The 53,607-nt window shown below is 70.2% G+C and carries 57 protein-coding genes, 1 tRNA gene and 1 pseudogene (1 of these 59 cut by a window edge); 29 read left to right on the top strand and 30 right to left on the bottom strand.

Annotated features, from left to right (window positions below; all coding sequences use genetic code 11):
- Window positions 1–247: 247 nt before the first annotated feature.
- Window positions 248–1,075 carry a DUF4231 domain-containing protein gene (locus ABN273_RS43550; RefSeq protein ID WP_349455421.1) on the bottom strand — a complete coding sequence of 276 codons (828 nt, stop codon included), beginning with the start codon at window positions 1,073–1,075 and terminating at the stop codon, window positions 248–250.
- A 281-nt stretch (window positions 1,076–1,356) separates the two neighbouring features.
- Window positions 1,357–1,752 carry a hypothetical protein gene (locus tag ABN273_RS43545; protein WP_349455420.1) on the bottom strand — a complete coding sequence of 132 codons (396 nt, stop codon included), beginning with the start codon at window positions 1,750–1,752 and terminating at the stop codon, window positions 1,357–1,359.
- Window positions 1,753–2,188: 436 nt separating this feature from the next.
- Between ABN273_RS43545 and ABN273_RS43540 the strand changes: the two genes are divergently transcribed.
- On the top strand, window positions 2,189–2,920 hold the full coding sequence (locus ABN273_RS43540; RefSeq protein WP_349455418.1) for a hypothetical protein: 732 nt from the start codon (window positions 2,189–2,191) through the stop codon (window positions 2,918–2,920).
- Between the two features lie 83 nt (window positions 2,921–3,003).
- On the opposite strand, the gene ABN273_RS43535 is transcribed toward ABN273_RS43540, so the two are convergent.
- The gene (locus tag ABN273_RS43535) at window positions 3,004–3,822 is read right to left on the bottom strand and encodes a tyrosine-type recombinase/integrase (protein ID WP_349455417.1); all 819 of its coding nucleotides are present in this window, start codon (window positions 3,820–3,822) and stop codon (window positions 3,004–3,006) included.
- 391 nt (window positions 3,823–4,213) lie between these two features.
- Window positions 4,214–4,783, bottom strand: a complete 570-nt coding sequence (locus ABN273_RS43530; RefSeq protein WP_349455416.1) for a hypothetical protein — start codon at window positions 4,781–4,783, stop codon at window positions 4,214–4,216.
- A 173-nt stretch (window positions 4,784–4,956) separates the two neighbouring features.
- Between ABN273_RS43530 and ABN273_RS43525 the strand changes: the two genes are divergently transcribed.
- Window positions 4,957–5,490: a CPBP family glutamic-type intramembrane protease gene (locus tag ABN273_RS43525; protein ID WP_349455415.1), complete on the top strand. Its 534-nt coding sequence runs from the start codon at window positions 4,957–4,959 to the stop codon at window positions 5,488–5,490.
- A 136-nt stretch (window positions 5,491–5,626) separates the two neighbouring features.
- Here the strand turns inward: ABN273_RS43525 and ABN273_RS43520 are convergent, their stop codons facing one another.
- Window positions 5,627–7,144, bottom strand: coding sequence for an alpha/beta hydrolase (locus ABN273_RS43520; protein WP_349455414.1), 1,518 nt, complete (start codon window positions 7,142–7,144; stop codon window positions 5,627–5,629).
- 135 nt (window positions 7,145–7,279) lie between these two features.
- Between ABN273_RS43520 and ABN273_RS43515 the strand changes: the two genes are divergently transcribed.
- The 4 genes from ABN273_RS43515 to ABN273_RS43500 are packed head-to-tail and all read left to right on the top strand — an operon-like array spanning window position 7,280 to window position 9,640.
- Window positions 7,280–8,407 (top strand): sensor histidine kinase, encoded by a 1,128-nt coding sequence (locus tag ABN273_RS43515; protein ID WP_349455412.1) that lies wholly within the window; start codon window positions 7,280–7,282, stop codon window positions 8,405–8,407.
- 19 nt (window positions 8,408–8,426) lie between these two features.
- A complete protein-coding gene (locus ABN273_RS43510; RefSeq protein WP_349455411.1) occupies window positions 8,427–9,113 on the top strand; it encodes a response regulator transcription factor in 687 nt (228 codons plus the stop codon).
- A gap of 9 nt (window positions 9,114–9,122) precedes the next feature.
- Entirely contained in the window at window positions 9,123–9,305 is a 183-nt protein-coding gene (locus ABN273_RS43505) for a hypothetical protein (protein WP_349455410.1), read from the top strand.
- Window positions 9,281–9,640 (top strand): tyrosine-type recombinase/integrase, encoded by a 360-nt coding sequence (locus ABN273_RS43500; protein WP_349455409.1) that lies wholly within the window; start codon window positions 9,281–9,283, stop codon window positions 9,638–9,640. The genes ABN273_RS43505 and ABN273_RS43500 overlap by 25 nt, the downstream gene beginning before the upstream one ends.
- A 71-nt stretch (window positions 9,641–9,711) precedes the next feature.
- On the opposite strand, the gene ABN273_RS43495 is transcribed toward ABN273_RS43500, so the two are convergent.
- From ABN273_RS43495 to ABN273_RS43485, 3 genes are all read right to left on the bottom strand, one after another.
- Window positions 9,712–9,784, bottom strand: a tRNA-Ala gene (locus ABN273_RS43495).
- A gap of 15 nt (window positions 9,785–9,799) precedes the next feature.
- Window positions 9,800–10,528 (bottom strand): HAD-IA family hydrolase, encoded by a 729-nt coding sequence (locus ABN273_RS43490; protein ID WP_349455408.1) that lies wholly within the window; start codon window positions 10,526–10,528, stop codon window positions 9,800–9,802.
- A 15-nt stretch (window positions 10,529–10,543) separates the two neighbouring features.
- Complete coding sequence (locus ABN273_RS43485; protein WP_218154143.1) at window positions 10,544–10,663, bottom strand: DLW-39 family protein; 120 nt, start codon at window positions 10,661–10,663, stop codon at window positions 10,544–10,546.
- A 496-nt stretch (window positions 10,664–11,159) separates the two neighbouring features.
- On the opposite strand from ABN273_RS43485, the gene ABN273_RS43480 reads away from it, so the two are divergent.
- Both ABN273_RS43480 and ABN273_RS43475 read left to right on the top strand, forming a co-directional pair.
- The gene (locus ABN273_RS43480; RefSeq protein WP_349455407.1) at window positions 11,160–11,372 is read left to right on the top strand and encodes a heavy-metal-associated domain-containing protein; all 213 of its coding nucleotides are present in this window, start codon (window positions 11,160–11,162) and stop codon (window positions 11,370–11,372) included.
- Complete coding sequence (locus ABN273_RS43475) at window positions 11,369–12,391, top strand: DUF8832 domain-containing protein (protein ID WP_349455406.1); 1,023 nt, start codon at window positions 11,369–11,371, stop codon at window positions 12,389–12,391. Before ABN273_RS43480 ends, ABN273_RS43475 begins: the two co-directional genes overlap by 4 nt.
- Before the next feature lies 1 nt (window position 12,392).
- Here the strand turns inward: ABN273_RS43475 and ABN273_RS43470 are convergent, their stop codons facing one another.
- Window positions 12,393–13,562: an MFS transporter gene (locus ABN273_RS43470; protein ID WP_349455404.1), complete on the bottom strand. Its 1,170-nt coding sequence runs from the start codon at window positions 13,560–13,562 to the stop codon at window positions 12,393–12,395.
- Window positions 13,559–13,996, bottom strand: a complete 438-nt coding sequence (locus tag ABN273_RS43465; protein ID WP_349455403.1) for a carboxymuconolactone decarboxylase family protein — start codon at window positions 13,994–13,996, stop codon at window positions 13,559–13,561. The genes ABN273_RS43470 and ABN273_RS43465 overlap by 4 nt, the downstream gene beginning before the upstream one ends.
- Before the next feature lie 79 nt (window positions 13,997–14,075).
- On the opposite strand from ABN273_RS43465, the gene pdxR reads away from it, so the two are divergent.
- On the top strand, window positions 14,076–15,467 hold the full coding sequence (gene pdxR / locus ABN273_RS43460; protein ID WP_349455402.1) for a MocR-like pyridoxine biosynthesis transcription factor PdxR: 1,392 nt from the start codon (window positions 14,076–14,078) through the stop codon (window positions 15,465–15,467).
- Here the strand turns inward: pdxR and ABN273_RS43455 are convergent.
- On the bottom strand, window positions 15,423–15,941 hold the full coding sequence (locus ABN273_RS43455) for a universal stress protein (RefSeq protein WP_349455401.1): 519 nt from the start codon (window positions 15,939–15,941) through the stop codon (window positions 15,423–15,425). The genes pdxR and ABN273_RS43455 overlap by 45 nt on opposite strands.
- 111 nt (window positions 15,942–16,052) lie before the next feature.
- Here ABN273_RS43455 and ABN273_RS43450 point away from each other — a divergent pair, with 111 nt between their 5' ends.
- From ABN273_RS43450 to ABN273_RS43440, 3 genes are read left to right on the top strand one after another with little or no spacing between them, the layout of a single operon-like run.
- A complete protein-coding gene (locus tag ABN273_RS43450) occupies window positions 16,053–19,247 on the top strand; it encodes an AfsR/SARP family transcriptional regulator (protein WP_349455400.1) in 3,195 nt (1,064 codons plus the stop codon).
- Between the two features lie 35 nt (window positions 19,248–19,282).
- The gene (locus ABN273_RS43445; RefSeq protein WP_349455399.1) at window positions 19,283–19,444 is read left to right on the top strand and encodes a hypothetical protein; all 162 of its coding nucleotides are present in this window, start codon (window positions 19,283–19,285) and stop codon (window positions 19,442–19,444) included.
- Between the two features lie 48 nt (window positions 19,445–19,492).
- Complete coding sequence (locus ABN273_RS43440; protein WP_349455398.1) at window positions 19,493–22,075, top strand: LuxR C-terminal-related transcriptional regulator; 2,583 nt, start codon at window positions 19,493–19,495, stop codon at window positions 22,073–22,075.
- Between the two features lie 15 nt (window positions 22,076–22,090).
- Here ABN273_RS43440 and ABN273_RS43435 read toward each other — a convergent pair whose 3' ends face one another.
- Window positions 22,091–22,810 (bottom strand): hypothetical protein, encoded by a 720-nt coding sequence (locus tag ABN273_RS43435; protein ID WP_349455396.1) that lies wholly within the window; start codon window positions 22,808–22,810, stop codon window positions 22,091–22,093.
- A gap of 129 nt (window positions 22,811–22,939) precedes the next feature.
- Window positions 22,940–23,677 carry a TetR/AcrR family transcriptional regulator gene (locus tag ABN273_RS43430; protein WP_349455395.1) on the bottom strand — a complete coding sequence of 246 codons (738 nt, stop codon included), beginning with the start codon at window positions 23,675–23,677 and terminating at the stop codon, window positions 22,940–22,942.
- 130 nt (window positions 23,678–23,807) lie between these two features.
- Here ABN273_RS43430 and ABN273_RS43425 point away from each other — a divergent pair, with 130 nt between their 5' ends.
- The 5 genes from ABN273_RS43425 (at window position 23,808) to ABN273_RS43405 (ending at window position 27,855) form a co-directional block, all read left to right on the top strand.
- On the top strand, window positions 23,808–25,202 hold the full coding sequence (locus tag ABN273_RS43425; RefSeq protein ID WP_349455394.1) for a serine hydrolase domain-containing protein: 1,395 nt from the start codon (window positions 23,808–23,810) through the stop codon (window positions 25,200–25,202).
- 203 nt (window positions 25,203–25,405) lie between these two features.
- Window positions 25,406–26,239 carry a DUF4097 family beta strand repeat-containing protein gene (locus ABN273_RS43420; RefSeq protein WP_349455392.1) on the top strand — a complete coding sequence of 278 codons (834 nt, stop codon included), beginning with the start codon at window positions 25,406–25,408 and terminating at the stop codon, window positions 26,237–26,239.
- 262 nt (window positions 26,240–26,501) lie between these two features.
- Complete coding sequence (locus ABN273_RS43415; protein ID WP_349455391.1) at window positions 26,502–26,636, top strand: hypothetical protein; 135 nt, start codon at window positions 26,502–26,504, stop codon at window positions 26,634–26,636.
- Window positions 26,633–26,968, top strand: a complete 336-nt coding sequence (locus ABN273_RS43410; RefSeq protein ID WP_349455390.1) for a hypothetical protein — start codon at window positions 26,633–26,635, stop codon at window positions 26,966–26,968. The genes ABN273_RS43415 and ABN273_RS43410 overlap by 4 nt, the downstream gene beginning before the upstream one ends.
- A 23-nt stretch (window positions 26,969–26,991) precedes the next feature.
- The gene (locus tag ABN273_RS43405) at window positions 26,992–27,855 is read left to right on the top strand and encodes a hypothetical protein (protein WP_349455389.1); all 864 of its coding nucleotides are present in this window, start codon (window positions 26,992–26,994) and stop codon (window positions 27,853–27,855) included.
- Between the two features lie 122 nt (window positions 27,856–27,977).
- On the opposite strand, the gene ABN273_RS43400 is transcribed toward ABN273_RS43405, so the two are convergent.
- Both ABN273_RS43400 and ABN273_RS43395 read right to left on the bottom strand, forming a co-directional pair.
- Window positions 27,978–28,523, bottom strand: coding sequence for a hypothetical protein (locus tag ABN273_RS43400; protein ID WP_349455388.1), 546 nt, complete (start codon window positions 28,521–28,523; stop codon window positions 27,978–27,980).
- Window positions 28,524–28,739: 216 nt separating this feature from the next.
- Complete coding sequence (locus ABN273_RS43395) at window positions 28,740–29,549, bottom strand: hypothetical protein (protein WP_349455387.1); 810 nt, start codon at window positions 29,547–29,549, stop codon at window positions 28,740–28,742.
- 65 nt (window positions 29,550–29,614) lie between these two features.
- On the opposite strand from ABN273_RS43395, the gene ABN273_RS43390 reads away from it, so the two are divergent.
- Window positions 29,615–30,508 (top strand): helix-turn-helix domain-containing protein, encoded by an 894-nt coding sequence (locus ABN273_RS43390; protein ID WP_349455386.1) that lies wholly within the window; start codon window positions 29,615–29,617, stop codon window positions 30,506–30,508.
- Between the two features lie 132 nt (window positions 30,509–30,640).
- The gene (locus ABN273_RS43385) at window positions 30,641–31,105 is read left to right on the top strand and encodes an SRPBCC domain-containing protein (RefSeq protein WP_349455385.1); all 465 of its coding nucleotides are present in this window, start codon (window positions 30,641–30,643) and stop codon (window positions 31,103–31,105) included.
- A 16-nt stretch (window positions 31,106–31,121) separates the two neighbouring features.
- Here ABN273_RS43385 and ABN273_RS43380 read toward each other — a convergent pair whose 3' ends face one another.
- From ABN273_RS43380 to ABN273_RS43370, 3 genes are all read right to left on the bottom strand, one after another.
- Window positions 31,122–31,358 carry a hypothetical protein gene (locus ABN273_RS43380; protein ID WP_349455383.1) on the bottom strand — a complete coding sequence of 79 codons (237 nt, stop codon included), beginning with the start codon at window positions 31,356–31,358 and terminating at the stop codon, window positions 31,122–31,124.
- Between the two features lie 241 nt (window positions 31,359–31,599).
- Window positions 31,600–31,773 (bottom strand): hypothetical protein, encoded by a 174-nt coding sequence (locus tag ABN273_RS43375; protein ID WP_349455381.1) that lies wholly within the window; start codon window positions 31,771–31,773, stop codon window positions 31,600–31,602.
- Between the two features lie 88 nt (window positions 31,774–31,861).
- A complete protein-coding gene (locus tag ABN273_RS43370; protein ID WP_349455380.1) occupies window positions 31,862–33,040 on the bottom strand; it encodes an FAD-dependent monooxygenase in 1,179 nt (392 codons plus the stop codon).
- A 110-nt stretch (window positions 33,041–33,150) separates the two neighbouring features.
- On the opposite strand from ABN273_RS43370, the gene ABN273_RS43365 reads away from it, so the two are divergent.
- Window positions 33,151–33,849, top strand: coding sequence for a TetR/AcrR family transcriptional regulator (locus tag ABN273_RS43365; protein ID WP_349455378.1), 699 nt, complete (start codon window positions 33,151–33,153; stop codon window positions 33,847–33,849).
- Between the two features lie 135 nt (window positions 33,850–33,984).
- Here ABN273_RS43365 and ABN273_RS43360 read toward each other — a convergent pair whose 3' ends face one another.
- The gene (locus ABN273_RS43360) at window positions 33,985–35,325 is read right to left on the bottom strand and encodes an aminotransferase class I/II-fold pyridoxal phosphate-dependent enzyme (protein ID WP_349455377.1); all 1,341 of its coding nucleotides are present in this window, start codon (window positions 35,323–35,325) and stop codon (window positions 33,985–33,987) included.
- A 25-nt stretch (window positions 35,326–35,350) separates the two neighbouring features.
- Between ABN273_RS43360 and ABN273_RS43355 the strand changes: the two genes are divergently transcribed.
- The 6 genes from ABN273_RS43355 (at window position 35,351) to ABN273_RS43330 (ending at window position 41,829) form a co-directional block, all read left to right on the top strand.
- Window positions 35,351–35,980 (top strand): FMN-binding negative transcriptional regulator, encoded by a 630-nt coding sequence (locus tag ABN273_RS43355; protein ID WP_349455376.1) that lies wholly within the window; start codon window positions 35,351–35,353, stop codon window positions 35,978–35,980.
- A gap of 75 nt (window positions 35,981–36,055) precedes the next feature.
- Entirely contained in the window at window positions 36,056–36,511 is a 456-nt protein-coding gene (locus ABN273_RS43350) for a GbsR/MarR family transcriptional regulator (RefSeq protein ID WP_349455375.1), read from the top strand.
- Between the two features lie 70 nt (window positions 36,512–36,581).
- The gene (locus ABN273_RS43345; protein WP_349455374.1) at window positions 36,582–37,472 is read left to right on the top strand and encodes an ABC transporter ATP-binding protein; all 891 of its coding nucleotides are present in this window, start codon (window positions 36,582–36,584) and stop codon (window positions 37,470–37,472) included.
- A complete protein-coding gene (locus ABN273_RS43340; protein WP_349455373.1) occupies window positions 37,469–39,043 on the top strand; it encodes an ABC transporter permease in 1,575 nt (524 codons plus the stop codon). The genes ABN273_RS43345 and ABN273_RS43340 overlap by 4 nt, the downstream gene beginning before the upstream one ends.
- Before the next feature lie 95 nt (window positions 39,044–39,138).
- On the top strand, window positions 39,139–40,551 hold the full coding sequence (locus ABN273_RS43335; protein ID WP_349455372.1) for an AlkA N-terminal domain-containing protein: 1,413 nt from the start codon (window positions 39,139–39,141) through the stop codon (window positions 40,549–40,551).
- A gap of 21 nt (window positions 40,552–40,572) precedes the next feature.
- Window positions 40,573–41,829 (top strand): MFS transporter, encoded by a 1,257-nt coding sequence (locus tag ABN273_RS43330; protein ID WP_349455370.1) that lies wholly within the window; start codon window positions 40,573–40,575, stop codon window positions 41,827–41,829.
- Window positions 41,830–42,033: 204 nt separating this feature from the next.
- On the opposite strand, the gene ABN273_RS43325 is transcribed toward ABN273_RS43330, so the two are convergent.
- From ABN273_RS43325 to ABN273_RS43300, 6 genes are all read right to left on the bottom strand, one after another.
- The gene (locus ABN273_RS43325) at window positions 42,034–43,404 is read right to left on the bottom strand and encodes an SUKH-4 family immunity protein (protein WP_349455368.1); all 1,371 of its coding nucleotides are present in this window, start codon (window positions 43,402–43,404) and stop codon (window positions 42,034–42,036) included.
- A 41-nt stretch (window positions 43,405–43,445) separates the two neighbouring features.
- On the bottom strand, window positions 43,446–43,928 hold the full coding sequence (locus tag ABN273_RS43320) for a GNAT family N-acetyltransferase (protein WP_349455367.1): 483 nt from the start codon (window positions 43,926–43,928) through the stop codon (window positions 43,446–43,448).
- Window positions 43,929–43,951: 23 nt separating this feature from the next.
- Entirely contained in the window at window positions 43,952–45,577 is a 1,626-nt protein-coding gene (locus tag ABN273_RS43315; RefSeq protein ID WP_349455366.1) for an ABC transporter permease, read from the bottom strand.
- Entirely contained in the window at window positions 45,574–46,467 is an 894-nt protein-coding gene (locus tag ABN273_RS43310) for an ABC transporter ATP-binding protein (protein ID WP_349455365.1), read from the bottom strand. Before ABN273_RS43310 ends, ABN273_RS43315 begins: the two co-directional genes overlap by 4 nt.
- A gap of 98 nt (window positions 46,468–46,565) precedes the next feature.
- A complete protein-coding gene (locus tag ABN273_RS43305; RefSeq protein WP_349455364.1) occupies window positions 46,566–47,390 on the bottom strand; it encodes an oxidoreductase in 825 nt (274 codons plus the stop codon).
- A gap of 19 nt (window positions 47,391–47,409) precedes the next feature.
- Window positions 47,410–47,649, bottom strand: coding sequence for a hypothetical protein (locus tag ABN273_RS43300; protein WP_349455362.1), 240 nt, complete (start codon window positions 47,647–47,649; stop codon window positions 47,410–47,412).
- Between the two features lie 222 nt (window positions 47,650–47,871).
- Here ABN273_RS43300 and ABN273_RS43295 point away from each other — a divergent pair, with 222 nt between their 5' ends.
- Window positions 47,872–48,588 carry a helix-turn-helix domain-containing protein gene (locus tag ABN273_RS43295; protein WP_349455361.1) on the top strand — a complete coding sequence of 239 codons (717 nt, stop codon included), beginning with the start codon at window positions 47,872–47,874 and terminating at the stop codon, window positions 48,586–48,588.
- Between the two features lie 153 nt (window positions 48,589–48,741).
- On the opposite strand, the gene ABN273_RS43290 is transcribed toward ABN273_RS43295, so the two are convergent.
- The 5 genes from ABN273_RS43290 to ABN273_RS43270 form a co-directional block, all read right to left on the bottom strand.
- Entirely contained in the window at window positions 48,742–49,512 is a 771-nt protein-coding gene (locus ABN273_RS43290) for an ABC transporter ATP-binding protein (RefSeq protein ID WP_349455360.1), read from the bottom strand.
- Complete coding sequence (locus ABN273_RS43285) at window positions 49,502–50,572, bottom strand: FecCD family ABC transporter permease (RefSeq protein ID WP_349455359.1); 1,071 nt, start codon at window positions 50,570–50,572, stop codon at window positions 49,502–49,504. Before ABN273_RS43285 ends, ABN273_RS43290 begins: the two co-directional genes overlap by 11 nt.
- A complete protein-coding gene (locus tag ABN273_RS43280; RefSeq protein ID WP_349455357.1) occupies window positions 50,565–51,641 on the bottom strand; it encodes an ABC transporter substrate-binding protein in 1,077 nt (358 codons plus the stop codon). The genes ABN273_RS43285 and ABN273_RS43280 overlap by 8 nt, the downstream gene beginning before the upstream one ends.
- Window positions 51,642–51,798: 157 nt before the next feature.
- Window positions 51,799–52,389 carry a hypothetical protein gene (locus tag ABN273_RS43275; protein WP_349455355.1) on the bottom strand — a complete coding sequence of 197 codons (591 nt, stop codon included), beginning with the start codon at window positions 52,387–52,389 and terminating at the stop codon, window positions 51,799–51,801.
- Between the two features lie 56 nt (window positions 52,390–52,445).
- Window positions 52,446–52,649, bottom strand: coding sequence for a heavy-metal-associated domain-containing protein (locus ABN273_RS43270; protein ID WP_349455354.1), 204 nt, complete (start codon window positions 52,647–52,649; stop codon window positions 52,446–52,448).
- Window positions 52,650–52,841: 192 nt separating this feature from the next.
- On the opposite strand from ABN273_RS43270, the pseudogene ABN273_RS59865 reads away from it, so the two are divergent.
- Window positions 52,842–53,093: pseudogene (locus tag ABN273_RS59865) on the top strand (PepSY domain-containing protein); the annotation flags it as partial.
- A gap of 97 nt (window positions 53,094–53,190) precedes the next feature.
- On the top strand, window positions 53,191–53,607 hold the 5' portion of the coding sequence (locus ABN273_RS43260) for a PepSY domain-containing protein (RefSeq protein ID WP_349455352.1). 33 nt of this gene lie beyond the right edge of the window; 417 of the gene's 450 nt are visible here — the first part of the coding sequence; it begins with the start codon at window positions 53,191–53,193; its stop codon lies beyond the right edge, outside the window.

The raw sequence follows: 53,607 nt of genomic DNA, 5'->3' as shown, positions 1-53,607 counted from the left end.
AGCAGCCGCCAGACCGACCTCATGGACTTACGGCGCCGCCGGATCACCCCAGCGACGTAGTTCAGGGTCTGATGCGACAAATCGACGGCGGCACGGTAGAACAGCACCGGAAGCTCCTGGTTGCGACAGTGTGGGTTGTGGTGATCAACCCGTCTACCAGGAGCTTCTTCATGTCACCGGCCGAATACCGGCATTGCGATCACGCTGTGACCAGGGCACCGGCCAAGGAGCCTGAAAAAGGTTCAGTCTAGCCCGGATCTTTATCGGTAGACTCTTCTAGCTGCAACTCGCGCTTACGCTGCTCATCCTTCAACTCTTCCATGTTCTGGGCGAATCTCTTAAGCACTAGCGCCTCATCCTCTTCGTCATACTCACTAATCCGTAGCTCGACAGCTTTGAGATGCCTCTTCATCGCGTCAGCTGTCTGTTGTTGAGTCGTGCGGCGCTCACGAAACTTGAAGAACCCAGCAGCTGCTGCAGCCACGCTAACTAAGCCGCTAGAGATGGCTGTGACGAGGCGGACTATAGGCTGATCGCCGCCTCCTACTGCGATGCCGGCAAGACTCGTAGAAGTGACAGAGCCGAGGATAACTATCCACTGCAGGATATTGGCGTAGCGTTGGTTGCGCCGAGCATGTCGACTTAGTTCCTCAATGTCATTGGTAGCGATGAGGCGATAGATACGAAGGGCTGAGATCGGATTAGCCTCCTCTCTCGCGGCTAAGTGGAGTTGTTCTGTCTCAAACGTCCGAAGCGTGTGTACATTGTCAGATATCTTAGGGCGGAGCTTGATAAGGTAACCGGCAGCAAACGCTGTAGAGATTGCAGCAGCGGCAAACCCTATAAGGGTGAAAGGTGTCCGATAGTTAGTCCAGATCCCAATGAACATAGCGCTGCCAAGAAATGCGGCAGTCACCAGACTTGCGATAAGCCATATGCCTTGCAGAAGCCTTGTGGTTCGGAGATTGCGCAGCGTGGACTGTTGCTGAACTATCTTGCGCGCAGATTCACGCCTCTCGGCGTCGAGATCTTCTGCCGAAGTGTTGCTACCGTGAGCTGGCACGATATCACTCACTCTCTCTCGTCCCAAGATCTTGGCGTCTATGGACCTTTTTCTCGCTACACACAGGTCCATCGTTAAAGGGCTTACGCTCGTAACAGATGCAGCCGCATTGTTATCTACGGTGCGGTATGAGCACGTCCGTGCGCGAGAACAGCTCGAGGCTGCACGTGCAGTACGGCCTGGGACCGCCGGACGCCCTGAGGTATTCACCAGAGCATGTTGTCGGCCACGAGCCAGGTGATCGCCCATACAAGAATCACATAGATGCCGGATGCTATGAACGACCCTGGGGATTAGGACAAAAGAGATGGCCACAGGATCCACAGAAGGAGCCCAGAAAGGCCGATGACCGGGAAGGCGATCGGTCCGGGTAACGCATAGTTCATCCTCAAGATGTAGGCGATCACCAAGAGTACGATGAACAGAGCAAAGCCCCACCCAGCAAGTGCCCCCACAGTCCAGCCCTGCCCGAACTGCTGCGCCGCATCACCGACTTGGGAGAACCACTCACGAAGTCCGCCGCCTTGACCGGAAGGCGCGTTCGGCAAACTTGGCGACGCTGACGACACAGCAGACGGCTTGACTGTGGCTGGCGGATCGGGACGATTCGAGACGAAGAGCGCTGCGACGCCAGCTGCTGCGGCGATGACTCCCGAGATCTCTGCCACGATGGTAAGGCGCCGCTCCATTCGGCAATGGTTGCCCAAAGAATCATGTTCGTCCAGAGACATCGCGGCCCGAGCACGGCCGTGCGCGAGAACGGCCCCCAGACATCCCATGCGCTTAGCTTGTTCTTTATCCACCAGACCGTTGCGCTCGTCTGGACAACGAACAACGCCTTGGGGTGGTCGACCTGCTCAACTCCCTGTTGCGAGGTCTTGTGGTTCGACTCGTTTGAGCGACGCGCGCACCCGCACGAGCCCACCCCGCGACCGGTTCAACCCCGGGTGGTCCAGTCGACGCGTAGTCACCCGAAACAACACCCAAGCGGTACGATGCGAACACCGAACCGGGCAGCTGGCCGTACCAGCAGCACCAGCGGGCAGGACTTCTCCGTCAGGGGGCGTGGCCGTACCGTGCCCACCAGCGGTTTTCCACGTACCTCACGTTGATGGAGAACCCGTCATGACCTCTGCCGTCCCTCGTGCCTTCCACTGCGAGCACACCCGCGCCAAGAGCAGGGTGCTCGCTCTCGTCGAGCGCTCCGGCCAGCCCGCGACCCTGCATGCCGTACTGACCTGCACCGATCCCGCCGTCGCTCAGCACGCTGCCTACCTTCTCTCCTCGGTGCTGGAGAACGGCTTGGGCCCCGCCGCCCGCGCTGAGTCGGAGCGGATCGCAGCGGCTCTGCCCGACGCGCCCGCCGCCTCCTTCCGCCGTACGCTGGCCGATGTCGTGAACGGGACCTGGGCCGATGCCCCCGAGCTGGCCGCCACGTGGGAGTCCCTGCGGCGGGGCCGCGGCGACTCGGCCGGCCTCGGTGGCGACCTTGAGAGCCGCACGCCGGGCGACGCCCGCCTCGACGCCTTCCCAGGGCCGGTCGTACGCACGATCAGCCTGCTGGAGATGCACGTCCACGACCCCGCTCGCCTTCTCGCGGCGGCCACCGCGACGGGCTGGAGGCCGTTCGACGCCGAGGACCTCGACGAGGACGACAGCCAGGACGTCGTCGGAGCCGTCATGCACTTCGTCAACGGCCCGGAGTTCCTGCCCGGCGCCGACCAGCTGATGGACGTCGTGCAGGCGCGGCTGCTGCGCGTCGACAGGGGCGATGAGGTGAGCGACTGGAGCACCGCGCCTGTGACGGCGAGGTTTGACACGGGAACGAGGTCCGGCCCCGACGACCGGGCCGTCTGATCGCTACCTCACAGGCACGTCGGCGCGGCCGAGCACGAAATCGACTCGGCTGCGCCGGGATGTTCACACGCCTAACTTCTTCTTCATTGTCCGGATTGTTGTAGTGCTGCGAGGGTGCGGCCACGCAGCTGGTGGATGTCAATCCCGACTTTCGCGGCGGCGCAGTAGGCCTGCCAGCGGTGGTGGGCGGCGTCGTAGGACAGCGGCCCGCCGCGGCCGTTGATGGAGGCGCGGAACAGCGGCCCGGCGGTGTAGCTGGCCCGGGCCAGGTAGAGCTTGAGCAGGGTGACGTAACCGCGGTCGTCCAGCAGTACGGTGCGTACGCTGCCGCCCTTGCCGTGGATGCGGACGTGCTCGTCGTCCAGCCGCAGGTCCAGGTCCTCCACGTACAGGCCGCACACCTCCGAGGCGCGTGCGCCGCACACATAGGCGGTCTCGAACAGCACCCGATCCCGCAGCCGGTCCAGCGGCAGATCCTTGCGCGGCCGCCGCGAGCAGACCACCGCCAGCACCTTGGCCACGTCGGCGGCCGCGGCCGGGCGAGGCAGGCTCTTGGGCACCTTGACGGTATCGATGCGGTCCATCGGGTTGGCGGCCAGGAAGTCGTGGCGGACCGCCCACTTGGCAAAGGAGGCGACGGCGGCGCGCTTGCGCTTGCGGCTGGCCGGCGCCAGGTCGGCGAGCTCGGCCAGGAACGCCCGGATCGGCGTCGCGGTCAGTTCGGCGATGTCCTCGCCGTGGTGGGCGGCGAAGGCGATCAGGTCGCCGCGGTAGGCGCGCCGGGTGTGGGCGGAGGCGCCAGCGTTGGCCAGGTCGGTGAGGAAGTCGTCGAGGTGCCGGGCGAGCGGGTGTGCGCGGCCGAGCTGCTCGGCGATGACCGGATCCACCGGGCCGACCTCCACGATCCGTTGGTTGCCAGATAACTGGAAAACAAAGCCTGCGCGCCGAGCGACGGTGGCCCAGCTCGCGCTATGCCGGTGATCGCTATCTTGCCAGATAACGAAAGTTATCTAAGAATCGGTCCCGCCTGCCGTACCGGGCAGAGGCTCCGCCTGCATCGGATCGCCGGATGGCGGCAACTTCGTCAGCTTCGGCTCGCTACCGCCACTGGTCGTGCTCGGCGGCCGAGACCTCCAAGGCGGCCGCTGCGAGCGCGGCGGCGTTCAGCACGCCGTCGGCTTGGAAAGGTGGTGGCGAGGCGCACGTCACGGTCCGTGGACCTGCCAGCCGTCGGGTGCGGCGCGCAACCATCCCACCCCGCCCGTCGGCTAAGACGAGGAGGCTCTCGACACCTCAATCACGGGTGGACAAGCCGGACACGAAGATCGGGGCAAGCCGGACGAAGGACTTACGGAGGGTGGCTTCGTCGAGGCTCGGCTCCCGGAAGCCGGAAGCGTCGCGGCGACCGCCGCCGATGTTCTCGCCCCAGTAATCGAGCTCGAGGAGGTGGTCTCCCGTCAGGACGTGGGCCTGGTCGCCGACGACGAACGCCCGGTCCCCGACGCCGGCGAGGCGCCGGAAAGACGAGTGGTGGTCATAGCTTTCGGACCTGTTGTCGAACCACGTCTCATGGTCCTGACGGCCGGAGTCTCCGAGGTCGCTGACGTGGATGCGCAATTCGCCGCAACGAGGGACGAAGACCGCTGGGGTGATCTCCCCGCCGCCGCAGTAGCCGCCTCTCGACACCTCGGCCGCCTGCCGGTCCTCATCGCGGATTGTCCAGGTGCAGATGGTGTCGTCAGCGTCGCCGCTGCTACTCACTTCCGTGACGGACGGGAAGAAGGCCGAGGCCACGTCCGAGATGGAGAGGGCACCGCACACGCCACTGTCGACAGGGGCGACGGTGCTGGGGTCCTTGGCCATTTCCGCGATGAAGACCTCGGCGACCTGGTCCGCGCCGAGGCGGAGTTCGGCTTCGGCGGGTAGTTCGCCGTCTCGCTCCGCGCCCTTATATCTGATCCTGATCAGCCAGGGCCCCTGCCGGACGAGGATTTCGACGGAGCGAGAGCCGGGTCGGTTGGACTTGCCGCTTCACGATGAAGGGCATCGTCCACTACCGCGACAAACCACTCCCGCCCGGCAAGGCCTTCTGGCTCGGGGCCGCGTGCCTCGTGTGGATGAGCGCGGTCTCGCTCTCGCTGACCCCGCTGGACAACATCGTCTACGACTGGTTCTTCACCTGGGTCGACTACCAGGGCGCCGGCCCCGACGGCACCGCCTACCTCCAGGGCTACCCGCAGGAGATCGTGCTCACCACCCTGCTCATCTGCGCACCGTTCACCGGCTTCACCCTGCCCCTGCTCGAGGAGTACTACTTCCGCGGCTTCCTACTGCCCCGCCTCCCACAGCTCGGCAAATGGGCCCCGCTCTTCAACACCTTCTTCTTCTCGGTGTACCACTTCTGGGCCCCCTGGACAGTCCTGTCGAAACTCGTCTTCCTCTACCCGGGCGTCTGGCTCGCCTGGAAGAAGCAGGACATCCGCATCTCGATCGCCATGCACCCCGGCTCGGCACTGCTGATGACCGTGGTCGGCGTCATCGCCCTCGCCTCCGGCGCCTACACCATGTAAGACCCCCGAAACGAGGGGCGCCGTCCGCCGGCCGAGGACCGGATGCCTCGCTCCGGACCAGGCCGCAAGCGCGCCGAGCAGGTCGACCCGGGCGCCCGCGTCCTGCTCGACACCCACGCCGGCCTCGGGGGGTGGGTCAGGGATGGCAGATCGGATCGGCGGCGGGGAGGGTGCCGGTGGCCAGGTAGGCGTTGACCTTGGCGTCCACGCAGGCGTCACCGTATTCGCCGTAGATCCCGTGGGCGGTGGTGCCGCGCAGGGTGAGCAGGCGGGAGCCGGTCAGCGCCCGGTGCATGGCCTTGCTGCCCTCGTAGGTGGTGGCGGTGTCGCCGGTGGCGGACACGATCAGCGCGGGGGTGGGGTTGGCGACGTGCGTGGGGTGCTCGCGCGGGTGGTTCGGCCAGAAGGCGCAGGGCCAGATGTTGCTCTTGAGGGGGCCGAAGAGGGGGTGGCGCGCACGGCTGCGCTGGACGTCGTTCCAGTAGGCGTCGGGGTCGCGCGGCGCGGCGCGGTCGCCGCAGACGATCGCGGCAGCCGGGCTGGCGAGCGGGGAGCCGGCGCTGGTCAGGACGAACGTGAGGAATCCGTCGAGTTCGGAGCCGGGGGCGGCCGGGCGGCCGTGCGCGGCCGCGTTCAGGGTTCGAACGGTGGAGGTGAACTCCGCGCGGGCCGCGGGGCGGTCGTCGCCGGAGCCGGCGGAGAGGATGTACGGGACCGCCTGGTCGTCCACCTCGTACGGTCCGACGCGCAGCGGGCGGTCCTGCGCGGCGGCAACGATTGCGTTCACGGTGGCGAGCACGCGGGCGGGGGTGGCGCCGAGGCCATAGGTGCCGTGACGTTTGGCGGCCCAAGCCGCCCAGCCGCGCAGCGCGCGTTCCGCCTCATCTTCGGTGCCCTGCGTCGCCCGGGGGCCCCACTTGTTCGGGTCACCCGCGCTGTCCAGGACCACGCGGTCGGTGCGGCCGGGGAACATCTGGGTGTAGACCGCGCCCAGGTAGCTGCCGTAGGAGTAGCCGAGGAAGGAGATCCGGCGCTCCCCGAGGACGCGGCGCACGAGGTCGATGTCGCGCGCCGTGTCGCGCGTGTTGGCGTACGGGAGCACGTCGGCGTGGCGCCGGGCGCAGCGCTTGGCCAGGTCGTGCTGCACCGCCACCTGGTGATCGAACCGGGCGCGGGTCGGGCCGGCCGAGCGGAGCCACAGGCCGATGGGCCAACCGCAGTCGAGCGGCGTGCTGCGCCCGACGAAGCGCGGGTCCAGGCCGACGAGGTCGTAACGGGCGGCAACGTCCTTCATGGCCGCGCGCGTCTGCAGGGGCATGCCCAGCGTGCTCTCGCCGGGGCCGCCGTGGTTGAGGACCATGGTGCCGATGCGATGGGCGCGGTCGGTGGCGGGGAGGCGGGACAACGCGAGTTTGATGGTGCGGCCGCCGGGCCTGAAGTGGTCGAGTGGGACGGTGAGCTCCGCGCACTGTGCGCCTGCCCGGTCGAGCTCCCTGCCGAGGGCGTCGTGGGGGCCCTGTGCGCAGGGCTTCCAGTCGAGCGGTGGGGGCGGGCCGCCGTCGGCTCTGGCCGCGGGCGCAACGGCGGCGGACAGGGCGATCAAGGCGATGGCCGGGACCAGGCGTCTGCGGGTCCGCGCACATGTCGGTTTCATGGTCGGGGACGCTATTTCGGCCGGACGTCCGGCACGATACAGCTGGCCGCACGCGCGTTGGTACAGCCCGCTGTAGTGCCCGGCGGGGACCGGTGACGGATAATGATCTCCGTACGGCGTCGTGAGGAGGTGCGCATGCGTGACCGTGCGTTCTCCGGCTCGGTCTACCTACTGGGCACGCTGGCCACCGCCGTGGTCACAGTGCTTGCGTTGCCGGTGCTGCTCGCGCCGCCGGCGGCGCGGGGCTGGGCGGACTGGCACCGTCAGCGGGCCGGCCGGCTGCTCGGCGTTCCGGTCGATGGGCGGCCGGGCGGGCGGCGGGATCTCGCCTGGGCGCTCGCGCACGTCGCCGTCGGGTTCCCGCTCGGGCTGGCCGCCCTGATGTGCCTGGGCAACATCCTGGTCGCCGCGGTGGCGTTGCCATTGTGGTGGGCGTTTCCCACCGACGCGCGTCCCACCCTGTTCTCGTTCTTCGATGTCCATGTGGGCGATTGGGAGACCGCGCTGGTCGGGGGCTCTGTTCAGATCGCCGTCCTCGGTGCGGCGGCCTGGTGGGTGCTCCCGGCGCTGGCGCGACTCCACGCGCGGCTGTGCCTGGCGGTGCTCGCGCCGTCGGCCCGCGAACGGCTCACCGAGCGGGTCGACGTGCTGACCAGGAGCCGGGTCGGCGTGGTCGACGCCCATGGCGCGGAGCTCCAGCGGATCGAACGCGATCTGCACGACGGGACGCAGGCGCGCCTGGTGACCATTGCCATGCAACTGGGCATGGCCCGGGAGTCGCTCGCCGACGATCCGGACACGGTCGCGGCGCTGCTCGCGCAGGCGCACGAGACGGCGGAGGAGGCGATGGTCGAGCTCCGCGCGGTGCTCCAGACGATCTACCCGCCGATCCTCGCCGACCGTGGGCTCGACGGGGCGCTGACGGCGCTGGCCGCCCGGTCGAGTGTGCCGGTCCACATCGAGCTCGCCGATCTGGGCGCGCTCCCGGCGACCGTGGAGGCGGTGGCCTACTACGTGATCGCCGAGGCGCTGACGAACGTGACCAAGCACGCCGCCGCCACGCGAGTGGCCCTCCGGATCGAGCGCGCCGACGACGTGTTGTCCATCGAGGTAACCGACGACGGAAGGGGCGGCGCCGACGAGGCGCGCGGCACCGGGATCCCCGGGATACGCCGGCGGGTCGCCGCCCTGGACGGCGCGGTCCGCCTCGACAGCCCGCCGGGCGGCCCCACCACGCTCGCCGTCCAGATGCCGTGCGCATAGTGATCGTTCAGGAGGTCCCGTGCGGGTCGTGATCGCCGAGGACAACGTCCTGCTGTCCAGCGGCCTGGAGCTGCTGCTGGCGGCGAAGGGCTGCGAAGTCGTGGCGGTCGTCTGCGACGGCGAGGCGTTCCTCCTCGCCGTCGCCGAGCACCGCCCCGACATCGCGATCGTCGACGTGCGGCTGCCACCGTCGTTCCGCGACGAGGGAATCCACGCCGCGCTGCGGGCCCGCCGGGAGCACGGCGCGCTGCCGATCCTGGTGCTCTCGCAGTACGTCGAGCGCGAGTACGCCGGCGAGCTCCTCTCCGACGGCCGCGGCGGCATCGGCTACCTCCTCAAGGACCGCATCGGCCGGGTGGCCGAATTCGTTGACGCCCTGCGCCGCGTCGCGGCCGGCGGCACCGCCATGGACCCCGAAGTGGTCGCCCAACTCCTCGCCCGCCGCGCCGGCGACCCCCTGGACACCCTCACCTCCCGCGAGCGAGAGTCGCTCGCCCTCATGGCGCAGGGCCACGACAACGCCACCATCGCCGAGCGGATGCGCATCTCCGACAACGCCGTCCACAAGCACATCGGCAACATCTTCGCCAAGCTCGGCCTGGCACCGGACGACTCCGGCCACCGCCGCGTACGCGCAGTACTCACCTACCTGGACAGCACACCCCGGCCGGCCGAGCCAGACCCCGGCCGCGGGAACCCGCGCTGATCCGCGGTCATGCTCGTCACAGCCGCACTGCTGCTGTTTCTGCGAAAGACGGTCGGACGCTTGCTGATCGCAACAGGTAGCGCCGGAGTGGCCATGGAAGCGGTGATCGTGATCGTGCACAGCAATACCTCATTGAGCAACGCGCGGGGAGTGGACGATCAGGGGAAGTGGCCAAGTTGCGCGCGCACGTGAAGGACTTCGCCCAGGACGGCCCGGAAGGCTTGATCTTCGCCGGACCGGACAACGGGGCGCTGCGCAACACCAACTTCAACCGCCGTGTCTGGGCCAAGGCACTCCAGGACGCGGGCGTACCGAAGATCCATTTCCACGATCTCCGACACACCGGCAACACCCTGGCCGCCAGCACGGGCGCATCCACCCGAGAGCTGATGACCCGCATGGGCCACTCCAGCACTCGGGCGGCGCTCATCTACCAGCACTCCACCGACGAGCGTAAGCGCGAGGTCGCACGCAGGCTTGACGCCCTCGCCCGCGGTGCGCTCACCAAGAAGCCATCGGGCACGTAACGGGCACGACCCCAAAACCGGACCCCAGAAAGATCGAAAGCCCAGGCCGTTGACCTGGGCTTTCGTATGTGTGGAGCCTAGGAGATTCGAACTCCTGACTTCCTGCTTGCAAAGCAGGCGCTCTGCCAACTGAGCTAAGGCCCCTTCGACGAAGATAGCTTACCGGGCAGACGAGGCTACCTGCGTCGTACCAAGGTCACCGCTCAACACCAAACTCGGGAAGTCCACGATCGAGTCGAGGATGTGGGTGGCGCCGCCCTTGAGAAGGCGTTCGCGGCTGTGGACGCCGGTCATCACCCCAGCCACGATCGACGCGCCCGCGCGCTTGCCGCACAGCATGTCGCTTTCCGAGTCGCCGATGACCGCCACGTGGCGTACGTCCTCCACCCCCAGGCGCAGCACCGCGTACAGGATCATGTCCGGCCAGGGGCGGCCGCGGCCGCCGGCGTCTTCGGGGGAGATGGCAAGGTCGATCTTGTCGTGCCAGCCGAGCACGCTCAGGACGCGGCTCAGGGTGGTGCGGCTGAAGCCGGTGATCAGGGCGAGCTTGATGCCGGTGCCGCGGAGTTTGTCGAGGACCTCCAGGGCTCCGGGCATGGGTGAGAGACCTGCCCGCTCGAGGGCGCCCTCATAGGAGCGCTCGAACGTCAGGTTCGCCGCTTGCGCCTGGGCCTCGTTTCCGGGGAAGATCCCGCGGAAGACATCGATCTTGGGGCAGCCCCGGGACCGGTGCACGTGAACCATGGCACGCGCGTACGCTCCGGTCCCGGGCACTATGCCCTGGGTCGCGATCGCCTCTGCGAAGGCGCGCTCGACCATGGCGATGTCACCGACTGTGGTGCCTGCCAGGTCCAGGCACACCAGCTTTACGGGGACGACGTCACTCATCGCCTCGCCGGTCGGTTAGTTCTCGGTGCCGGTCGCCTCGGTCCAGAGATCGAGCTCTGCACGGTCGGCCTGCACCTTACGCCAGATCAGCAACCCCCCAAGGGCGATCAGCGCCAGAACAAGCAGCTTCTTCACGGTGTGACCCCACTTCTTCGACGGCCTCACCTGCCGGGGTGAGACCCAACGGTTGACAAGCAGCCTAGCAAGGGATGGCTGCGCTCCCGGTGTTGCGCACGGGCCAGATGTGCGGAATGTGCGGAGAACGAGTGGTCAACCCCCAGGTTGGGGGCCGATACGCCCGCCCATCGACGGCCCTCTGGAACCCCTTTCCGTCCGTCATGGGCGCCCGCCTGGGTCCGCCTCTGGTATCCGCTATCTCGGACAACAGCTCGATCATGCCAAATATCGCGCCCGGGCGCGTGGCTCGGCACGGCCTCGACTTCCGCGTGTGTCGCATTCCACTGGTGTCCGCCTCGGGGCCGGCCGAACCTCAGGCGGGAACCCGCCGTACGACATAGAGAGCCCGTGGTTCCGACCGCATACCGCCTCGGGGTATAGAGTCGCGGGGCATACGAAGGATCAATGCAAGAGCACAAACACGCGCACGCGCACGCACACTGAGGAGATCGTCATGAGCACCGCCGCCTACACCGTGAAGGGCATGACCTGCGGCCACTGCGTGAGCTCGGTGAAGGAGGAGGTCGGCGAGGTGGCAGGGGTCACCTCCGTCAACGTGGATCTGGCCAGCGGCCTGTTGACGGTCGACAGCGATGGCCCCGTTGACTCGGCCAAGATCACCGCGGCGGTCGAAGAGGCGGGATACGAGGTGGCGGGGCGAGCATGAATGCGCCGGGCAGGATCGGTGCCTACGCCCTGGGGCTGGTCGTCGTCTTCGGCGGTGCTCTGGGAGTGGGTCGGTTGGTCGGCCCCGATCCCACGGTTGCTCAGCCCCCGATGCCAGCCGGGCCCAGCGATCACACCGCCCAGGAAGCCGACGGCCACGCCGCTCAGGAAGCCCACGGGCACGCCGCCCAGGAAGCCGACGGCCACGCCGCTCAGGAAGCCCACGGGCACGCCGCCCAGCAAGCCCACGGGCAAGCCGTGCGGCCAGTGAGCGGCGACGCCCCTGGAGGGCTCCAAGTGTCGCAGAACGGCTACACCCTCGACCCGGTCGCCACGATGATCATGCCCGGCCAGCCCACGGACTTCCGGTTCACCGTGAAAGGTCCCGACGGCGAGCCGGTGACCCGCTACCGGACGGAGCACGACAAGAAGCTCCACCTCATCGTCGCCTCCCGCGACCTCGTGAGCTTCCAGCACGTACATCCGGCCCTGGCCCCCGACGGCACCTGGTCGGTCAGGCTGACGCTCCCCAAGGCGGGCCCGTACCGCGCCTTCGCCGACTTCACCCCCGAGGGCGGCGAGAACCTGACGCTCGGCGTGGACCTGCAGGCCGAGGGCGACTACCGGCACGAGCCGCTGCCCCACGTCAGCCGTACGGCCGCGGTCGACGCCTACACCGTGAACCTCGCGGGAGACCTGGTCCCGGGCCGCGCGGGCAAGCTGACGCTCACGGTGAACAAGGACGGCGAGCCGGTGACCGACCTGCAGCCTTACCTCGGCGCGTACGGTCACCTGGTCGCTCTGCGGGCAGGTGACCTGGCCTACCTGCACGTGCATCCGGAAGAGAGCGGCAAGGCCGGACCGGAGATCACCTTCTACGCGGAGGCGCCCAGCGGCGGCGACTACCGGCTGTTCCTGGACTTCCAGCACGACGACAAGGTCCGTACGGCGAGCTTCACCGCCACGGCCACGCTGGCGGACGGCCACGCGCCGTCCGCCACCCACGACCACAAGCACTGAGTCAGGCAGCCGCCCCGGCAAGCGAGCGCTGCCCCCATCTGACGGCCGGTGCCATCGAGGCGCCGGCCGCCACGAACACCGCGCCGAGCAGCAGCCACCCGAGCGTGCCGCCGCCCAGCACCAGCGTGGTGAGCACGACGGGCCCGAGCATCCTCGCCACGGCCACGCCGGTGCCGAAGAACGCCTGGTACTGGCCCTGCTTGTCGTCAGGGGCGAGGGCGAAGCCGATCTCCCAGCCCCCGGAGGCCAGCAGCATCTCGCTGAAGACCTGCAGCCCGGCCGCCACCAGCAGGAACAGCCACCCGTACGGGCTCAACGCGAACACCGCGCAGGCGGCGAACATCACCAACCCGGCGTTCCGCACCGACAGAGAGGCAGAGCGCAGTCCCTTCACGCGCCTTGCCACCCGCACCTGGAAGAGCAGCACCGTGCCGGTGTTGATCAGCAGCAGCACCGAGACCATCCAGGTGGGCGCGCTCGTCCGGGAGGTGATCCAGAGCGGCACGATCAGGCTGAGCAGCGGCATGTAGAAGAGCAGCACGGCGTTGATCAGCGTGACGAGCGCGTAGGGACGATCCCTGAGCACCGCGAGCCGCGGGCCGGAGGCGACCTGAGCGACCCGTACGGCAGGCAGCCTGAGCAGGAGGAAGGCGGCGACCAGGAAGCTCAGGGCGTCGAGTGCGAACACCGCCGCGTAAGCGGCGTGCGTGCCGAGGTGGAGGGCGAGCCCGCCCAGGGCGGCGCCGACGGCCAGGCCGCCGTTGAGCGTGGACTGCAGGACGGCCCGTACGGCCGTGCGCTCGGCGGGGGCGATCAGCCCGGCGAGCAGGGCCTGGCGGGCGGCCGACAAGCCGGTCTGCGCCGTGCCGTACAGGCAGGCCACGAGCACGAACAGCGCGAACGAGCGGACGAGCAAGAAGGAGGCGACCGCCGTGGCGGTGGTGAGCGCGAGCAGCACGGCGACTCCGCGGGGCCCGCGCCGGTCGGCCAGATGGCCGAGCGGCACGCCGGCCACCGCGCCGACGGCCCAGCCCAGCGTGAGGCCGAGGCCGATCTCGGTGGCCGACAGGCCGACGATCCTGGCGAAGTAGAACGCGGAGGTGACGAGGTAGACACCGTCGCCAATGGAGTTCGCGAGCTGGGCATAGACCAGGATTCGTCGATTTTTCATGGCTTGTACGAAGGCGGGGTCATCCGGGTGGAGACAGCCAGGCGGTTCCAGAAGTTGATGGTGGCCACGGCCACGATCAGCGCCGCCAGCTCCTTCTCAGCGAAGTGGGCAGCCGCCTGATCCCAGATCTCGTCCGTGACGTCATCGGTGGAGAGCCTGGTGGCGGCCTCGGTGTAGGCCAGGGCGGCGCGTTCCTGCTCGGTGAAGAACGGCGACTCGCGCCAAACGGCGACCGAGTGCAGCCGGGCGTCACTCTCCCCCGCCTGCCTGGCGTCGGCGCTGTGCGCGTCCACGCAGTAGACGCAGCCGTTGATCTGACTGGCGCGCAGCAACACCAGGTACAGCAGGGGCTTGGGGAGCGCGCTCTCCTCGACGAAGCTGTCCAGCGCGCCCGCGTGCCGGTAAACGTCGCCAACCAGCGGTCCGAGATTCATTCGTTGTGTCATGCGTCCATCTTGGGTCCCATTTTGTCCCGAGATAAGCTCCAATTTCCGGCAAACTGATTGGGCCAAGATGGACGTCCACATCACCCTGAAAGGCCGAGGTGACCTGGCCGCACAGGTCTACCGGCAGCTCCTCGACGCCATACTCGACGGCCGGCTCAGGTCGGGCGAGCGGCTCCCCCCGACCAGGGAGCTGGCGCGGAGGCTGGAGATCTCCAGGAACACGGTCGCGGTGGCCTACGACCGGCTGGTCGCCGACGGGTTCCTGGTGGGGCGGGCGGGAGCGGGCACGTTCGTGTCGGCGGAGCCGGTCCGCGGCAGGGCGGCGCCGAAGGGAGTCGTGCGGCCGCGGGCGTTCTGGCGGGAGGTGGACGCTCCGAAGGCCATGCAGGGCGCCCGGTACGACTTCCGCGTCGGCGTACCGGACCCCCGGCTCTTCCCGATGGAGACGTGGCGCCGGCTGGTGGCCCGCGAGCTGCGAGTGAGCGCCGCCACGTACAACCGCCCTTCCGGATATGAGCCGCTGAGAGAGGCCATCTCCCGGCATATCGGCATCAGCCGCTCGGTCCACGCCGGCCCCGACGACGTGCTGATCACGAACGGCGCCCAGCAGGCGCTCGACCTCATCGGCCGCGTCCTGATCGAGCCGGGCACCTGCGTGGCCGTCGAGGAGCCCGGCTACCCGCCGGCCCGCCTGCTGTTCCGCTCGCTCGGCGCCCGGGTGGCCGGAGTGCCGGTGGACGCGGAGGGCATCGAGGTGCGGGCCATCCCCCGCGCCGCCCGCATCGTGTACGTCACGCCTTCGCACCAGTTCCCCCTGGGCACGCCCATGTCGCTGGCCCGCCGCGCCGCCCTCCTGGCCTGGGCGGAGCGCCGCAGGGCGGTCGTGATCGAGGACGACTACGACAGCGAGTTCCGCTTCGGGGAGCGCCCGCTGGAGCCCCTCCAGAGCCTCGACCGCGCGGGCCGGGTCATCTACGTGGGCTCGTTCTCCAAGACCCTGCTGCCCATGCTCAGGCTCGGCTTCCTCGTCGCCCCGGCCTCGCTCGCGCCCGCGCTGCACGCGGCCAAGCAGCTCTCCGACTGGCACAGCGACGTGCCCACGCAGGCGGCGCTGGCCCGCTTCATCGACGAGGGCCTCCTGGCCAGGCACATCAGGAAGGCGACCCGCGAGTACGCCGCCAGGCACGCCTTGATCGCCGAAGCATTGGCCGGTGACGAGCGCCTGCTCCTGATCCCGTCCACGGCAGGTCTGCACCTGTGTGCCCGCCTTGCCCCGGGAGTGTCTGTACGGCCCGTGCCGGGCCTGGCCGTGGAGTCGTTGGAGGCGTACTGCAGCGAGAGCCCGGCACAGCCCGGCGTCGTCCTGGGCTACGGCGAGATCACCAAGTACGACATCCCCGAGGGGCTGCGACGCCTAAGGATGGCGGCGGCTCCAGAAGCGGCGGGCCCGCTCCCCTGACAGCTGGGGATCGTCGGGCGGCGACGGCTGCTGCACGATGACGACCGTGGTCCTCGCGTGGCGGGCGCAGTACATGCTGGTCGAGGGCAGGAAGATGCGGCTGAGCAGCCCGCGCCGGCTCCGCCCGAGCACCAGCAGGTCGCCCTCGCGGGCCAGGTCGACGAGATGGTAGCCGGGATCGCCGACACGGCCGACCACGACTGTCTTGATGTCGTCGGGCACGCCGCCTGCGACGTCATCGAACACGCCGGCGACCACTTCGGTGCAACGTGCTTCCTCACCGGCTCTGAGCGCGTGCTGAACGGGCAGTGCCTCGGGGAAGGGATGGACGGGCGCGCGGCTGACGTGCACGGCGACCAGGGCCATCCGGTGCAGCCTGGCCGCCCCGATGGCCCAGGCCAGCGCCCAACGCGAGGCCGGGGACTCGTCCACCCCCACTATCAGCCTCGCACCGCCGGGCAGATCCTGTTCCACGGTGCCTCCTGTTAAGAAGTACGACCATAGTGCGCCCGCCGGTCTGTTACCGGGAGGTGGCACTTTTCGAACTATGGAGTCCCTCGCGACCCCCCGGCGTAGCATGCGGGAGTGGACCGAGGGTGGGTGCGACCCCGTCCCGCCCTCGACCGGCGGCTCGACGGGGCGCTGACGTACAGGCTCACCTCGCTCGTAGCAACTACAGGCTACGGGAAGTCGACCGCCCTGGCGGGTTGGAGCCTGGCCGTCGGTGCGGTGCTGCACCGGCTCGGGCCCGCCGACCGCGATCTCCCCACGCTGGCGGGAGCGGTGGCGTCGGCCATGTCGGAGAAGGTGCCCGGTCTGCCCGCCGACCTGGTGACCGCCGCAGGGGCCCCGCTCGGCCCCGACGCCGACGAGCTGTCCAGGGCGTCCGCGCTGGCGGGCGCGCTGGCCGAGGCGCTGGCCAGGCAGTTGCGGCGCGGGCTGGCCCTGGTCTTCGACGACATCGACGTCATCGCGGGCGCGCCGGGCTCCGTCCGGTACGTGGAGACGCTGGTCCGCGCCGCCCCCAGGCATCTGCACCTGGTCACCGCGTCGCGGGCGCCGCTGCCGTTCCCGACCGCCCGGCTGCGCCAGGACCACGAGGTGCTCGACTTCGACGCGACGGATCTCGCGCTCACCCCGGACGAGACCGCCGCCTGGGCGCGCGACCGGCTGGGCGAGCAGGGCGCGGCCATCGCCGCCACGCTGCACGACGCCTGCGGCGGCTGGCCGGCCGCCGTGCAGGCCGCGCTCGACACGCTGGCCCGCGAGGACCTCGCCGACTGGCCCCGCACGGCCGCCGGGCTGGCCGCGAACTCCGCCACGCTCGAACGCCTCACGCTCGCCGCGTTCAAGGACCTGCCGCCGGCCATGCGCGAGCTGCTGCGTGCCGCCACCGTCCTGCCCGTGCTGACCGCGGAGCTGGCGGCCACGCTCGGCGCGCCGCCAGACACGCTCGACTCGCTGACCAGCCGCGGACTCTTCCTCGAGGCCGGCCAGGACGGCCACCGCCTGACCTCGACCAGCAGGCACGTGCTCACCAAGCACGCCCCGCTGGACCGGAACGAGGCCCACGACGTGGCGGCGGTCGCCTCCCGCTGGTACGTCGAGCACGACCAGCCCGAGCTGGCCCTTCGCGCGGCCGTCGCGACGGAGCATCCGGGTCTGGCGGCCTCGCTCCTCGACTCGTACGGCCTGCGCCTGGCCGAGCGCGGCGACGTGCTCGGCGCGCTGGAGCTGTTGCCCGAGGCCGCCAGGCACTCGCCCCCCATGGTCAAGCTGGCCGGCATCGCCGAGCAGAACCGCGGCCACTGGACCCGCGCCCGCGAACTGCTCGCCCGGGCCGCCGAGGGCCCGGCCTTCGACGCGTGCGTGGCCAGGCGACTCGGCTTCATCGACCACCGGCGCGGCGAGTACGACGCGGCGCTCGCCATGTACTACAGAGGCCATGAGTACGGCTTCCCGCCCGCCGACGCCGCCATGTGCGCCGCCTCCGCCGCCTCCGTGCTGTGGATGAAAGGCGATCGGGCAGGCTGCGCCGAGCTCGCCGACAAGGCGATGGAGCAGGCCGCCGGCCTGGGAGACCCGGGCGCCCTGGCGGAGGCGAACACGGTGCTGGCCATGCTCGCCTCCCTCGACGGCGACCGCCGCGCCAACGACGCCCACTACCTGCGCGCCCTGGAGTACGCCGAACGCGCGGGCGACATCGTCCAGCTCATCCGCATCCACGCCAACCGCGCCTCCCGCTACCTTGACGAGGGCTCGTACGCTGAGGCCCTGACCGAGACGGACCAGGCGGGCAGACTGTCGGGCCTGGTGTCCTTCGCCCCTTTTGCCGCGCTCAGTGCCGCCAACCGGGCCAAGGCGCTGATCGGGCTGGGCCGTCTGGAGGAGGCCGCCACCGAAGCCGCCACAGCGGTGGCCGGGTGGGAAGGGATCGGCTCCAGGCTGGTCACATATGGGCTGCTCCGGCTGGCCGAGGTCCACGCGCTGCGCGGCGACCGCGGGGCGGCGACCGCGATCTACCGCCGGATCATCGCCGAGGCGCCGCCCGGCGACGTGCAGGTGGTGTCCAACGCGCTCAACGGCCTCGCCGAACTGCTCGCCGGCGACGACCTGGAGGAGGCCGCCCGGGTCGCCGAGCAGGCGCTCGAGCACACCGAGGGCATCGCGGGGGTGGCCGCCAGGGTCGTGGCCGCCCGCGTGGCGCTCACGGGCCGGCGGCCCGGCGACGCCAGGGCGCTGCTCGACGAGGCCGAGCCCGTCGCGTTGAGCCGCAGGGACCACGCGGCGCAGGCCGCCGTCGCCGAGGTGCGGGCCGAACTCGACGGCGACGCCCGGCTGGCCGACGAGGCGGTGCGCAGGTGGACCATGCTGGGCGACCCGATCGGGCAGGCCAGGGCCGAGCTGGTCAGGGCGGCCCTGGCCGACCCGGCGACCGGCGGCGGCGTGGCCGCACGGGTGCGCGAACGTATGCACGCGATCGGCTGCCGGGCGCTCGACGACCGGATCGACGCGCTGGTCGCACGCGCCGCTCCCGCGCCGGGCGCAAGAGTGGCCGTCGAGACCATGGGAACGTTCCGCGTGCTGCGCGGCGGCGTGCCGGTCCCCCGTACGGCCTGGCAGTCGCGCAAGGCCCGCGACCTGCTGAAGATCCTGGTCAGCCGGAGAGGCAGCGGGATCGGCAGGGAGCGGCTGGTCGAGATCCTCTGGCCCGACCAGGAGGGCGAGGCGGTCGGGTTGCGGCGGCTGAACGTCATGGTGTCCACGCTGCGTGCGGTGCTGGACCCGGCGCACGAACGGCCGGCGGACGAGATCGTGGTCTCGGATGAGGGCGCGTTGCGGCTGGACCTGTCGAACGTCGACGTCGATGTCGAGAAATTTCTGGATCTGGTGGCTGAGGCCGTACGGCTCGATCAGGCAGGGCGTACGGCCGAGGCACTGGAGCGGTGGGCGGCGGCCGAGAGCGCGTACGGCGGGGAGTTCTGCGAGGAGGACCCCTACGCGGACTGGGCCGTGGGGCTGCGCGAGCAGGCCCGCCTGGCGTACACGCAGGCGGCGGCGAGGCTCGCCACGGCGCGGGCGGAGGAGCGGCGCTACGACGAGGCCGCCCGCTACTGGCTGCGGCTGCTGGAGCGCGACCACTACGACGAGCGTGCCCACCTCGGCCTGGTGCGGGTGCTCGACCGGGCAGGCCGCCGCGGCGACGCGCGCAGGCGCTACCACCTCTACGCGGAACGCATGCGCGAGCTGGACGTCGAGCCCGCCCCGTACCCCGCCTGAACCAGACCTGAACCGGCCGGCGAGATGGTTTCCAGATGAGAACGGTCATCGTCCGGCTGGTCGAGCCCGAGCAATCCGGCGGCCAGCTCCGCGGGCTGCTCGAAGAGGTCGGGGGCGAGGCGGTGCCGTTCGTCGGCGCGGACGCGCTCATGGAGCTGCTGCGTGCCGCCGCCGGTTTGACACGCTCTACGACCTGAACCAAGCGCAAACCCTCGTCACCACGATGGGTGTCGAGAGGAGGCGCGATGAGCGAGCAGGGGAGCGGTTGGCCGTTCGTCGGGCGAGGGGGGCCGCTCGCGGCCGTACGTGCGGCGCTGCGGTCTGGAGCAGGCATGGTGATCGCCGGCGAGGCCGGGGTCGGCAAGAGCAGGCTGGCGGCGGAGGCGCTGGCCGGGTTGCCGGGGTACGAGGTGGTGCGGGCGCTGGGCACGGAGACCGCGTCGATGATCCCGTTCGGCGCGTTCGCACATGTGCTCACAGGGCCGCCGCGGGGCGGCGAGAACCTGCTGCACTGGGCCGCCCGCCACCTGCGCGACCGCGCGCGGCGGGGCGAGCTGCTGGTGAGCGTGGACGACGCGCAACGGCTGGACCCGGCCTCGGCGGCGCTGGTGCACTACCTGGTGGAGAGCGGCACGGCACGCGTGGTGGTCACCGTGCGCTCCGGCGAGCCGCAGCCGGCCCCCGTGGCCGCGCTGTGGAAGGACGAGCTGCTCGACAGGATCGAGCTGCCGCCGCTGACCAGGGACGAGGTCGGGCAGGTGCTCGCGGGCGCGCTCGGCGGCGAGGTGGCCGCGGAGACCATACGTCACCTCGCTCGGGTCAGCGAGGGGAACGTGCTCTACCTGCGCGAGGTCGTGCAGGCCGGGCACAACAGCGGCTGCCTGGCCGAGCGGGACGGCCAGTGGCGCTGGCGGGGCGAACTGTCCATGTCGACCCGGCTGCGCGAGCTGGTCGGCGAGCGGATCGGCCACCTCGACGAGGACGAGCGCGAGGTGCTTGAGCTGGTGGCGTTCGGGGAGCCGCTGGGCACGGAGCTGCTGGCGTCGCTGACGTCGGCTCGGGCGATCGAGCGGGTCGAGGACCGCGGCCTGGTCGTGGCCGCGAGCGAGGGCAGGCGCGAGCAACTGCGGCTGGGCCACCCCCTCTACGGCGAGGTGGTACGCGGCGGCTGCGGCACGTTGCGCACCCGGCGGCGGCTGCGGATGCTGGCCGACGCGCTGGAGGCCAGCGGGTTGCGGCGGCGCGAGGACGAGCTGCGGGCGGCCGTGTGGCGGCTGGACAGCGGCTCGGCCGCCGCCCCGGAGACGCTGGTGTCGGCCGCCCGGCTGGCCTGGGGCAGGCAGGATCCCCGGCTGGCCGAGCGCCTGGCGAGGGCCGCGATCGAGGCGGGGGCGGGCGTGGCCGCGGTCGCGCTGCTCGGCGAGGTGCTCATGGTGCTGGGTGCCGCGGACTCGGCGCTGGCGACGCTGCGGCGGGCGGCACGCGACGCGGTCACCGAGGCCGATCGCGCCCAGTACGCCTTAAGCCTGGGCATCAACCTGGCTTGGGCGGGCGCGGACGCCGAGGCGTGCGAGGTGCTCGACGTGGCCGCGCGAACGCTGACCGAACCCGCCTGGCTCCAGGAGGCCCACATCTACCGGGCCGTGGCCGACTGCTTCGCCGGTCGGCTGACCGGGGCGGCGCGGTCGCTGGCGCGATCCCGTACGTTCGGGCCGATGTCGATGCGCGCCGAGGCGCACGCGGCGTCCATGGAGGCGTGGGTGGCGGCCTACTCCGGGCGTGCCGAGGCCGGCCTGGCCATCGCCGAACGGACGCTGGGCGGCGTGGCGGGCTGGCGGGACGAGGCGCCGCACGCGCTGCCGAGCTTCCTGGACGCGCTCTGCGCCGCGCAGACGTTCTCCGGACGGCTGGACGCGGCGGCCGGTACCGCGGAGCAGGGGATGGAGTTGCCGGCGGCCGAGCTGTCGGTGTCGGGGTTCGCGGCCTGGCGGGCGACGGTCAGCCGGCTGCGCGGGGACGTCGCGGGCGCGCTGCGCTGGTGCGGGGACGACCTGGCCAGGATGCCCGCCCGGGAGCCGTACCTGGGGCGGGTGCTGGCCGAGCAGGCGCACGCGCTGGCGCTGCTGGGCCGCACGGCGCAGGCTCGGGAGGTGCTGGCGGAGGCATCCGTGCCGGCGTCCAGGTGGGCGTTCACCCGGCAGCACGCGATGCAGGCCGCGGTGTGGGTGGCCGCGGCGGACGGCGACCTGGACGGGGCGGTACGGCTGTGCCTGGAGGCCGCGGACCACGCGGAGCGGCACGAGCTGTACGGCAACCTGATGTTCGCGCTGCACGACCTGGTGCGGCTGGGAGCCCCGGCGGCGGACCGGCTCTGCGCGCTGGTGGGCCGGGTGGACGGGCCAATGGCCGGGCTGCTGTCCAGGCACGCGCGGGCCATGGGCGATCCGGCTTCCCTGGGGACGGTGGCCGAGGAGTTCGAGCGGTCGGGGATGCTGCTGTACGCGGCCGAGGCCACGGCGCAGGAGGCGGCGGCCTACCGGGACGCGGGCCGCGGCACCCTGGCCAGGGGCGCGCAGACCCGGGCATGGGCGCTGGCCAGGCGCTGCCCGGGCGTGTCGACTCCGGCGCTGGTGGAGCTGGCCACGCCCGAGCTCACGCCGCGCCAGCGGGAGATCGTCAAGCTCGCGGCGGCCGGCCTGACGAACCGGCAGATCGCCGACCGGCTGACGCTGTCCACGCGTACGGCCGCCAATCATCTGCAGGCGGCGTACGACAAGCTGGGCGTGAACGACCGCACGCAGGTGGGCCGGCTGCTGGCGTCGCTCTGAATGAGCTTCAGCAGACTAGATGAGCTTCAGCAGGCCGTCGTACAGGGTCCGCCGCTCGTCCTCGGAGAGGATCGCGTACGGCGCGGCGGCCCGCAGGTTGGTGTCCGCCTCGATCCGGGCACGGACGGGCCCGTCCCGCAGGCCGACGATCTCGGCCGCGGACAGGCCCTCCGCCTGCCAGGCCGCGACATGCGCGTCGGCACGGTGATACCGGAGTACGGCGAGCCGGTTGAACAGCAGCACCCCGGTGGCGGTCCCGTCCGGCTCGTAGGGGGGCGCCACCAGGGCCAGCGCGCCTCCCGGCACGCGTTCGGCGTGATCGAGCACCCTGCCTGCCAGCCGGGCCAGCCCGGGCAGATCGTGTCCGGTCCAGATCCGCTCGACCACGGCGCCGTGCACGTCGTACAGGCGCCGGATGAACTCCAGCCCCGCTGTCGTCACCCGCAGCGCCCCCTCACCGTCCTCGGCCAGGGCGCCCTCGCGGAGGTGCTCCTGGATGCCGGACTCGCGCCCCTCGGCGTCGCCGTACCGGTAGATCGTGCCGAGGTCGGTCCGGGTGAGTGACCGGAGCGGCAACATGAAACGCAGGTCGGACAGGAATCCCGGGCTCACACTGGCCGCCTCGGACAATTCGGCGACCGCCCTGCGAGCCGAGGCATGCACGTTGACGTGGGCCGCGTCGATGACGGGCGCAATCGCCGCCGCATATCCCGACAATTCCCGAAGTTTCGGCATCGGCCGCCATTATGCCCCTCCTCGGCCTTCGCGTAGGTAGGGCTTCGCTTCGCTCAGACGCCCTTATTCAGGCGCAGGCTCCGCCTGCGCAACCCTGCCAGGACCTCGATACGATGCCGGCAGGTGGATCTAGCCGTCGTTGGTGAGGTAGTTCGCCAGACCGTGCAGGACGCTTTCGAGCCCGGTGTCGAAGTCGTCGTCGCGAGTGCTGTTGAGGCCCTGGGTTCGCTGCACGGCGTACAGCTTGCGCAGTCGTGGGTAGCCCTGGACGGCTTGTTCGGCGGCCGGCCACAGGCGGTCGGCCCATTCCTGTTCGCTTTGGCCGCTGCGGGCGAGGGTGGTCAGCCAGGCGGCCTCGCTGGTCGAGATGCCGATGACGTAGGCCACGAGGGTGTTCATGGCCTGGTCGGCCGCTTGCAGGGAGAAGCCGCCCGCTTCGAACATGGCGAGCATGGCCTCCTGCAGCCGCAGCACGTTTGGTCCCAGGTAGGCCAAGCCGGCTTCGCCGAGCACGGAGACGATCCAGGGGTGGCGCAGTAGCGTGGCGCGCATGCTGTGAGCGCAGCAGGTGACGGCCGCTCGCCAGCCCGCCGGATCTCCGGTGGCCGGTGTCTCGATCTCGCCGTAGACCTCGTCCACGACCAGTTCGAGCAGTTCGTCCTTGTTGGCCACGTGCGTATACATCGAGGTGGCGCCGGCGTTCAGGCGAGTGCCGAGCTTGCGCATGCTCAAGGCGTCGATGCCCTCGGCGTCCAGCAGTTCGAGTGCTGCGGACACAATCTGCTGTCGGCTCAGAGCCGGCTGCTCGCGCCGCTGCGGCTGCGGACGAGTCCACACCGAGGGGAGCGGCTGCTCGTCAGCTGGCATGCGGCCTCCTCGTCGCCTCACGACTATGCCAACGGCACAGTGTACGACTTGCGAACATCGTGCGCTCTTCGTACAGTGTGCGCAAGGCCGCACACTGTACGGCACCTCGTGATTGCGAAAGGAAACCCTCGTGTCATCACCCGTATTCGACGCCGCCCACTGGCAGGCCCGGCTTGACGAGCTACGCGCCGCCTACCACGTGCCCGGGGCGTCGCTGGCCGTCCTGACCGGCGGCACCGTCCACGAATTGGCCAGCGGCGTGCTGCACCGGGGCACCGGAGTGGAAGTGACCGCCGACTCGGTGTTCCTGGCCGGCTCGCTGGCCAAGGTCTACACCGCCACACTGGTGATGCAGCTCATCGACGCCGGCGACCTGGATCTGGACGCGACAGTGGTGAGCGTGCTGCCGGAGTTCGCCACCCCCGACCCGGAAGCCACCAAGACGATCACGATCCGGCAGTTGTTGTCCCACACCGGCGGGATGACCACCGACTTCAACTACGACTCAGGTCGCGGAGATGACTGCCTGGCCAAGTACGTTGAAGCCGCCAGGAACGTGGCGCTGGACGTTCCACCCGGGACGGGGTTCTCCTACGGCGGCGTCGGCTACGTCGTGCTCGGCCGCATCATCGAGGTGCTGACCGGCCAGACCTGGGATCAAGCGCTGAAAGACCGGCTGTTCACCCCGCTCGGACTCGAGCACTCGATGACGCTGCCGGAAGAGGCGCTGCGATTCCGCGTGGCCATGGGCCACATGGGCGCGCCCGGCCAGGACCCCGATCCGGCACCGGCCTGGGATCTGATGCCACGCGGGGTCGCGCCGGGCGCCAGGGTCATCGTCTCCGCCGGCGACGTCGCCCGCTTCGCCAAGATGCACCTCGACGGTGGCGTCGCCCCCGACGGCACCCGCGTCCTGTCCGCCGACGCGGTCGCCGCCATGCAGCGCCGTGAGATCGACACCCCGGACAAGTGGACCGTCTCCTCCGACGCCTGGGGCCTGGGCTGGACTTTGCTCGACTGGAACGGGGCCTTCGGCTTCGGCCACGTCGGCAGCGCCGTCACCCAGCACTCCTACCTGCGCGTCATCCCGGACGCAGGCTTCGCCGTCGTCCTGCTCGCCAACGGCGGCGGCTTCACACGACTGTATGACGACCTGGTCAGGGAACTGGCGGCCGAGCTGGCCGGGGTGCGCATGCCGGACGCCTTCGCCCCGCCGGCGATCCTGCCCACGGTGGACATGACGCACCTGGTGGGCACCTACAAGCGCGAGGGCGTCATCACGACCATCTTCCAGGCCGACGACGGCGGTGCGCGCATCCGCTACGAGTTCGTGGACGACATGAAGGATCTCTCCCCGCCCCTGGAGTCGGACCTGGTGCCGGTGTCGCAAACCAGCGACCGTACAGTGTTCGCCGCTTCCGGCGGCCCCTACGACGAGGACCACATCCCCGTCGTCTTCGCCACCCTGTCCAACGGCACCCCCTGCGTGTACGTCAGCATGCGCGCCACCCCCAAGACCGCCTGAAGCCCCACCGCCAGGCGACGAACTGGGCAGAGTTGCCGCCGGCCGCACCCAGTTCGCGGTGCGGCCGGTAACCGCGATGTCCGCGGGACTGGCCGGCCGTGGTGCGGCCATGTCCGCCGGCCCGGCGCGGCTCAGTGGCGGCCGATCCTCAACGGCCGTCCCCGCCAGACGGATCACTCCTCAAGCCACCGGAGAGCAGCCCTATGACCACTTTCGACACCCCCGAGGCGATCACCGCCACCATCGATATCGAGGCCGGCCACGTCACGATTCGTGCCGACGACCGCGCCACCACGCTCGTCCAGGTACGTCCGAGCGACACAACCAGCGACGCCGACGTCCAGGCCGCGGTGCTGACCACGGTCGAGTACGCTCACGGGCGCCTCAAAGTGCAGGCACCCAAACACAAGCTCCGCTCGCTCTTCCGCCACACTCCGTCGATTGAGGTGACGATCGAGCTGCCGAACGACTCACACGTAAACGCCACGACCGCGGCAGGTTTCCACAGCCACGGCCGTCTCGGCACGGCCACCGTCGAGACCACCATCGGCTCCATCCACCTGGACCACGCCGCCGGGCTCAAGCTGCGCACGGGCGCGGGCGACATCGCGGTCACACGCGCCGACGGGCTCATCGACGCGACCACCTCATCGGGAAACATCCAGATCGGCGCCGCCGACGGCACGGCCATCGCCACCACCGCGAGCGGCGACATCACCATCGGCGAGGCGAGCGGCGACCTCCGGCTGACAGCCTTCAAAGGCGACATCGTCGTCAACCGCGCGCTGACCGCCGTCACCGCCAAAACCTCCACCGGCGACATCCGGATCGGCCAGGCGACGCGTGGCACGATCGTGTTGGAGACCAGGCACGGGCAACTGGAACTCGGGGTCAAGGAAGGCACCGCGACCAAGCTGGACCTGAACACCGATCACGGCGAGGTACACAACGAACTGAGCGAGACCGCAGAGTCCAGCGAGATCATCGACATCCGCGCTCGCACCGGGATCGGCGACATCGTGCTGCGCCATGCCTGAGAGGTTCGGGTAACCACGGAGGTCGGACCCCTTGGCACAGCCCAGCGAGCCGGGGTCCCAGAGCGGCGTCTCCGTACCGGTTGAGATCGTGCCGAGGTCGGTCCGGGTCAGTGACCGGAGCGGCAAGCCGGACGCCGGCGGGCGTGGCGGCGAGGGACGTGCCCACCCCGCCCCGCTCGCCTTGCCAGCGGGGAGGCGGCCCGCGGCCATCGGACCGTCAACCATCGACGGCCGTCGCGTGCTCGCCTAGACTGCGACGATCATGATCTCGGAGGTGACAGTGGATGAACTGGTGAGAGCTGGGATAGGCGAAGACGGGCTGGAAGTCCAGGCGGCCCGGGACTTCGATCACGTGACTGCCATGCTCGACGACACTTTCAGGAGGATCACGGAATGACCGAGATCACGACCGGCATCACGATCGATGCCGGCGGGCGAGACTCCTCGGGCCGGGCGTTCGGTGCGCTGGCAGGCGAGTACTCGGAGTATGTCAACGGGTTGGGCTGGGGCGATGAGGCGCCATTACCGTACGAGGAGTTCGCCGTCGGCTATCACGAGCTCACGGCCAATCTTCGTGCCGCGTGCGAACGGCTCGCCGGCTCGCTCGACCGCGCCGGAGCCGGACAGGTCGCCATGGCTGCCATCAATACGAGCACCGAGCTTGCCAACTCCGGGCTCACCTACACCGGGCCATCCGACATCCCGCACACCCGCGGCGGGCACGCATGACAGAGCAGGCGTTGACGGGCGGCTTGGCGCTGCTCGGTGTCCCGCCACTGCCGGACTTGGATGGCATCGACCGGAAGATCGCCGAGTTGGAGGCGGCCGCCGCCCACCACCGGGTGCTCGCGTCCGAAACTGGGCACGCCCACCGGTTCGCGCAGGCGAACAGCGGACCGGCCGCCGACGCGGTGGACAACCACGTGACCGGCCGCCACGGAACCACTGCCACCGCCACAGACCTCGCCGACCGCCTCTCGAACACCGCCGGCACCCTGCGGTTCAGCAGGGATGCGCTGGTTTGGGTTGGCAATCTGCTGGCCGGGCTAGGGATACTGGCCGTGGCAGCCGCCGTTTACGCGCCCCAGCTCTTGCCCCGGCTGAGGACCCTCGCCGCCAAGCTCTGGACCAGGCTGCGCGAGATCACGGCTCGCATCGGTGCGCTGATGCGCAGCATGTCCACAACCCTTACCAACCGCAGGGTCGACAAGATCGCCAACCGTTTCCACGATGCTTGGCGCGCTCCCCGTAAGCTGCCGGACGGCACATACAAGCCCAGGCCGAAGCCCACCACGGACCCGGTCTGGATCAAGAAGCATGGCACCGACCAGGTCGACATCGCCAACACCCGATACCGCAACCTTCCCACCGACTGGCAGCGCGAGAATCGAGAGTCGGCACGCATCGGGCTGCAGCTCGTCGACGAGGCACGCGCGAGCGGCGTGGACGTCAGAACCGAGCGGTTCATGGAAGAGGCGAGCTCTGTAGTGCACGACAAGTGGCTCGTCCGCAACCGGAACTGGGCCAGTGAAGAGCAGCGCCGCCCCTACGAGCTGCTCTCGGAAGCTGAGAAAGAGAAGGATCGCGACGTCATCCGCATGGTCCTCGGAATCTGACGGGAAAGGCGTGTCCCATTTGAAAACAACTCCCGTCTCATCGGAGCCGACATGCACGCTCATCGGCATGATCTCGGCCAGGATCTCCCTGACCACCGCCGGCGGCTCCGGGCCGCGAGATGTCAGCGCACTGCTTTCAGGAACCCGTCCGGGTGGACCACAGTGAAATCAATCTCCTTCCAGCCGAGTGGATTCTCGTCGAGGCGTACTGAGTAGAGAGCCGTCGGGTCGTCGTTCTCTTCACCGGGCAGCCGGCGCGTTTCCAAGGGAGTTCCGGTGATCTCCTTGAGGCGTTCGAGTTCGACGCCATCGATGCTGTCCTCGATGGCCTTCGCCGCTGTGGGGCAGTCGGCCGCCTGGTAACGCTCGGCCAGGCGGCGCTGCTCCTCCTCCGGCATGGAACGGCATGGTGCGGCGTTTCCTTTCGCCAGATCCACCAGCAGCTCGCGGGCGTAGAGGATTTCCGGAGCCGGACGGTTGTCCTCTTCTGCCTGGAGGTTGAAACCCCAGACCGCGCCCAGCCCCATCACCACGCACACCGCTGCCCAGACGAGGCGGTACCCGCCGGCCGCGACCACGAAGGCGACCGCCGCCGCCATGCAGGCGATCATCAGGAGCCAGCGCATGCTCTGCACCCACTCTGAGACGATCATGATGACGATGGCCACCAGGCCGACCGCGCCAAGGCAACCGGCGCTTCCTGAAGGTGGTTTTGGTTTCGGGTCCGGCTGATCTGGCCGCCGGTTGGGCGGCAGGGGTGGACGGTCGCCCGGGCTCAGGCCGTAGGGACCGGCACCGGCGTCCTTCTAGTCCCACTTGTAACCGTCCCAGTGGTAGCGGTTTCCCCGCCCGTCCCGGTACCAGCCGGGTTCTTACCCCATCGGTCAGCCGACCCAGACCGTGGCGTACACACCGTCCTCGACATTCACCTGGACCGGGCGCAGGCCGCGCGCCACCAGGCTGTCAAACCTGCGCTGGTAGGCGGGGCCGGATGTGTCGATGTAGTGGTACCACGGTCGGGTACCCTCCTTGCGGTAGATCGCGGCGAATCGCGCCCCACCCGGGCTCACCGCGACCGCCGTCGGGCGGAACCCCTCGGCGGTGCGCTGGTCGAAGAACTCCTTGTGCGGGGCGAACGGCTTGCCGTACGAGAAGTACCATCCGCCTCCCGGGTTCTGCCGCCAGACCGCGACGTACCGGGGATCCGACGACGTCCCATATACGTCAATGGAGATCGGCACGTAGCCTTCGGCGTACGCCTTCCGATTGGCGGCGGCGAACTGCGCCCCGGTGAGCCCCATGCGGGAGAAGAACCGTTCTGAGCGTTTCTCCCACAGCGCGGCGAACGTCGCACGGCCGGCTGGACCCGTCGCCGACACCGATATCGGCTGGTACCCCTGCGCGAGGTAGTCGTCGAACCGTGCCCTGAAGCCCGCATCGGACATCCCGCTCCGCGAGACCCAGGCTCCGCCCCCACCCTTGACCCACACGGCCGCATAGCTCGGTCCTTGCGACACGCTCACCGTGATCGGCCGGTAGCCCTGGCGGCGCAGGCTCTCGAAGTGGGCCTGGTGCCGGCTCTCGCTCGCGCCGGAATAGGCGCGGAAGGCAGCCCCTGTGGTGGCGTGCGCCGGTGCCGCGACACCGCACGTCCCCACGAGCACCGCTGCCATCGCCGCAGACATCCTCTTCATTTGTGCTCTCTCCCAGATCAGCGATCTCTAGATGAACGACTTGCCTGGCCCATCCTCGTCACGCTTTGATTGATCGCTACCCGATCAGACCACCGGATCAACGGGCAGGGCGAATGGGCAGGCCAGAACGCGAACTCGATCCCGACGCGGGATTGATCGAACGCTTCGCGCACGACCTACGCCACTTACGCGTCGCGGCGGGGAAACCGACCTATCGGGTCATGGGCTCACGAGTCGGGTGCTCGCCGAGCAGGCTCTCCGAGGCCGCCAAGGGGCTAAGGCTGCCCAGCCTGTCGGCGACCCTTGATTACGTACGCGCCTGCGGCGTGACGGACACGGCGGAGTGGGAACAGCGCTGGCACGAGATCAACGACCAAAACCCGCAAAGTGCCCAGGCCGCCCGCGAACCCGCGCCCCTGAAACCGGAGGGCCGTGACGAGTCACCCTTGGTGGACGAAGCCCATGGGCTGACGCAGAGGCCACTCGCTCTCTGGAAGGTGGTGGCGGTCATCGGTGCGGCGCTGGCACTCGTTGCGGCCGCCGCATTGTTCATCTGGGACCCGGGCGATGCCGTACCGGACATGCCCACGCGGTGCCGCTCGGCCCATGTCGCGGCGCGCGTCCCGATCTCGCTCGAACCGTGTATCGCGGTTACCGGCGGCGCTGTCGTCGCCTCCCTCGACGTGCGCGCGGTCCAGGCGGTCGACGGCGCGGTCGCGTACGTCTGGCTGTACGACATCGGATCCCGCGCACCACTGGCGAAAACCCTGAATACATGCGAGCTCGGCGCCTTGTCAGCAGGTCAGACGAGTGCGTGCGGACCGTTCTCCCACGAAGTGCCGCCCGGAAGCTACACCACCGCGGTCACGGTCGAGCCGGGCCCGCCTCGGAGCGCGCCGCCGCACTGGCGCAGCGGCGCCACGGGAACCCAGAGCCCGCAGGTCAACACAGAGCCATGAACCACCGCCGCCACGCAGAGGAGCCGGCGGATGAGGAGCGGGTGCGGCGGCGGCGGGAGAAGGCGGAACTGGTCAAGCAGCACGCCAATGAGAAGTCGAACGTGGCAACGATTCGCCGATAAGGTCGGCCACATGTACTCGACGCGGATCTCTCAGCACGTGAACGCGCCGCGTTCGGCCATTTACCAGGCGCTCGTGAATGCGGACGCGATCGCAAAATGGCGGGTGCCTGAGGGTATGAGCTGCCATGTCCACGAGTTCGACGCTCGCGAAGGCGGCTCGTTCCGGATCTCGCTCACCTACGACGCGCCGGGACCAACCGGCAAGTCGGCATCGCACACCGACACGTACCACGGGCACTTCGCGAAGCTCGTTCCGGATGAGCGGGTGGTCGAGGTGCTCGAGTTCGAGACAGCAGATCCCGCGCTGCGCGGGACCATGACGATGACGACGACGCTCACCGACGCCGGTGATGGCACCGAGGTCGTCATCGTGCACGAGGGGATCCCCGACGCCGTGCCCGCCGCGGACAACGAGACGGGCACCCGAATGGCACTGGCGAACCTGGCGGCACTCGTAGAAGCGGGCGATAGCTAAGACGTCCGGTGAATGGTCACTCGCGGCTTTGAGACAGGCCCAGCGTTCTTGCCCGCGCACGGGAGCGCAAATAGACGTGGTACAGCGCGGTGGCGCTGTAGCCCTCCTGCGAATCGGTGACATTCAAATCGAAAAGATCGAAGAACCTGGTTCTCGACATCGACTCGCGCTCTGCCTGGCTCTCCCCTAGCAGCGATGCCTGGTGGGCCAGCGGGTACTCCTCGCTCCACCCGCTTTGCGTCATGACGATCACACCCCCACGAAGTGGTCAGCCCCGCGGTCGGTGCCGTCGTCAACCATGCGACCCCAGCGCTGATCACTCGCGGCAGGCGGCGCGTCGAGGGCAGCCCATACGACCTTCCCGCCCACGACTGGCCATCGATATCCCAGTGATTCCCCGCCCTTTACGGGCCGCAAAGCCTTGAAGAGGAAAACCCACGAGGTGACCATGAAGCAAACGGTGGGAACCATCAGGCCGAGGCGACGTACCCGGCCTACGCAGTGCTGATCGAGGTGACCACCAGCACCGCGGTCACTGCCGCCACCACCGTCACCACCGCGGCGGCGCCGTACAGGGACCTTCGTCTCAGACGCCTGCGGTGCTCCTGCAGCAAGGCCTCCTCGCGCCGCAGTGCGGCGCGCCTGCGCTTCACCTGTCGCTGTGACATGGCAACTCCCGGAATCTCCTCGGGCGTCACCATAAGAGGAAGGGCATAACACGGATCTAAGGTCCGTGGACCGGCTCCCGAGCCAGGATCAGGCGGCCGTGGCCGTCGGCTCGCGGCGCGGGGTGAGGTGGTTGCGCACCCAGCTCACGGCGGCAGCGGCGGGCCAGAAGCGGGAGGCCAGGTTCCGGGCGTCGATGCCGATCCGGGTGGCCGGGACCATCAGCGCGGCGGCCGCGGCGACGTTGTCCTGCCTGGGGTCGACCAGGGTGCGGTGCTCGGTCTCGTAGCGGGCGAAGGCCGCCTGTGGGTCTTCGGGCGTGGCCGCCAGCTCCTTGGCCAGGGTGTAGGCGCCGGCCATGGCCAGCGTGGAACCGTCGCCGAACAGCGACACCGAGGAGGCGGCGTCGCCCAGCAGCGCCACGCGGCCGTCGTGCCAGCGGTCGATGCGCACCTGGCTGACCGAGTCGAACCACAGGTCCTCGGCGACCCGGGCCCGCTCCAGCAGCTCCGGCACCCGCCAGCCGGCGCCGGCGTACGCGTCGGTGAGGATGCGCTTGTGCTGCTCGGTGTCGCGGTGGTTGAAGCCGTCGACCGCCGGGCTGCGGAAGATGAACGCGGCCAGGGCAGTGCCGCGGACCGGGTGGATGGCGACCATGCGGCCGGGAGAGTTGTGGATGACCACCTCGCTCTGCTGCTCGGCCGGGCCGTCCAGCGGCATCGTGGCGACGTAGAGGCCCATGTGGTGGACGAAGCCGCTCTCGGGGCCGAAGGCGAGCCTGCGCGTCATCGAGTGCAGCCCGTCGGCGCCGATCACCAGGTCGAACCGGCGCGGCGCGGCCTTGTCGAACGTGACCTCGACGCCGGCGGCGTCCTGGCTGATCGCGGTCATGGTGTCGCCGAACAGGTATTCGGCCGAGTCGCGGCCGGCCTCGTACAGGATGGCCGCCAGGTCGGTGCGCGTCACCTCGACCTCGCGGCTGCCGCCGGCCCGCTGCATGGCCCGGGTGTTGACGCCGCCCACCCGGCGGCCCGCGTCGTTGACGAACGCCATGCCGGTCGCGGTGGTGGCGGCGGCCCGCAACGCGTCCATCACCCCCATGCCCTCGGCCACCTCGACCGCCGGGCCGCGCACGTCGACCGGGCTGCCGCTGGAGCGCAGCCCGGCCGCGCGCTCGACGACGGTGGGGCGGAAGCCGTGCTCGGCCAGCCAGTACGCCAGCGTGCTGCCGGCGACGCCGGCTCCGGAGATCAGAACGGTAAGGGACATCTCGTGCTCCTCTCGGCTCGTGGACGACTCCTAACTTATGACCAGTTTCGAAAAATCGTCAACTATTAGGCTCCAGTTGACTAAAAATGACATCGGGTCATAATGCTGGTGTGAGCGAACGACTTCGGGACCCGCAGCAGCGGGCCGCGCGCGCGACGCGCATCCTCGATACGGCCGCCGACCTGCTCCTGCTCCACGGCTACAGAAGGGTGACCATCGACGACGTGGCCGCCCGGGCCGGCATCGGGAAGGGCACCGTCTACCTGCACTGGAAGACCCGCGATCAGCTCTTCGGCGCCGTTCTCACGCGCGAGGTCGGCTCAGCGATCAGCCAGGTGCGGCAGGCCCTGGTGGAGGATCCGCAGGCGTGCAGGCTGCACCGCTTCGCCCGCGACTACTTCCTGGCCGTCGCCTCCAGGCCACTGCTGCTGGGCTTTCTCCTGGCCGACCCCGAGCTGCTCGGCAAGCTGACCGGCTCGCCCGAGCGCGAGGAGCGGCACGCCAAGATGGGGCGCGGCTTCCTGGAACTGCTCGCCGAGCACGGCCTGCTCCGTGACGACCTGGACGTGGACCAGCTCCGCTACGCCTACCAGGCGACCTTCGAGGGTTTCCTGCGAGCGGAGGGCGGCACCTCGGCGGACGGCCGGGAGCAGCGGGCCGACCTGCTCGCCGGCACGGTCCGGCGGGCGTTCGAGAGCGAGGCGGCTCCCGCCGACGCCGCGCTGCGCGACCTCGCGGCCGCCGTCGCCGCCCTGCTCGGTGACGTGGTCGACGCCGACCGCGCCGAAGCCGGCATCCCGAGCGCCTGACCTGACCCGGCGAGGTCACGTAACGGCCCGCCAGCGTACGGGCCACCGCGCGAGCCGGCGTACGGCGAGCAAGCCGGAGCCAGCCGCGCGAGCCGGGCGTACGGCGTGAAAGCGGGTTTCCAGCGCGTGAGAAGGCTAGCCGTACGGGCCGCCGCGCGAAGCCGGGCGCGCGGCGCCGGCGAGGTCGTCGGCGAGCAGCTCTACCTCGTCGGCGCGCAGGGGCGAGACGGTGATGCGCAGGGCGGGCGGCGTGCCGATGCGGTTGCGCGCGCCCGGCGCGGCGGCCCACCCGCGGGCCAGCAGGCGGGTGATCGCGGTGGCCTCGTCCGCGACGGGGACCCACACGTTGAGCCCGCTGCGCCCGTGCGCGTGGACGCCGCGTGCGGCCAGCGCCGCCACCAGGCCGTCCCGACGCCGCCCGTACGAGGCCGCCACCTCCGCAGTGTCCATCGCGTCCGTCCGCCAGAGGTACGCGACGGCGCGCTGCAGCAGATGGCTGACCCAGCCCGCGGCGAGCCGCTGGCGACCGCGCAGCCGGCCGAGCGTGACCGGGTCTCCGGTGATCAGGGCGACACGGAGGTCGGGGCCGAAGGCCTTGGCCGTCGAGCGCATGAACACCCAGCGCTGCGTGACGCCCGCCAGCGGGTGCAAGGGGAGGTCCACGAAGCCGGAGCCGTGGTCGTCCTCCATGAGCAGCACCTGCGGGTAAGCCGCCAGCACCTCGCGCAGAACATGGGAGCGTTCGCCTGAGACGGCGGCGCCGGTCGGGTTCTGGGCGCGGGCCGTGATCACCACGGCGCGGACGCCCGCACGCAGAGCCCGGCCGAGCTCCGCGGGCAGGGGGCCTTCGTCGTCGAGCCGCATCGGCACGGGCCGCAACCCCATGACGGCGACCAGGTCGAGCAGGGCCGTCCAGCCGGGATCCTCCACGGCCACCGCGTCGCCGGGGCGCAGGTAGGTGGCCAGTACGCGTTCGACCGCGTCGAGGGTGCCGGAAGTGACCGCCACCGGCGCAGCCGGGACGCCGTCCGCGCGCATACGCTCGCCGGCCAGGGCGAGCAGCTCCTCGTCGTCACCCGTGCCGTACATCGCGGGCCGCTCCTCGTGCGCGCGGGCCGCGGCGGCGAGGGCGTCCCCCAGTGGCGGCAGGAGGGCCGGATCGGGGTTGCCCTTGGACAGGTCGCGTACGCCCGGGGGCACCTCGATGCGGATCTCCTCGCGGAACGTGCTGGCCGGGCGCGACCTGACCCGGGTGCCCCGCCGCCCCGCGGTCTCGATGACGCCCCGCTCGCGCAGCAGCCGGTACGCGGCCGCCGCCGTGCCGGGGCTGACCCCTGCGCCGGCGGCCACCTCGCGCACCGGGGGAAGCATCGCGCCTGGTGGCAGCCGCCCATCGGACACGGCGAGCTCCACCCCGGCCGCTATCTCGCTGGCAGTCCCACCGCTGATCAGGTATTTTTCTGGCACAAAATACATTATGTACTAATACAAAGAGGTACGGATGCTCATTAATCCTTGGGACGCGGCGCATGACACCGACGAATGGCGGACCTGGCTGCGTACGCGCGACTTCGGCCAGCTCGCCGCCAACGGCGTGGACGGCGGCCCGCCGATCGTGGTGCCGACGCATTTCCTGTTCGACGGCGACAAGGCGGTCCTGCTCCACCTGGCCAGGCCGAACCCGATCTGGGCGGCGCTGGAGGCCAACCCGGTGACGGTGGTGAGCGTGCACGACGACTACGCCTACATCCCCTCCGTCTGGCGCTCCGACTCCCCCGAGAACGGCGTGCCGACCAGCTACTACGCATCCGTGCAGCTCACGTGCCGGGCGCGCATCGTGGACGACAAGGAGGGCAAGGCCGACATCCTCCGCCGCCAGCTGGCCCATCACCAGCCCGACGGCGGGTACGGCGAGGTGGCCGTGGACGCGGGGCCGTACCGCAAGATGTTCTCGGCGATCCGGGGGCTGCGGCTGGAAGTGGTCGACGTGCGGGCCAAGTTCAAGTACGACGACCATCGGCCGGTCGAGTTCCGCGAGCGGATCCGGGAGGGGCTCGACGAGCGGGACCTGCCGGGGGACGCGGGCGCGAAGGCGCAACTGGTCAGGCGAATGAATGGGGCAAGTCGCTAGTATCCACTTGCGATGCCAGCAATTTCAGTTTAGCCTGAAATTACTGGCCAGAAGCTGCAACGTTAGGATGACTGCATGAGTGCGCAGAACGGCCCGGACCGCGAGCAGGTGCTCGCGTGGGTCGAGCAGGTGGCGGGGTTCGTCTCCCAGGAGTGGGGGCTCGCCCCGATCACCGGCCGCGTTTTGGGCTGGCTCATGGCCTGCGACCCGCCGGAGCAGACCGCGAGCGACATCGCCGAGGCCATCGGCGCGAGCCGCGCGTCGCTGACGACGAACATGCACTTGCTGACGTCCATCAAATTGATCCGGCGCTTCCGCAAGCCCGGGGAGCGGAACGTCTACTACCAGATAGAGGACGACGCCTGGTCCAGGGTCATCCGGCAGAAGCTCGCCGCGTTCACCGCGTTCGACGAGCTGGCGGCGGAGGGTCTGCGGCTCGGCTGGACCGACGAGGCGCAGACCAGGCGCATCGAGTCCGCCAGGACCGCCATCGCCGCCGTCGCCAAGGTCCTCGACCAGGCCTCCGACTGAACCCCTGAGCGGACACGGCGGGCTGCTGCGCCACGCCGCGATCTCGCCATGCCTTCTCACAAGGAACCCCATGGACGACTTGATCTCGGTCGCCGCACTGGCGAAGTCATACGGGACGACCCGCGCACTCGACGGGCTCGACCTGTCCGTACGCGCCGGCGAGGTGCACGGCTTCCTCGGCCCGAACGGCGCGGGGAAGTCCACGACCCTCCGCATCCTCCTCGGCCTCATCCGGGCCACCTCCGGCACGGTCAGGCTGCTCGGCGGCGACCCGTGGCGGCAGGCCACGGAGCTGCACCGGCGGCTGGCGTACGTGCCGGGCGACGTGACCCTGTGGCCCACGCTCACCGGGGGCGAGGTGATCGACCTGCTCGGCCGCGCAAGAGGCGGGCTCGACCAGCGGCGCCGCGCCGAGCTGATGGACAGGTTCGAGCTCGATCCGCGCAAGAAGAGCCGCACCTACTCCAAGGGCAACCGCCAGAAGGTCGCGCTGGTCGCCGCGCTCTCCTCCCGGGCCGAGCTGCTGATCCTCGACGAGCCGAGCTCGGGCCTCGACCCGCTGATGGAGAAGGCCTTCCGCACGAGCGTGGCGGAGGAGAAGCGGGCGGGCCGCACGGTCCTGCTGTCCAGCCACATACTCTCCGAGGTCGAGGCCCTGTGCGACCGGGTGACCATCATCCGCGCGGGGCGCGCCGTGGAGTCGGGCACCCTCTCCGGCCTGCGCCACCTCACCCGAACCTCGATCAGCGCCGATCTGGTGGGCTCCCCCGGCTCGGTTCGCGACCTCCCCGGCGTGCACAACGTGCTGGTCGAGAACGGCCGCCTCACCTGCCAGGCCGACTCCGACGCGCTCGACGGGCTGCTCGCCCGCCTGTCCGCCATCGGCGTACGCGGCCTGACCTGCAGCCCGCCGAGCCTGGAAGAGTTGTTCCTGCGGCACTACCAGGGGGCTGCGCGATGACTCTGCTGCTCAAGCTGGCGGTCCGCGGGGAACGCGTGCGCTCGGCCGTCTGGATCCTCGCCGTCGTCCTGCTCGGCGCCGGCCTGGTCTCCTACATCCAGGGCTATTTCACCACCCCGGAGGCGCTGCGCACGTACGCGCGGGTGATCTCCGCCAACCCGATCTTCCTCGGCCTCGGCGGCCCCGTGACCGAGCCCTCGGTCGGCGCGATGGCGGCCTGGCGGAGCGGCGGGCTGCTCTTCCTGCTGACCGCCTGGATGGCCTTGACCATCGTCATCAGGCACACGAGGGCGGAGGAGGAGTCCGGGCGGCAGGAGCTGATGTTGTCCGGCATGATCGGCCGGGCCGCGCCGCTCACCGCGGCCCTCGTCACCGCCGCCGGCGCCGCGTTGCTCGCCGGGGCGCTCACCTCGGCCGTGCTCATCGCGATCGGCATGGAGGCGGCCGGCTCGCTCGCGTACGGGGCCGCGATCACGGTCGCGGGCTGGGTCTTCGCCGCGGTGGGCGCGGTGACCTCGCAGCTGGCGCAGGCCGCGCGTACCGCGACCACGCTCGGGCTGCTCGTGCTCGGCGTGTCCTACGTGCTGCGCTACCTCGGGGACGCCTCCGGCGTGAGCTTGCTGACGCGGCTGTCGCCGCTCGGCTGGAGCCACCTGGTCCGGCCCTACGGGACCGACCGGTGGTGGGTCCTGATCGTGTCGCTGGTGGCGACCGCGGTGCTGCTGGTGCTCGCGTACGGGCTGTCCGCGCGTCGCGACCTCGACTCGGGCCTGCTCCCCGTACGCCCCGGGCCCGCCACGGGGCCGTACCTGACGGGGCCGTTCAGCCTGGCCTGGCGGCTGCAGCGCGGCATGCTGGCGAAGTGGGCCGTGGGCGTGACGGCGGCCGCGGCGCTCTTCTCGAGCCTCAGCAGCGTCGCGCCCCGCCTGGCGAAACAGCCGGGGTGGGTGCTGGACGCGTTCCTCCAGCGGTACGGAGGGCCGTCGGGGGATCCGGTGGACGCGTACCTGTGGATCATCGTGCTCCTGCTGGCGTACACGGTCGCGCTCTACCCCGTGCTCGCCACGCTCAGGCTGCATCAGGAGGAGCACTCCGGCCACGCCGAGGCACTGCTGTCCACCGCCGTGAGCCGGCTCCGGTGGGCGGTGGCGCACCTGGTCGTGGGCGCGCTCGGCACGCTGGTGCTGCTGGCTCTCGGCGGGTTCGTCACGGGGCTGGTCTACACGCTGATCATGGGCGAACCGGCGGTGGGCAGGATGTTGCAGGCGGCCCTCGAGCACGTGCCGGCGGCCTGGCTCGTGGGGGCGGTCGCTGCCTTCGCCGTGGGGGTGCTGCCGCGGGTGTCGGTGGCGCTCTCGTGGACGGTCTGGGGCGTGGTGATCGTGGTCGGTGACCTGATGGGGCCGCTGATCGGGCTGTGGGGGTGGAGCCGGATCGAGCCGTTCCACTACACGCCCAACACGGTCTCGGGGGAGCCGTTCAGCGCGGCGCCGATGACCGTGATCCTGGCGCTGGCCGCACTGCTCACCGCCGCGGCGCTGATCCGCCTGCGCAGCCGCGACCTGGGCTGACACGACGCACGGGCCCCTGGGCTTGCTGGGCGCCTGACCGTTGATGTCCGATCGTCACTAGTGGGCACGGCCCGGCGGCCGGAAGAGTGGACCGCATGCTCACAGACGAGGACGCGTACTCCGTGCTCAGAAGCCGGGACGGCCGCTTCGACGGCCGGTTCTTCGTCGCCGTCGTGACCACCGGCATCTACTGCCGCCCCAGCTGCCCCGCCGCGCTCCCCAAACGCCGGAACGTGCGCTTCTACCCGTCCTCCGCCGCCGCCCTGGAGGCAGGCTTCCGCGCCTGCAAACGTTGCCGGCCCGACACCACACCCGGCTCCCCCGAATGGAACGTGCGGGCGGACGTGGTGGGCCGTGCGATGCAGCTGATCGCCGACGGCCTCGTGGACCGCGAAGGGGTCGCGGGCCTGGCCGCCCGGCTCGGCTACAGCGAACGCCAGCTGCACCGCCAGCTCACGGCCGACCTGGGCGCCGGCCCGCAAGCGCTGGCCCGGGCCCAGCGGGCGGCCAATGCCAGGACGCTCCTGGAAACCACGGACCTGCCCGCGAGCGAGATAGCGTTCGTGGCCGGTTTCTCCACGATCCGCCAGTTCAACGACACCATGCGGAAGGTCTACGGCACAACGCCCACCGCCCTGCGGGGCGCCCGCTCCACCGGCCGTCCCCCGGGCGCGCTCCGCCTGCGCCTCGCCTACCGCCCGCCTCTGGACCTGACGGCCCTGTTCGCCTTTCTCGCCGCCCGAGCGATCCCCGGGCTGGAGGACGCCACGGCCGACTGCTACCGCCGTCCCCTGAACCTCCCTCACGGCCTGGGCCTGGTCACCCTGCGCCCCGCGGACTCGTACGTCTCCTGCGAGCTGCACCTGGAGGACCTGAAGGATCTCTCGGCGGCAGTGCGCCGCTGCCGCCGTCTCCTGGACCTGGACGCCGACCCGCGCGACATCACCGACCACCTCACCCGCGACCCTCTCCTGGCGCCCGCGGTGGCAGCGGGTCAGGGCCGGCGGGTGCCCGGCCACGTGGACGCGGCGGAGATGGCGGTACGCGCGATCCTGAACGAGGAAACGATCAACGGCAGAGCCCTCCTCACGCAGCTGGTCCGCAGCTGCGGCACGCCGCTGTCCCAGCCATTGCCACCGGTGGATCCGGCCGCCCTCGGCAGCGTCACCCACGCCTTCCCCCGCATGGAGGCGCTGGCGAACGCGGACGCGCCGGCGCCGCTGATCGTTCTGGCCCGGGCGTTGCTCACCGGCGTCCTCCACCTTGGCCCCGGAGCCGACCGCGACCGGTCCGAACGCGAACTCCTCGCCCTACCGGGCGTGAGCGCGGAAGCCGTCTCCCGGATCCGGATGCGGGCACTCGGCGACCCCGACGTCTTCCTCCCCTCAGACCCAGCCGTGCGGGAGGGGCTGCGTCGCCTCGGGCTGACGGCGAAGCACGCGCGGCGCTGGCGCCCGTGGCGCTCGTACGCGATGCAGCACCTGAGCACGACATTCACCAAACCTTGAGCTCGTTAGGAACCCCCCTCCGTGTCGGCCTACTTGTCCCTCCTCAAACGCAGGCGCGACTTCCGCAACCTGTGGCTGGGCGCGTCCGTCTCCGTGATGGGCGACAGCATGACGTTCGTCGCCCTCTCCTGGCTCGTCCTGGCCCAGCCGAACGGGACGGCGAACATGGGCATCCTGGCTGTCTGCTACACCGCCCCGGTCCTGGTCGGCGGCCTGGTGGCGGGCCCGCCGCTCGACCGGTTCGACAAGCGGACGGCCCTGATCGCCGACAGCGTCCTGCGCGGCGTCGCGGTCGGGTCCATCCCGTTCACCGCGGCGGTCGCCACCGTGCCGGCCTGGCTGCCCTTCCTCGTCGCCACCCTCCACGGCCTGCTGAAAATGCTCCCCATGGCCGCCGTTCCCGCCGCCATCCCCGAGTTGGTCGCCCCGAAGGAACGCGACGCCGCCAACGCGCTGGAATCCGTCAGCTACTCGTTGTCGGGAATCCTGGGCTTCACCCTGGCCGCGCCTCTCCTGGACACCCTCGGCCCGGCGAACATCCTGGCCCTGGACGCCGCCACCTACGCCTGCTTCGCCACGGCCGTGGCCCTGATCCGTCGCCCCCTTCGCCCTCATGAAAAGCCAGAAACCGGAACGGCCCCCAAGACGGTCTTCCGCGACAAGGTGCTCGTCAGCACCACGCTGGCCTTCATGGCGTTCAACATCGCCGAAGGCGCGATGACCATGGTCGTCGCCCCCTGGCTGGCCAAGGAGCGCCTCCCTGGCGACGGCGCCGCTCTCTCCCTCCTCATGGTCGCCTTGTCAGCGGGCGAACTTCTGGGCGGTCTCGCAGCCGGCGCCTGGCGCCCCAGGGTCGGCAGGCTCGTCGCGATCGCGCTGGTCGAGCTGGTGGCGGCGGCAGGCTTCCTGGCAGCCCTGGGATCCCCTGACTGGATCCCGGTGGCCACGGGCTTCCTCGTCATCGGCGCGTTCAGCGCACCCATGACCGTCTGGGCGCAGTCGCTGCGCATGGAGCGCATCCCGCCGTCCCACCGCGGCCGCGTCTTCAGCGTCTTCCGCACGATGATGCAGGCCACCCCGCCCATCGGCGCCGCCCTGGTCACCCCGCTGCTGGTAACCGGCAACCTGACGGGAGCCGTGATCCTGATGACCGCGCTGGCCGCCCTCCCGGCCTTCGCCCTGCTACTCGTACGCGAAAGCCACGAGCCCGCTCAGACGGGCGCCCGAGAAGACGACGTTGAACCCTCGGACGGACGCGGACTCCACAACTGTGGATAACCGACTCCTCCTGTGGATAACTCCATCCGGCCGCGGCCCTCACCAGCGCCACCGACGCCCGACCGCCGACCACCCAGCGAGGCGCCAACCCCGGCAGATACCGCAAAAGCAGGGCCTGACGGACCCCGGTGCCACCCGGGAACCCTCCGCGCTCCGATCCACAAACCGGCGCACACAGCCTGTGGATGAAGACGCCCCATGTCATCACCCTTGCGGATCACCGGCCGGGCGAAGCAGGAACGCGACATCGTCGTGCTGCGGGATCTCCACCACGAGTCCGGTGTCGGCCAGGACGTCCGCGATCAGGTCCCGGTCGCCGGCCCATTGCAGCGCCAGCTCGTCCACCAGATCGCCGTAGGCGTCGAAGCAGGACGTGTGCGACTGGGTGGTCCAGAAGACGGCCTTGGGCGCTTCCCCGGCCGGGGTCGCCTCGTGGACCTGTTGCCAGGCTCCGGAGGCGGTCGGCCAGAGATCCGGCTCGGCGACGTAGCCGCGCGCGGCGAGCCGGTCGAACGCCCGTACGATCCGGCACAGGTCGGAGGAACGGTCGGCGGACAGGCAGGTCACGACCCCTTCCTCCGGTTTGTTCAGGCCGTGGACGGCGGCGAAGAGCGCGTCCATCGCGGCGTCGGCCTGCTTGCCCAGCTCTTCGGCGTCCATGTCCAGCAGCGCGTCGAAATCCTCGCGGTCCGCCTGCCCGGGAACGGAGACCACCAGGCCCTCCCGGGCGAACGCCGCCTGGATGTTGGAGGGCAGCCCGCCCCGCCAGGCGATGGGCACATCCCTGACCAGTGCGCCGTCCGGGGCGAAGTGGCCGTCGAGGTCGTCGGCCGGGCTCAGCAGGCCGCTGGTCTCGGTGTCGGAGGCGAAAAGCCCGGCGTCGACGATCTGCCAGCCCTCGTTCTCCAACCGGCTGAGAGCCTGGTCGAAACCGTCGCGCTGCGACCGGGGCGGAGTGGCGGCCTCCTCGATCGCGTCGGCCAGCGTGTCGGCGATCTCCGCGCGGCGCTGTTCGAGGAACGCGCGTGCCTCGGCGATGTAGTTCCGGTTCATCAGGGTGTCCATCACCATGGACCACCAGGCCTCGGCATCGCGGAAAGCATCCGGATCGCGCTCTTTCAGCGAAAGCCACAACTCCTGCGTGTAGCTCTGGCCCGCCTCCGGGGACTCCCCGTTCAATGCCTGCTGGCGCAGTCTGAGCCGGTAAAGGAATTCGACGAAGCTCTCCAGGGAGCTGTTGACCTTTTCCGCCTGCGGCTTCTCGTCCATCGAGAGCAGGCCGACGACGCCGTTCTGGATGTCGAGGAAGTAGCGCATGCCCGTATCCCCCGACGTCCCGCCGAGCGTGAGGACGTTGACCTCGCCGTTGCCCGTCCTGAACACGACCAGAGAGCCCACCCGCGGTTCGGCGGCGATGAAGGTGGTGAAGGCCAGATCCGCGCGTACCGGCAGCCCGACCTCGGACAGGATCCGCGTGTCCGCTTCCGACAGGCCCTTCTCGCGGCACCGCTCGGCGTCCATCAGCAGCAGGCCTTCGTCACCGAACGCTTCGACCATTTCTTCGTGCGTGACCACGATTCAGCACCTTGTCGTCGAGGACATCAGCTCAAGAGCCCCTAAGCGTAGGGGATCTTGAGCTCCCAGCGGACCTCTCCGTCGTGCCATTGGTCGGTGGGGCGCAGGCCGGCTGAGGTGGCGACGGCGGCCGAGGCCGCATGGTCAGGGTGGATGTGCGCGATGACCGTACCGATCCCCTCCTTCGCGAGGTGGCCGACCAGGGCCTTGGCGGCCGCGGTGGCCAGCCCGCGGCCCTGCCAGGGCGTCCCGATCACCCAGGCGATCTCGGCGGACCTGCCGTCGATCGTCGCCTGCACGTACCCGACGAGGCGCTCTTCCGCACGCCACCAGACCACCCAGTTGCGCCAGCCGGGTGGCCCGGCGGCCAGTCGTTCGTAGCGAACGCGCAGCTCCTGCGCGGTGAGCGGGGCCCCGCCGGTGAACGTGTGCAGGCCCGGGTCGGAGAGCACGGCGGCCATCTCGCCGGCGTGCTCAGGGCGCAACGGGAGGAGTACGAGTACGGGGGTGTCGATCCTGTCCACGCGGCCACGATATTCGTGACGCACTACCCCGAGGCGAGGTCGCGGCGGCGCAGGCCGTACAGACCGAGAATCGTCAGCACCGCGGCGATCGTGGTCAGCACCACCGTGGCCACCGGGGCGAAGGCCCCCAACGGGTGCCAGGGAAGGTGGGACAGCACCGACGTGTTCACCACCCATTCCGGCATCTTCATGTAGGACCCCAGGACCTGCACGAACCCGCTGTACACGAGCACGGCCCAGGACGCGGCCATGGCCCTTGGGGCGAGCCCGAGCAGCGCGGCGGGGATGGCGAGCAGCACCAGCACCTCCGGGGCGCGGATCAGGCTCGCCCGGAAGACCTCTCCCACGAGGCCGGTATCGCCGGTCGACAGGGCGGCGCCGATGCCGAGCGCGGCGCCGTACACCGCCGGCAGGACGACCACTGCGAGCGCGGTGACCAGCAGGGACGACCAGTACCACGCCGATCTCCCGGTCGGCCCGGCCAGCACGGGGCCGATACGGCCGCGCACCTCCTCCGCCCGGAGCCGGATGACCGACAGGACCGCGAAGACGCCGGTGTAGAGGGACCCGGTGAACACCATGAGGCTGATCCAGGCTCGCCCGAAGTCGGCGTCGGCGGAGAAGATGGGGAGATTCGTCTGCTCCATCCCCCCGGTCATGGCGCCCAGGACGAGGCCGATGGCGAGGAACGCGGCCCCCCACCCGACGATGGCCGCCTGCTGCAGGCGCAGGGCGAGCGTGAACGGCGTGCGCAGCCAGGAAGGCGCCGAGGCCCGGCCGGGACGCGGGGCCACCAAGGAGGCGCCGAGATCCCTGCGGCTCGACAGGGAGTAGGCGCCCACGACCAGGAACCCGGCGAGGAGCAGCGAAAGGCCGAGCGGCCACCAGCGCTCGTCGGCCAGCACCCGCGTCTGCTGTGACCAGCCGATCGGGGACAACCAGAACAGCGGACCGCCCTCCTGGCTCTGCAGCGCCCCCGCGCCGCGCAAGAGCCAGACGGTGAAGAGCACGATGCCCGCGAGCCCGTTGGCGCCTCTTGGGTGCTCGGTGACCTGGACGGCGACCGCGGTGACCGCGGCGAACACCAGCCCGACCGCGGCGAGGGAGGCGCCGAACAGCAGCGCGCTGCCGACGGGGAACCCGATGCTGACCGTCGCGGCAGCGGTGAGGACCGCCAGCGCGGCATTGCCGATCAAGGCGGTGATCAGCGCCCCGGTGAGCTGCGCGTGCCGGCCCACGACGGCCGCCCGGATGAGTTCGGCCCGGCCGGTCTGCTCTTCTGCCCGGGTGTGCCGGGTGATGAGCATCATGTTCATGATCGCGGCGGCCAGCAGGAACTCGACCCAGTAGGCGGCCAGGAAGTAGCTTCGCGTGGTGACGTCGCCGAAGATGGGTCCGCCGAGCACCCTCATGAAGGAGACGCGGATCATCTGCGAGGCCTCGGCCAGGGCCTCAGGCGTCGGGACGACCGCGCTCACGGCGGCGTTGTAGAAGCGCGGGACCATGACCGTGATGGCGACCAGCCAGATGGTGAGCTTGATCCGGTCGCGGCGCAGCGCCAGCCGTACCATGGCGCCGGTGCCGGTCAGGTGGCTGCCCGCCGGTCTGGATCCGGCACGGCTGCGCGCCTCGGAGAGCGTGGTGGTCATGCCGCCTCCTTGTGCGCGTAGTGGCGAAGCATGAGCTCCTCGAGCGTCGGCGGGTGGCTGACCAGCGAGTTGAGGCCGAATGTGGTGAGGTGCCGGATGGCGGCGTCGAGGTGTTCGGCGTCCACGCTGAACCGCACGCTTCCGCCCTCGACGGTCGCGTGGTGGATGCCGGGCATCTGGTTGAGGCCGGTGACCGGGGTGGCGGTGTCGGCCACGATCGCCGTCCGGGTCAGGTGCCGCAGCTGCGCCAGGGTCCCCGACTCCACGACCTTTCCGTCCCGGATGATGGTGATCCGGTCGGCGAGGGTTTCGACCTGGGCGAGGATGTGGCTGGACAGCAGGATGGTCCGGCCGGCGGCTTTGGCCTCGCCGACGACCTGCTGGAACACCGCCTCCATCAGCGGGTCCAGCCCGCTGGTGGGCTCGTCGAGGATCAGCAGCTCCACGTCTGCGGACAGGGCGGCGACGAGGGCGACCTTCTGCCGGTTGCCCTTGGAGTACGTCCGCGCCTTCTTCTTCGGGTCGAGCTCGAACCGCTCGATCAGCTCGTTCTTGCGCTTGTCGTTGAGTCCGCCGCGCAATCGGCCGAGCACGTCGATGGCCTCGCCGCCGGTGAGGTTGGGCCACAGCTCCACATCGCCCGGCACGTACGCCAGCCGCCGGTGCAACGCGACGGCGTCGGCCCAGGGGTCGCCGCCCAGCAACCTGGCCGTGCCGGAGGAGGCCCGGATCAGGCCCAGCAGGATGCGGATGGTGGTGCTCTTGCCTGCCCCGTTCGGGCCAAGGTAGCCGTGCACCTCTCCGGCGTTCACGGTGAGGTCGAGCCCGTCGAGGGCGCGCGCCGGCCCGTACGCCTTGACCAGCCCGGAAATGGAGATAGCAGGGGTCATGGGTTTCTCCCAATTGCGGGTCTCGTCGGCACGGCGAGGAGGTGACCCTTGAACTCCTCGACGGGGAAGGTGAAGGCCGCCTCACAAGGGCGGTCGGCTCAGGCGAAGCCGGTGACGCGCGCGTCGAACTCGCGGTCGGAAAGGGACCTGTTGAGGTTGAGTAGGGCCTCGGCCTGCCAGCCCACGACGTAACGGGTCTCCGGCTGGTCCGACTCGACGGCCCGCAGGATCGCTGTCGCGACGACACCGGGATCTGAGGCCTGGTCGCTCTGGTGGCCCACCGGCGCCTCGACAACAGCTGCCATGGCCTCGGCCATCTTCCGGTAGGCCCCGTTCCCGGAGATCTCCCGCAGTTGCCGCGCGGTCCCGGCCTCGAACTCGGTCTTGATGATGCCCGGCTGGATGACGACGACGTCGATGCCGAACTGCCGGGTCTCCATGCGGAGCGTGTCGGAGAAGGCCTCCAGGGCATGCTTGGAGGCGTAGTACCAGGCGCCGAGCGGAAGGGCGATCTCGCCGCCGATCGAGGACACGTTCACGATCGTGCCCGACCGCTGCTCCCGCATCTGCGGCAGGACCAGCTGGGTCAGCCGGGCCGGTGCGAACACGTTGATCTCGAACTCGCCTCGCGCCAGCTCCAGCGGCGTGTCCTCGACGGCGCCGTGCACCACGGCTCCCGCGTTGTTCACCAGGACGTCGATCCGCTGGTGCTCGTCCAGGATGGTACGGACGACCCGCTGGAGGTCTTCCTCCTTGGTCACGTCCATCTGCAGGGGGTGACCGCCCGCTTCGCGGATCGCCCCCATCATGTGCAACCGGCGCGCCGCGCCGTACACGATGTGTCCCGCGCGCAGGAGCTCGAGTGCGGTGGCGTGGCCGATGCCGGATGAGGCGCCGGTCACGAGGCATATCTTGGCAGCCATGTCAGGGTCTCCTAGGAAGCTACGCGTCCCAGGCGACCGGGAGCTGGTGGACGCCGTAGACGGTCATGTCGGTGTGCAGCGCCAGGTCCGCCGGCGAGACGGCCAGGCGGAGGGCCGGAAATCGGCCGGACGAGCGGAGCAAGTCGAGGGTGTCCGGGTCGGCGAAGCGCTTCGGGTCGCGGTTGGCCGCCGCGATTGAGACGGGGCGCTCCGTGGTGCGCTCTGTCGGCAGCGCGGGCGCGGGATGTGGCTGGGTCATTTCGGGTTTCCCTCCGCGAGAACGGCGATCGTTCACGCACCAGGAAAAGCTAAGGATGCGTTTGCGAATTCGGCAAGTTGTAAATGGCGTTTGCGCAGCTCAGGACGGAATGATTGGCGCAACAACAGTGTGTGCAAATGCAACAAGCTCAGCGTCATGACGCAACGAACCATGCCTGGATGCATACTTGTGCGTGCCCGACGAGGAGTGCCGGGAGGGCGCATGCCGGGAGGCCACCTGACGTACGAGGACCGCCGCAAGATCGCCGAAGGGCTGGCGGAAGGGCTCACCTATGCGGAGATCGCCCGTCGCCTGGGGCGGCCGAGGTCGACCGTCGGCCGCGAGATCGCACGCAACGGCGGCCCGCACGGCTACCGTGCGACCCGGGCACAGCAGGCGGCCGGATGGCGCGCCCGCCGTCGGCCGAGCCCGCCACTGAGTACGCCGGCGACCGCGGACGGCGACGGGCGCGATCCCCAGGCCGTACGGGAACTCGAGGAGAAACTCGTTGCGACGTTCGGGGGGATACCGACGATGGCGGCCAGGGTGATGGCCTGCCTGTTCACGAGTGATACCGGCAATATGACCGTCGCCGACCTGACCGAGCGGCTGCGGGTCAGCCCCGCGTCGATCTCCAAGGGCGTCGGCTGGCTCGAGCAGGTGGGGCTCGTCAGGCGCGAGCGCGACAACCGGCGCGAGCGATACAGCATAGACGTCGACGTCTGGTACCGGGCGTGGCTGGTGGGCGTGCGGGGGATGATGCTGTGGGCCGACACCGTCCGGGAAGGCGTCGACGTCCTGGGCGCCCACACCCCGGCAGGCACCCGGCTCCAGACGGCAAGCCGGTTCTTCGAGCTCATCAGCTCCGACATGGCCCAGGCGGCCGAGCATTACCGGCGAACCTTCGCCAGCTCCGGGGACGTGAACACCGATACCTGATGCTCGAGCTGCGTCGCGCCCTCGGCGCCGCCGTCACCGCCACCGTCACCTCCCTCGCGGACGAAATGGCGCGGAGCGTCCCTGAACTCGCAGGTCGGCTTCGGCCCATGCCCACGGAGCACGCCGGAGGGAGGTGAGGGGTCACAAGCGCCTCTACGGCGCCGGCGAGGCGACGGCGATGTGCGGGCGGCCGGTTATGGGATGCGGGCCGACGTGGGCGCGTACGCCGAAGACCTCCTCGATGAAGGCAGGTGTCAGCACCTCCAGGGGCGGGCCGTGCCCGGCGACCCGGCCGTCGCGCAGGACGACGACCTGGTCGGCGTAGGCCGCGGCCTGGTCGAGGTCGTGCAGGGCGGCCAGCAGGGTGAGGCCGAGGGAGCGGATCAGGTCCAGCAGGAGGAGCTGCGAGCCGACGTCCAGGTGGTTGGTGGGTTCGTCGAGCACCAGCAGCGGCGCCCCCTGCGCCAGGGCGCGGGCGAGCAGGGCGCGTTGCCGTTCCCCTCCCGACAGGGTGGTCATCAGCCGGTCGGCGGCCCAGTCCATGCCGACCCGCTTGAGCGCCGTGATGACCGCCACGCGATCGGCCGTGGTGTCCCGGTCGAGCAGCCGTTTGTGGCTGTGGCGGCCGATGGCGACGACCTCCGCGACGGACAGTCCGTCGGCGACCTGGTTGTGCTGGGGGAGCACGGCCCGGTGGCGGGCGGCCTGGCGGGGCCGCATCCGCCACAGGTCGTGGCCGTCCAGCCGGACCGCGCCCCCGGACGGGCGCAGCGACCGGTAGACGGTACGCAGCAGCGTGGACTTGCCGCTGCCGTTGGGACCGACGAGCGCGACGAACTCGCCGGGCCCGGCGGTCAGGTGGACGTCGTTGACGATGGGACGGGCGTCGATGTGGGCGCTGACGCCAGCCAGGTCAAGCCGCATGGGCGCCTCCGCTCGATCGGCGGCGCAGCAGCCAGAGGAAGAACGGCACGCCGAGTGCGGTGGTGAAGATGCCCACGGGCAGCTCGTTGGGCCGGTCCGCGATGCGTGCGGCCAGGTCAACCAGCACCAGGAACAGCGCTCCGGCCAGCAGGGACACGGGCAGCACGCGGCGGTGGTCGGCGCCGACGACGAACCGGATCGCGTGCGGGATCATCAGCCCGATGAAGCCGATGCCGCCGACGACGCTCACCACGGTGGCCGTGAGCAGCGACCCGGCCACCAGCAGCCCGACCCGCAGCGTCGGCACCGGCACGCCGATGGCGATGGCGGCTTCCTCGCCGGCCAGCAGCGCGTTGAGCGCGCGGGCCTGCAGCGACAGCCAGACCAGGCAGGCGACGATGAGCAGGGCGGGCACGCCCAGGTCGGTCCAGGACGCGCCGGCGACGCTGCCCATGAGCCAGAACATCATGCCCTGCAGCTCTGTCGGGTTGAGCTGGAGCTGGACGAACGTGGTGGCCGCCGTGCACAGGTAGCCGACGGCGACCCCGGTCAGCACCAGCCAGGAGTCCAGCAGCCGCCCGGCGCGCTGGGCCAGGACGTACACCAGCAGTGCCGACAGCATGGCGGCGGCGAAGGCGGCGCCGGTGACGCCGAGCGAGCCGGCCAGGACCGTGCTGCCCAGCGCGGGGACCAGCACGGCTCCGAGTGAGGCCGCCGAGGAGACGCCCAGCACGTACGGGTCGGCGAGCGGGTTTCGCACCAGGGACTGCAGCGCGACCCCGGCCACCGACAGGCCGGCTCCGGCGAGCGCGGCCAGCAGCGCACGCGGGGTGCGGATCTCCCAGACGACCTGGCTGAGCAGCGGGTCCGCCTGCGCGCCCCGCCCGGACATGTGCGCCCAGACCACGCCCCAGACCTGGCCGAGCGGGAGGTTGACCGAGCCGACGGAGATGCCGACCACCAGGGCCGCGACCAGCCCGGCGGTCAGTGCGGCCAGCAGCAGCCCGGTCGCCGGCCCCGAGACGAGATGCGGGCGCCGGGAGGTCAGGTTGTCACTCACCGGGATGGACCACCTTGGAGATCTTCTCCACGGCCCAGGCGTTGAGTGGGCCGAGATACACGCCGTCGGAGACCACCGTGTACGTCCTGGACTTCGAAGCGGCCCAGTGCGGGTAGGCGGTGAACAGCTTGGCCGCCGCCTCGTCCCCGTTCTCCTCCGGGGTGAACAGCCCGACCACCAGCACGTCGACCTGAGCGGTCGCGAGCTGCTCGGCGTTGAGCGTACGGGTCACGTCCGAGGTCTGGCCGGCGAAGGCGTTGACGCCGCCGGCGGCCTTGATCACGTCGTCGTAGATGCCGCCGGTCATCACGGCGGGCAGCCCGTTGGCGTTCATCATCGACATGCCGGGGTAGGCGATCAGCACCTTCTTGGGAGGCAGTTCGCCGACGCGGGTCCGTACGGCCGCCACGCGGGCGCGCACCCTGCCGATCAGGTCGAGCGCGCGCTCCTGAACGTCGAACACCCGCCCCAGCAGGCTGATGAACTCCAGCGAGGAGTTGATCGACTGGTTGCGGAAGGCGCGCTGCTCCTCCGCGGTCGCCTCGGGCTTGCCCATGGCGCAGTTGACCGGATTGACCAGCGAGGTGATCCCGGCCGCGGCGAGCTGCTCGCGGGTGGCGAACCCCTTCTTGGCGTCGAACCCGCCGGACCAGGTGGACACCACCAGGTCGGGCTTGAGCTTGAGCACCTGCTCGGCGGGGACGTCGAAGTTCTTGTTCATGGTCAGCCCGCCGGTCGGCAGCGCCTTGATCTTCGCGATCATCGACGGATCGTCGGAGACGCCGTAGCTCTGGGCGTTGGCCAGGATGGATCTGTCGAGGCCGAGCAGGATGAAGCTCTCCACCTCGCCCACGCTGGTGCCGTTGAGGATCAGTACGCGCTGCGGCGGCCGCTGGAAGGTGACCCTCGTGCCGCAGTTGTCGAAGGTCAGAGGGTAGCTGGTCCGGCCGGCGGGTGCCGTGACGGCGGCGGCCGGCGCTCCGGCCGCGCCCTCGGGGGCGCCGCAAGCGGCCGCGGTCAGGGCAACGAGTGCGACCGCCGGCAGTCGGAGCAGACGACAAAGGTTCATCGGTGTGTGTGCTCTCTACGGGGTTGGAGGTACTGGCTTGTCACCGGTGGAACCCGCAGTCGGCAACGACGATGATCGGCCGGTCCCGGGCATGCCGCCATGGCGCGACGTCCAGGAAGGAAGAGCCGGCTCAGACAGCCGGCACACGATCACCGATTCACCCGAACACTGCGGGTCCGGCCTGTCCTCCAGGGGGTCCCCGCTGCACAAGGGCGTATCTCAGGAAGAGCCGGATACGCGCGGCCTCGTCCTCGCCCGCGTACCGAATCGCTCGTGGCCGGGGAGAAGTCCACCCGGCCACCATGAAAAGCAGGACCAGCAGCGGGCGCAGCACCCAGCCGGCCAGCTGCCGGACCAGCGCGCACAGTCCCGCCTCGACCCACCGCAGCCACACGGAGGTCACCAGCACGCCCGCCGCGTGCATGAGCAGCATCCCCAAGGTCGAGGGGCTTGCGTGGTGCATCTGCTCCATGCCCGGAACGGGGGCCATCGCGTGGTGCGGGGAAGCCTGGCCGAGCAGGATGTGCAAGATGACCTGCGACAGAGCCGTCGCGGGCAGAATGCCGCCCAGGGTGCGCTCGCGCCCGGTCAGGGCCAGCGCGGGCAGCAGGACGAGCAGGAAACCGCTCAGCGCCGCCACCGGGTCGAAGCAGCCCCCGCCGGCCAGGTGTCCGAGCGTGGCCAGGGCGGCGCACGTACCGGCGAAGCTCGCCGCGCGCACCCACCGCACCACCGACAACGGACCCATCGCGGACAGATCCTCCCACACGGCTACCGCCGTCTGGAGATCAGATGGCTGCCGCGTCAGGAGACCACCTGATAGCCCGCCTCGACGATCGCCGCGCGCACCTGCGCCTCCTGAAGCAACGGTCCTCCGCTCACCGTGACGCGGCCCGCGGGCACGTCCACCTCCACCCGCTCGACGCCCCGCAGTGGCAGGACCTGCTGCCGGATCGACGAGGCACAGTGCCCGCAACTCATTCCCGATACCGCGACGGACAGAGTCATTGCCGTGAACCTTTCCAGTGGAACGGCCAAGCGCCGCCTGTGGATGGAGATACGCGGCCGGCGGTTTCCGGGTTCAACCTGCTGCAGGCGCGTTTGCCGCGTTCGGCGTTCTCTGCACAATTTCACGACCACATGGCACTATGACCGGGTGCATGCCGGTCAGCCCTTCTTGCGCGCGACTTCTACGCCGGCATCCTCATCGCGCCCTTCCTGCTCGTCGCCGCATGCACCGGCCTGCTGTACGCCACGTCCTTCCAGCTCGAGCAGATCGTCTACCAGCACGAACTCACCGCGCCCGCCGGCCGGACCAGCCTGCCCCTCAGCGAGCAGGTCGCGACCGCCCACGCGGCACACCCCCAAGGCGCCGTCACGGCGGTGCGAACCGCCGCAGAGACGGGCCAGACCACCCGAGTGCTGATGAACCAGCCGGGGCTTGCCGAAAGCACACAACTGGCGGTCTTCATCGATCCCCACACCGGTCAGGTACGCGGCACGCTGGAGAGCTACGGCAGCTCCGGAGCCCTGCCCGCGGCCTCATCCTGTGGATCATCCGGCGCCGCCGCAGCCGGCGCCACCTCCTCGTCCCCGACCGCGCCGCGTCCGGGCCGCGCCGCACACTGTCTGGCACGGCTCGCTCGGCCTGTGGGCGGTGCTCGGCCTGCTGTTCCTCTCCGCCACCGGCTTGACCTGGTCCAAGTACGCCGGAGAGAACGTCGACGAACTGCGCGCGGCGCTCAACTGGACCACGCCGTCGCTCAACCTCTCGGGCGGCGACCACGCGGGGCACACAGCATCAGGCGGGCACCATGCCGGTGTGGCCGACGTCGGGGTGGATCGCGTCGCTCAGGCGGCCGCCGGCAAAGGGCTGTCCGGCCCGCTGAAGATCGTCTGGCCCGCCGGACCCGGCGAGCCCTACCTCGTAAGGAGATCGACAAGACCGCGCCCACCCGCCTGGACC

The sequence above is a fragment of the Nonomuraea sp. B19D2 genome (assembly GCF_040137845.1).
In the GTDB taxonomy this organism is placed as follows: Bacteria; Actinomycetota; Actinomycetes; order Streptosporangiales; family Streptosporangiaceae; genus Nonomuraea.
This window is presented reverse-complemented; position numbering and strand designations above follow the sequence as displayed.

Coding starts and splice junctions, on each gene's coding strand:
- ABN273_RS43465 (WP_349455403.1), bottom strand. CDS start 13,996: ATGAATCTCGGACCGCTGGTTGGCGACGTTTACCGGCACGCGGGCGCG.
- ABN273_RS43490 (WP_349455408.1), bottom strand. CDS start 10,528: ATGAGTGACGTCGTCCCCGTAAAGCTGGTGTGCCTGGACCTGGCAGGC.
- ABN273_RS43350 (WP_349455375.1), top strand. CDS start 36,056: ATGAGTGCGCAGAACGGCCCGGACCGCGAGCAGGTGCTCGCGTGGGTC.
- ABN273_RS43430 (WP_349455395.1), bottom strand. CDS start 23,677: ATGCCAGCTGACGAGCAGCCGCTCCCCTCGGTGTGGACTCGTCCGCAG.
- ABN273_RS43290 (WP_349455360.1), bottom strand. CDS start 49,512: ATGCGGCTTGACCTGGCTGGCGTCAGCGCCCACATCGACGCCCGTCCC.
- ABN273_RS43480 (WP_349455407.1), top strand. CDS start 11,160: ATGAGCACCGCCGCCTACACCGTGAAGGGCATGACCTGCGGCCACTGC.
- ABN273_RS43520 (WP_349455414.1), bottom strand. CDS start 7,144: ATGAAACCGACATGTGCGCGGACCCGCAGACGCCTGGTCCCGGCCATC.
- ABN273_RS43345 (WP_349455374.1), top strand. CDS start 36,582: ATGGACGACTTGATCTCGGTCGCCGCACTGGCGAAGTCATACGGGACG.
- ABN273_RS43435 (WP_349455396.1), bottom strand. CDS start 22,810: ATGCCGAAACTTCGGGAATTGTCGGGATATGCGGCGGCGATTGCGCCC.
- ABN273_RS43415 (WP_349455391.1), top strand. CDS start 26,502: ATGATCTCGGAGGTGACAGTGGATGAACTGGTGAGAGCTGGGATAGGC.
- ABN273_RS43445 (WP_349455399.1), top strand. CDS start 19,283: ATGAGAACGGTCATCGTCCGGCTGGTCGAGCCCGAGCAATCCGGCGGC.
- ABN273_RS43440 (WP_349455398.1), top strand. CDS start 19,493: ATGAGCGAGCAGGGGAGCGGTTGGCCGTTCGTCGGGCGAGGGGGGCCG.
- ABN273_RS43505 (WP_349455410.1), top strand. CDS start 9,123: ATGCTCGTCACAGCCGCACTGCTGCTGTTTCTGCGAAAGACGGTCGGA.
- ABN273_RS43270 (WP_349455354.1), bottom strand. CDS start 52,649: ATGACTCTGTCCGTCGCGGTATCGGGAATGAGTTGCGGGCACTGTGCC.
- ABN273_RS43530 (WP_349455416.1), bottom strand. CDS start 4,783: ATGGCCAAGGACCCCAGCACCGTCGCCCCTGTCGACAGTGGCGTGTGC.
- ABN273_RS43305 (WP_349455364.1), bottom strand. CDS start 47,390: ATGGCTGCCAAGATATGCCTCGTGACCGGCGCCTCATCCGGCATCGGC.
- ABN273_RS43335 (WP_349455372.1), top strand. CDS start 39,139: ATGCTCACAGACGAGGACGCGTACTCCGTGCTCAGAAGCCGGGACGGC.
- ABN273_RS43525 (WP_349455415.1), top strand. CDS start 4,957: ATGAAGGGCATCGTCCACTACCGCGACAAACCACTCCCGCCCGGCAAG.
- ABN273_RS43300 (WP_349455362.1), bottom strand. CDS start 47,649: ATGACCCAGCCACATCCCGCGCCCGCGCTGCCGACAGAGCGCACCACG.
- ABN273_RS43360 (WP_349455377.1), bottom strand. CDS start 35,325: ATGTATTTTGTGCCAGAAAAATACCTGATCAGCGGTGGGACTGCCAGC.
- ABN273_RS43470 (WP_349455404.1), bottom strand. CDS start 13,562: ATGAAAAATCGACGAATCCTGGTCTATGCCCAGCTCGCGAACTCCATT.
- ABN273_RS43515 (WP_349455412.1), top strand. CDS start 7,280: ATGCGTGACCGTGCGTTCTCCGGCTCGGTCTACCTACTGGGCACGCTG.
- ABN273_RS43545 (WP_349455420.1), bottom strand. CDS start 1,752: ATGGAGCGGCGCCTTACCATCGTGGCAGAGATCTCGGGAGTCATCGCC.
- ABN273_RS43540 (WP_349455418.1), top strand. CDS start 2,189: ATGACCTCTGCCGTCCCTCGTGCCTTCCACTGCGAGCACACCCGCGCC.
- ABN273_RS43280 (WP_349455357.1), bottom strand. CDS start 51,641: ATGAACCTTTGTCGTCTGCTCCGACTGCCGGCGGTCGCACTCGTTGCC.
- ABN273_RS43295 (WP_349455361.1), top strand. CDS start 47,872: ATGCCGGGAGGCCACCTGACGTACGAGGACCGCCGCAAGATCGCCGAA.
- ABN273_RS43315 (WP_349455366.1), bottom strand. CDS start 45,577: ATGACCACCACGCTCTCCGAGGCGCGCAGCCGTGCCGGATCCAGACCG.
- ABN273_RS43340 (WP_349455373.1), top strand. CDS start 37,469: ATGACTCTGCTGCTCAAGCTGGCGGTCCGCGGGGAACGCGTGCGCTCG.
- ABN273_RS43385 (WP_349455385.1), top strand. CDS start 30,641: ATGTACTCGACGCGGATCTCTCAGCACGTGAACGCGCCGCGTTCGGCC.
- ABN273_RS43370 (WP_349455380.1), bottom strand. CDS start 33,040: ATGTCCCTTACCGTTCTGATCTCCGGAGCCGGCGTCGCCGGCAGCACG.
- ABN273_RS43275 (WP_349455355.1), bottom strand. CDS start 52,389: ATGGGTCCGTTGTCGGTGGTGCGGTGGGTGCGCGCGGCGAGCTTCGCC.
- pdxR (WP_349455402.1), top strand. CDS start 14,076: ATGGACGTCCACATCACCCTGAAAGGCCGAGGTGACCTGGCCGCACAG.
- ABN273_RS43420 (WP_349455392.1), top strand. CDS start 25,406: ATGACCACTTTCGACACCCCCGAGGCGATCACCGCCACCATCGATATC.
- ABN273_RS43375 (WP_349455381.1), bottom strand. CDS start 31,773: ATGTCACAGCGACAGGTGAAGCGCAGGCGCGCCGCACTGCGGCGCGAG.
- ABN273_RS43410 (WP_349455390.1), top strand. CDS start 26,633: ATGACCGAGATCACGACCGGCATCACGATCGATGCCGGCGGGCGAGAC.
- ABN273_RS43310 (WP_349455365.1), bottom strand. CDS start 46,467: ATGACCCCTGCTATCTCCATTTCCGGGCTGGTCAAGGCGTACGGGCCG.
- ABN273_RS43475 (WP_349455406.1), top strand. CDS start 11,369: ATGAATGCGCCGGGCAGGATCGGTGCCTACGCCCTGGGGCTGGTCGTC.
- ABN273_RS43355 (WP_349455376.1), top strand. CDS start 35,351: ATGCTCATTAATCCTTGGGACGCGGCGCATGACACCGACGAATGGCGG.
- ABN273_RS43395 (WP_349455387.1), bottom strand. CDS start 29,549: ATGAAGAGGATGTCTGCGGCGATGGCAGCGGTGCTCGTGGGGACGTGC.